At 66.2% G+C, this 46,209-nt stretch carries 38 protein-coding genes and 2 rRNA genes; 31 read left to right on the top strand and 9 right to left on the bottom strand.

The genetic code is table 11. The features are described 5' to 3' along the window. From VGM71_RS15735 to glpK, 4 genes are all read left to right on the top strand, one after another. Positions 1-238, top strand: a 23S ribosomal RNA gene (locus tag VGM71_RS15735); the annotation flags it as partial. A 117-nt stretch (positions 239-355) separates the two neighbouring features. Continuing rightward, a 5S ribosomal RNA gene (gene rrf / locus VGM71_RS15730) occupies positions 356-470 on the top strand. Between the two features lie 350 nt (positions 471-820). Continuing rightward, positions 821-2,317: a glycerol-3-phosphate dehydrogenase gene (glpD, locus tag VGM71_RS15725; RefSeq protein WP_331546854.1), complete on the top strand. Its 1,497-nt coding sequence runs from the start codon at positions 821-823 to the stop codon at positions 2,315-2,317. 160 nt (positions 2,318-2,477) lie between these two features. Then, a complete protein-coding gene (gene glpK, locus VGM71_RS15720) occupies positions 2,478-3,986 on the top strand; it encodes a glycerol kinase GlpK (protein ID WP_331546852.1) in 1,509 nt (502 codons plus the stop codon). A 102-nt stretch (positions 3,987-4,088) separates the two neighbouring features. Here the strand turns inward: glpK and VGM71_RS15715 are convergent, their stop codons facing one another. Then, entirely contained in the window at positions 4,089-5,024 is a 936-nt protein-coding gene (locus VGM71_RS15715; protein ID WP_331546850.1) for a carbohydrate kinase family protein, read from the bottom strand. Positions 5,025-5,296: 272 nt separating this feature from the next. Here VGM71_RS15715 and VGM71_RS15710 point away from each other — a divergent pair, with 272 nt between their 5' ends. The 15 genes from VGM71_RS15710 to lpdA all read left to right on the top strand — a co-directional run bounded on the left by VGM71_RS15710 (position 5,297) and on the right by lpdA (position 24,207). After that, positions 5,297-6,343 carry a rod shape-determining protein gene (locus VGM71_RS15710; RefSeq protein ID WP_331546848.1) on the top strand — a complete coding sequence of 349 codons (1,047 nt, stop codon included), beginning with the start codon at positions 5,297-5,299 and terminating at the stop codon, positions 6,341-6,343. Positions 6,344-6,393: 50 nt separating this feature from the next. Then, positions 6,394-7,353 carry a rod shape-determining protein MreC gene (mreC, locus tag VGM71_RS15705; protein WP_331546846.1) on the top strand — a complete coding sequence of 320 codons (960 nt, stop codon included), beginning with the start codon at positions 6,394-6,396 and terminating at the stop codon, positions 7,351-7,353. Further along, positions 7,350-7,841: a rod shape-determining protein MreD gene (gene mreD, locus VGM71_RS15700; RefSeq protein WP_331546844.1), complete on the top strand. Its 492-nt coding sequence runs from the start codon at positions 7,350-7,352 to the stop codon at positions 7,839-7,841. Before mreC ends, mreD begins: the two co-directional genes overlap by 4 nt. Next, positions 7,838-9,847, top strand: a complete 2,010-nt coding sequence (gene mrdA / locus VGM71_RS15695) for a penicillin-binding protein 2 (protein WP_331546842.1) — start codon at positions 7,838-7,840, stop codon at positions 9,845-9,847. The genes mreD and mrdA overlap by 4 nt, the downstream gene beginning before the upstream one ends. A gap of 40 nt (positions 9,848-9,887) precedes the next feature. After that, the gene (gene rodA, locus VGM71_RS15690; RefSeq protein ID WP_414675152.1) at positions 9,888-10,964 is read left to right on the top strand and encodes a rod shape-determining protein RodA; all 1,077 of its coding nucleotides are present in this window, start codon (positions 9,888-9,890) and stop codon (positions 10,962-10,964) included. A gap of 163 nt (positions 10,965-11,127) precedes the next feature. Beyond that, positions 11,128-12,153 carry a lytic murein transglycosylase B gene (mltB, locus tag VGM71_RS15685; protein ID WP_414675151.1) on the top strand — a complete coding sequence of 342 codons (1,026 nt, stop codon included), beginning with the start codon at positions 11,128-11,130 and terminating at the stop codon, positions 12,151-12,153. 155 nt (positions 12,154-12,308) lie between these two features. Continuing rightward, on the top strand, positions 12,309-13,505 hold the full coding sequence (locus VGM71_RS15680) for a septal ring lytic transglycosylase RlpA family protein (RefSeq protein WP_331546838.1): 1,197 nt from the start codon (positions 12,309-12,311) through the stop codon (positions 13,503-13,505). A gap of 37 nt (positions 13,506-13,542) precedes the next feature. After that, positions 13,543-14,766: a D-alanyl-D-alanine carboxypeptidase family protein gene (locus VGM71_RS15675; protein WP_331546836.1), complete on the top strand. Its 1,224-nt coding sequence runs from the start codon at positions 13,543-13,545 to the stop codon at positions 14,764-14,766. Positions 14,767-14,778: 12 nt separating this feature from the next. Further along, positions 14,779-15,069, top strand: coding sequence for a YbeD family protein (locus VGM71_RS15670; RefSeq protein WP_331546834.1), 291 nt, complete (start codon positions 14,779-14,781; stop codon positions 15,067-15,069). 186 nt (positions 15,070-15,255) lie between these two features. Beyond that, a complete protein-coding gene (lipB, locus tag VGM71_RS15665; protein WP_331546832.1) occupies positions 15,256-15,924 on the top strand; it encodes a lipoyl(octanoyl) transferase LipB in 669 nt (222 codons plus the stop codon). Positions 15,925-15,937: 13 nt separating this feature from the next. After that, positions 15,938-16,936 carry a lipoyl synthase gene (gene lipA / locus VGM71_RS15660; RefSeq protein ID WP_331546830.1) on the top strand — a complete coding sequence of 333 codons (999 nt, stop codon included), beginning with the start codon at positions 15,938-15,940 and terminating at the stop codon, positions 16,934-16,936. Positions 16,937-16,967: 31 nt separating this feature from the next. Continuing rightward, on the top strand, positions 16,968-19,295 hold the full coding sequence (locus tag VGM71_RS15655) for a carboxy terminal-processing peptidase (protein ID WP_331546828.1): 2,328 nt from the start codon (positions 16,968-16,970) through the stop codon (positions 19,293-19,295). A 209-nt stretch (positions 19,296-19,504) separates the two neighbouring features. After that, the gene (locus tag VGM71_RS15650; protein ID WP_331546825.1) at positions 19,505-20,377 is read left to right on the top strand and encodes a mechanosensitive ion channel family protein; all 873 of its coding nucleotides are present in this window, start codon (positions 19,505-19,507) and stop codon (positions 20,375-20,377) included. 283 nt (positions 20,378-20,660) lie between these two features. Beyond that, positions 20,661-22,376, top strand: coding sequence for a dihydrolipoyllysine-residue acetyltransferase (gene aceF, locus VGM71_RS15645; protein ID WP_331546823.1), 1,716 nt, complete (start codon positions 20,661-20,663; stop codon positions 22,374-22,376). A gap of 16 nt (positions 22,377-22,392) precedes the next feature. Then, positions 22,393-24,207 (top strand): dihydrolipoyl dehydrogenase, encoded by a 1,815-nt coding sequence (lpdA, locus tag VGM71_RS15640; protein ID WP_331546821.1) that lies wholly within the window; start codon positions 22,393-22,395, stop codon positions 24,205-24,207. Positions 24,208-24,356: 149 nt separating this feature from the next. Here the strand turns inward: lpdA and VGM71_RS15635 are convergent, their stop codons facing one another. After that, positions 24,357-24,812 (bottom strand): REP-associated tyrosine transposase, encoded by a 456-nt coding sequence (locus VGM71_RS15635; protein WP_331546819.1) that lies wholly within the window; start codon positions 24,810-24,812, stop codon positions 24,357-24,359. Positions 24,813-25,061: 249 nt separating this feature from the next. On the opposite strand from VGM71_RS15635, the gene VGM71_RS15630 reads away from it, so the two are divergent. Both VGM71_RS15630 and VGM71_RS15625 read left to right on the top strand, forming a co-directional pair. After that, complete coding sequence (locus VGM71_RS15630) at positions 25,062-26,390, top strand: APC family permease (RefSeq protein ID WP_331546817.1); 1,329 nt, start codon at positions 25,062-25,064, stop codon at positions 26,388-26,390. 213 nt (positions 26,391-26,603) lie between these two features. Further along, positions 26,604-28,832, top strand: a complete 2,229-nt coding sequence (locus VGM71_RS15625; RefSeq protein WP_331546815.1) for a beta-agarase — start codon at positions 26,604-26,606, stop codon at positions 28,830-28,832. 111 nt (positions 28,833-28,943) lie between these two features. Here the strand turns inward: VGM71_RS15625 and VGM71_RS15620 are convergent, their stop codons facing one another. The 3 genes from VGM71_RS15620 to VGM71_RS15610 are packed head-to-tail and all read right to left on the bottom strand — an operon-like array spanning position 28,944 to position 30,763. Continuing rightward, positions 28,944-29,354, bottom strand: coding sequence for a hypothetical protein (locus tag VGM71_RS15620; protein WP_331546813.1), 411 nt, complete (start codon positions 29,352-29,354; stop codon positions 28,944-28,946). Between the two features lie 10 nt (positions 29,355-29,364). Continuing rightward, the gene (locus VGM71_RS15615; RefSeq protein ID WP_331546810.1) at positions 29,365-29,832 is read right to left on the bottom strand and encodes a DUF962 domain-containing protein; all 468 of its coding nucleotides are present in this window, start codon (positions 29,830-29,832) and stop codon (positions 29,365-29,367) included. A gap of 34 nt (positions 29,833-29,866) precedes the next feature. After that, positions 29,867-30,763 (bottom strand): phosphoribosylaminoimidazolesuccinocarboxamide synthase, encoded by an 897-nt coding sequence (locus tag VGM71_RS15610; protein ID WP_331546856.1) that lies wholly within the window; start codon positions 30,761-30,763, stop codon positions 29,867-29,869. Between the two features lie 273 nt (positions 30,764-31,036). On the opposite strand from VGM71_RS15610, the gene VGM71_RS15605 reads away from it, so the two are divergent. The 9 genes from VGM71_RS15605 (at position 31,037) to VGM71_RS15565 (ending at position 40,523) form a co-directional block, all read left to right on the top strand. Next, positions 31,037-31,348: a c-type cytochrome gene (locus VGM71_RS15605; RefSeq protein ID WP_331546808.1), complete on the top strand. Its 312-nt coding sequence runs from the start codon at positions 31,037-31,039 to the stop codon at positions 31,346-31,348. Continuing rightward, a complete protein-coding gene (djlA, locus tag VGM71_RS15600; protein ID WP_331546806.1) occupies positions 31,345-32,151 on the top strand; it encodes a co-chaperone DjlA in 807 nt (268 codons plus the stop codon). The genes VGM71_RS15605 and djlA overlap by 4 nt, the downstream gene beginning before the upstream one ends. Before the next feature lie 172 nt (positions 32,152-32,323). Further along, positions 32,324-32,998, top strand: coding sequence for a ribulose-phosphate 3-epimerase (rpe, locus tag VGM71_RS15595; protein ID WP_331546804.1), 675 nt, complete (start codon positions 32,324-32,326; stop codon positions 32,996-32,998). A 206-nt stretch (positions 32,999-33,204) separates the two neighbouring features. Then, on the top strand, positions 33,205-33,948 hold the full coding sequence (locus tag VGM71_RS15590; protein WP_331546802.1) for a hypothetical protein: 744 nt from the start codon (positions 33,205-33,207) through the stop codon (positions 33,946-33,948). A 589-nt stretch (positions 33,949-34,537) separates the two neighbouring features. Next, positions 34,538-35,227, top strand: coding sequence for a proteobacterial dedicated sortase system response regulator (gene pdsR / locus VGM71_RS15585; protein ID WP_331546800.1), 690 nt, complete (start codon positions 34,538-34,540; stop codon positions 35,225-35,227). Positions 35,228-35,360: 133 nt separating this feature from the next. After that, a complete protein-coding gene (locus VGM71_RS15580; RefSeq protein WP_331546798.1) occupies positions 35,361-37,358 on the top strand; it encodes an ATP-binding protein in 1,998 nt (665 codons plus the stop codon). Positions 37,359-37,627: 269 nt separating this feature from the next. Further along, the gene (trpE, locus tag VGM71_RS15575; RefSeq protein ID WP_331546796.1) at positions 37,628-39,103 is read left to right on the top strand and encodes an anthranilate synthase component I; all 1,476 of its coding nucleotides are present in this window, start codon (positions 37,628-37,630) and stop codon (positions 39,101-39,103) included. Positions 39,104-39,282: 179 nt separating this feature from the next. Beyond that, positions 39,283-39,942 carry a hypothetical protein gene (locus VGM71_RS15570; protein ID WP_331546794.1) on the top strand — a complete coding sequence of 220 codons (660 nt, stop codon included), beginning with the start codon at positions 39,283-39,285 and terminating at the stop codon, positions 39,940-39,942. Positions 39,943-40,028: 86 nt separating this feature from the next. After that, complete coding sequence (locus tag VGM71_RS15565; RefSeq protein WP_331546792.1) at positions 40,029-40,523, top strand: DUF4019 domain-containing protein; 495 nt, start codon at positions 40,029-40,031, stop codon at positions 40,521-40,523. A 154-nt stretch (positions 40,524-40,677) separates the two neighbouring features. On the opposite strand, the gene VGM71_RS15560 is transcribed toward VGM71_RS15565, so the two are convergent. Then, entirely contained in the window at positions 40,678-41,670 is a 993-nt protein-coding gene (locus VGM71_RS15560; protein WP_331546790.1) for an alpha/beta hydrolase, read from the bottom strand. Between the two features lie 216 nt (positions 41,671-41,886). On the opposite strand from VGM71_RS15560, the gene VGM71_RS15555 reads away from it, so the two are divergent. After that, positions 41,887-42,195 (top strand): hypothetical protein, encoded by a 309-nt coding sequence (locus VGM71_RS15555; protein WP_331546788.1) that lies wholly within the window; start codon positions 41,887-41,889, stop codon positions 42,193-42,195. Between the two features lie 120 nt (positions 42,196-42,315). Here VGM71_RS15555 and VGM71_RS15550 read toward each other — a convergent pair whose 3' ends face one another. From VGM71_RS15550 to VGM71_RS15540, 3 genes are all read right to left on the bottom strand, one after another. Beyond that, on the bottom strand, positions 42,316-43,689 hold the full coding sequence (locus tag VGM71_RS15550) for a leucyl aminopeptidase family protein (RefSeq protein ID WP_331546786.1): 1,374 nt from the start codon (positions 43,687-43,689) through the stop codon (positions 42,316-42,318). 68 nt (positions 43,690-43,757) lie between these two features. After that, complete coding sequence (locus VGM71_RS15545; protein ID WP_331546784.1) at positions 43,758-44,456, bottom strand: HAD family hydrolase; 699 nt, start codon at positions 44,454-44,456, stop codon at positions 43,758-43,760. Positions 44,457-44,459: 3 nt separating this feature from the next. After that, the gene (locus VGM71_RS15540) at positions 44,460-45,983 is read right to left on the bottom strand and encodes a LysM peptidoglycan-binding domain-containing protein (RefSeq protein ID WP_331546782.1); all 1,524 of its coding nucleotides are present in this window, start codon (positions 45,981-45,983) and stop codon (positions 44,460-44,462) included. Between the last annotated feature and the right edge of the window lie 226 nt (positions 45,984-46,209).

The following is a 46,209-nucleotide window of genomic DNA, read 5'->3' as shown; positions in this document are numbered from 1 at the left end:
CCGGAGTGGACGTTCCGCTGGTGTTCGGGTTGTCATGCCCATGGCATTGCCCGGTAGCTACGAACGGAAGTGATAACCGCTGAAAGCATCTAAGCGGGAAGCACGCCCCAAGATGAGATCTCCCGAGAGCTTGACTCTCCTAAAGGCACCATCAAGACTAGGTGGTTGATAGGCACGGTGTGGAAGTGCAGCAATGCATTGAGCTTACGTGTACTAATGAGCCGTGAGGCTTGACCATATAACCCCAAGACGCTTCACCGTCTTAACATCTCTCTACTCGCTTCCGATTCCGGACGCTTGTCACTCGTTTACACCCTCTGTGGAGCCGGCGCACCTGCGCTGCTCCCACCCCTTCCCTGGCGGCTATAGCGGCGTGGTCCCACCTGATCCCTTCCCGAACTCAGAAGTGAAACGCGCATGCGCCGATGGTAGTGTGGCTCAAGCCATGCAAGAGTAGGTCACCGCCAGGGGCTTTATCCTAAAACCCGGTCTCTTTAGAGGCCGGGTTTTTTCTTTGCTGTCGTGCCCAACGGGCACGCTCAGCAACAGGTCACCGCCAGGGGCTTTATCCTAAAACCCGGTCTCATTAGAGGCCGGGTTTTTTCTTTTGCGCGCCGCGCGACCCGCTGTAGGAGCGCGCCCTGCGCGCGACAGCTTCTCGCACCATTCCCCAGGCGCACGCGCCAGCTCCACGGCCTCGCCCCAACATCTGTCGCGCGCAAGGCGCGCTCCTACAACGTTCGAGCTCTACAACTCGGCAACGTTTGGGCCGCGCTATCATCTCGCTCGGCAGGACCGTCCTTCCACCGGGAAAAGAACAATGATCGAGCAGGTCGATGTCCTCGTGGTTGGTGGCGGCGTCAATGGGGTCGGCATCGCGCGCGACGCGGCCGGACGAGGCCTCAGCGTCTGGCTCTGCGAGCGCGACGATCTCGCTTCCCATACCTCCAGTTCGAGCACGAAGCTTATCCATGGCGGGCTGCGCTACCTGGAGCAGTTCGAGTTCGCCCTGGTCGGCAAGGCGCTCGCGGAGCGCGAGGTGCTGCTACGCGCCGCACCGCACATCATCTGGCCACTGCGCTTCGTCCTTCCGCACCAGCCGCATCTGCGGCCGGAGTGGATGATCCGTATCGGGCTGCTCCTTTACGACCACCTTGGCCGGGGCCGCCGTACGCTTCCCGGCTCGCGGCGCATCCGCTTCGCCAAGCACGTCACCGGTCAGCCGCTGCGCGACGAATTCCACACGGGCTTTGTGTACTCGGACGCCTGGGTGCAGGATGCACGCCTGGTGGTGCTCAATGCGATGGACGCCGCCCGGCGTGGCGTGCGCATCCAGACCCATACACGCTGCCTCAGCGCCAGGCGCGATGGGGGCAGCTGGACCGCCGAGCTCGAGTCCGCCGATGGCCGCAGGCACTTCGTGAAGGCCCGCGCTCTCGTGAACGCCGCGGGGCCATGGGCGGCGCGATTCCTGGACGAGGTGGCGCATGTGAAGCACGATCGCTCGCTGCGCCTGGTCAAGGGCAGCCACATCGTGGTGCCCGGAATATTCGATCACCGCTACGCGTACATCTTCCAGCAACCCGACCGGCGCATCGTCTTCGCCATCCCGTACGAGCGCGATTTCACGCTGCTCGGCACGACAGATGTCGAGTACATCGACGATCCATCGCATCCGGTCATCACACCGGAGGAAGTCGGTTATCTGTGCGACGCGGCGAACCGCTATTTCAAGAAACAACTGGGTCCAGACGACGTCGTCTGGAGCTATAGCGGCGTGCGCCCGCTCCTGGAGGACGATTCCGGCGCAGCGTCCGAGGTCACGCGCGATTACCTCCTGGACGTGGACCGCAACGGGCCACCGCTGCTGAGCGTCTTCGGTGGCAAGCTCACGACGTTCCGCAAGCTGTCGGAAGAGGCCATGGACATCCTCGCGCCATTGCTCGGCAACGACCATCCCGCCTGGACCGCGGATGCAAGGCCGCTTCCGGGCGGCGGTGAGCGCGATATCGAAGCGCTGCTCGAGGATGTTCTTTCCACGCGCCCCTGGCTGCCGGAGGCGCTGGCGTGGCGCCTGGTGTACAGCTACGGCACACGGGCGCGTGATCTGCTGGGCGAAGCAGGCAGCCTGTACGACCTGGGCGAGCACTTCGGCGCCGATCTCTACCAAGTGGAAGTGGATTACCTGGTCCGTCACGAATGGGCCACAGCGGCCGAGGACATCCTGTGGCGCCGGAGCAAGCTGGGCCTGCGTATCGCACCACCGGATGTGCAGCGCCTTACGGGCTACCTTTCATCAGCGACACGGAAGCTGTAGGAGCGCGCCCTGCGCGTTTATGCCCGCGTCGGGTACGACAGTTCTTCGCCCCAATCCCCACCCTGCGCGCCAACTCCACCTCACAGCCTCAAAACATGTCGTACCCGACGCGGGCATAAACGCGCAGGGCGCGCTCCTACAACGGGAATGAGGATCCAGCGTGAACACAAAAACGTCGTACATCCTCGCCATCGACCAGGGCACGACTAGTTCGCGCGCGATGCTCTTCGACCACGATGGCGGCATCGCCGGCATGGCGCAGCGCGAATTCCCGCAGATATTCCCGCAGCCGGGATGGGTGGAGCACAACCCGCGCGACATCATGACCAGCGTGCTGTCGACAATGACCGAGGTCATCAGCAACGCGCAGGTCGATCCGTCGCGCATCGCGGGCATCGGCATCACCAACCAGCGCGAGACCACGGTGGTGTGGGAGAGGAGTACGGGCCAGCCGATCCATAACGCCATCGTCTGGCAGTCGCGGCAGAGCGCCGATATCTGCGACAGGCTCAAGGCTGAAGGCCACGAGGAATCCGTCCGCGAGAAAACCGGGCTCCTGATCGACCCTTATTTCGCCGGCACCAAGGTGCGCTGGATCCTCGACCGCGTGGAGGGTGCCCAGGCAAGGGCGGAGGCCGGCGAACTGCTCTTCGGCACCATCGACACCTGGCTGATCTGGAATCTGACCGGCGGCAAGGTGCATGTCACCGATGCCACCAATGCCTCGCGTACGCTGATGTACGACATCCATGCCCGCGAGTGGGATGACGAACTGCTGCGGATGCTCGCCGTGCCTCGCGCGATGCTGCCCGACGTGAAATCGTCCAGCGAGGTCTACGGCGATACACAAGCCAGGCACTTTTTCGGCAAGGAAGTACCGATTGCCGGCATCGCCGGCGACCAGCAGGCCGCGCTATTCGGTCAGGCCTGCTTCGAGGAAGGCCTGGCGAAAAATACGTACGGAACGGGATGCTTCATGCTCATGAACACCGGTGGGAAGGCCGTGCGTTCGACGAACGGATTGCTGACCACCATCGCGTGGGACGTGGGCGGAAAGGTGGAGTACGCCCTTGAGGGCAGCATCTTCGTGGCAGGCTCGGTGGTGCAATGGTTGCGCGATGGATTGCGGATGTTCGGCAAGGCGTCCGATTCGCAGGCGTATGCGGAGCGCGCGAAGGACAACGGCGGCGTCTACGTCGTACCTGCGTTCGTCGGGTTGGGTGCGCCGTACTGGAAAAGCGACGTGCGCGGCGCCGTGTTCGGTCTGTCGCGTGGCACGACGAAAGAGCAGTTCATCCGCGCCGCGCTGGAGTCGATGGCCTATCAGACGCGCGACGTCCTCGAGGCCATGCAGGCCGACGCGGGCATCAAACTTAAGGAACTGCGTGCTGACGGAGGCGCCATCGCGAACGATTTCATGGCGCAGTTCCAGGCGGACATTCTCGACGTGACCTTGCTGCGGCCGAAGGTGCAGGAGACGACGGCGCAAGGTGCGGCATATCTCGCCGGCCTCGCTGTCGGGTTCTGGAAGGACAAGAACGACATCGCCATGCGTTGGGCGGTCGATCGCGAGTTCAAGCCGGCGATGACGAAAGAACGCCGGGACGATCTGTACGAAGGCTGGAAGCAGGCAGTGAACGCGGCGATGGGGTTCAAACCCCGCAACTGATGTAGGAGCGCGCCCTGCGCGCGACAGCCTTTCGCGTTATGGCTACAGGTCCTGTAACACCTCGCGAAAGGCTGTCGCGCGCGGGGCGCGCTCCTACAACGGTCAGGCCAGCGCGTATCCGAACTGGTCCTGGAACTCGTTCGCGAACTGCTCGTACGTGAAGTACTGATTCTGCGTGCCGGGATGCTCGACCTTCAGCGCGCCCATCAGCGAGGCCATGCGGCCGATGGTCGGCCAGTCGTAGCCCTTCATGATGCCGAAGATGAGGCCGGCACGATACGCGTCGCCGCAGCCGGTGGGATCCACCACCTGGCGTTCGCGCGCCGGCGGGATCTCCACCGTCTGGCCATCCACATGAATCAGCGAGCCGCGCGGCCCCTGCGTCACGATGTACGCGGTGACCTTCGATGCGATCTCGGAAGCGCTCCAGCCGGTGCGCTGCTGCAGCAGCTGCGACTCGTAGTCGTTGACGATGACGTACGTGGACTTCGTGATCATCGAGCGGAATTCGTCGCCGTTGAACAACGGCATGGCCTGGCCCGGATCGAAGATGAAGGGCACGCCGCGCGCGGAGAATTCGTCCACGTGCTGGAGCATCGCTTCGCGGCCGTCCGGCGCGACGATGCCGAAGGTGCAATGCGCGATGTCGCGCACGTGGTTTTCCTGCGCGCTGGACATCGCGCCAGGATGGAAGGCCGTGATCTGGTTGTTATCCAGGTCGGTGGTGATGAAGCACTGGGGGGTGAACTGGTCGTCGAACTGGCGCACGCCGTCGAGGCGGATGCCGAACTTCTCCAGGTGCGCGCGGTACGGCGCGAAGTCCTGGCCCACCGTGGCCACCGGCATGGGCTCGCCGCCGAGGAGCTTCAGGTTGTAGGCGATGTTGCCCGCGCAACCGCCGAACTCGCGGCGCATCGCCGGCACCAGGAACGACACGTTCAGGATATGCACCTGATCAGGAATGATGTGGTTCTTGAACTGGTCCTGGAACACCATGATGGTGTCATAGGCTAACGATCCGCAGATAACGGCAGTCATGCGATGGGGTGACCCTGGAAGTGGATTGGCGCGACCGGGAGGCCGCAGCGAGAAACGCCGCCCGCACGGGGTCCGGCAAACCTGCAAATCGTACCTAAAAACGAGCCAGGAGGCGACCTCCCGAACCTGCCGTGCATTGCCTTGGGCAGGTAAGTTCCGCTCGCATCATCCGGACTTACAAGGCTTTCTTAACGACTGTGCCCTTGCGTGGGGGAGGGCGCCAATCTAGACTCGCACGCTTACTTTTTCCCGCTATGGGCGCCCGCCGCATCATGTTTAAGAAGTTCCGCGGACTCTTTTCGAACGACATTTCCATCGACCTCGGCACGGCGAACACGCTCATTTATGTGCGCGGGCAGGGTATCGTCCTCAACGAGCCGTCGGTGGTGGCGATCCGCCAGGACCGTGGTCCGGGCGGTCCCCGCGCCGTGGCGGCCGTCGGTGGCGACGCCAAGCGCATGCTGGGGCGCACCCCGGGCAACATCGCCACGGTGCGCCCGATGAAGGATGGCGTCATCGCCGACTTCACCATGACCGAGGCGATGCTGCAGCACTTCATCAAGCAGGTGCACCGGTCGCGCATGCTGCGCCCGAGCCCGCGGGTGCTGGTCTGCGTGCCCTGCGGTTCCACCCAGGTGGAGCGCAGGGCCATCAAGGAATCGGCCGAAGGCGCCGGTGCCCGCGACGTCTTCCTCATCGAGGAGCCCATGGCCGCCGCGATCGGCGCCGGCATCCCGGTGCACGAGGCGCGCGGCTCCATGGTGCTGGATATCGGCGGCGGCACCTCCGAGGTGGCCGTCATCTCGCTCAACGGCATCGTCTACTCGCAGTCCGTGCGCGTCGGCGGCGACCGCTTCGACGAGGCCATCATCAACTACGTGCGCCGCAACCACGGCACCCTGATCGGCGAGTCCACCGCCGAGCGGATCAAGCTCGAGATCGGCTGCGCCTTCCCGCAGAGCGAAGTCCGCGAGATCGAGATTTCCGGCCGAAACCTCGCCGAGGGCGTGCCGCGCATGTTCCTGATCAACTCCAACGAGGTGCTGGAAGCGCTGCACGAGCCGCTGTCGGGCATCGTGGCGGCGGTGAAGGCGGCGCTGGAACAGACCCCGCCGGAGCTTTGCTCCGACGTGGCCGAGCGCGGCATCGTGCTCACGGGTGGCGGCGCGTTGCTGCGCGATCTGGATCGCCTGATCTCCGAGGAAACCGGCCTGCACGTGCAGGTGGCCGACGACCCGCTCACCTGCGTGGCGCGCGGTGGCGGCAAGGCCCTGGAGATGATCGACCAGCACGGCAGCGATTTCTTCGCGTTCGAATGATGATGGCGCGCACGGGCGGGATGTCCGAGCGCACGGGGACGGCCTGACACATGGCCCTCAATCGCGACGACAAGTCGCCCCTGTTCGCGGCTGGCGTGGCGGGGACGCTGCGTCTCATCGTCTACCTCGCGTTTGCCTGCGTGCTCATGGTGCTCGACCATCGCGGCGGCTGGTTGCCGAGCGTGCGCTATGGCTTGTCTCTCGTGGTCGAGCCGGTCTATCGCATCGCCGGCTTGCCGTCGCAGGGTTTCCAGGCGGTGACGGTCGCTTTCGCCGACCGCCAGCGCCTCACCGAGCAGAACCAGCGCCTTCGTGAGGACCTGCTACTGGCTAACGCCAAGCTCAACCGCATGGCGTCCGTGGCCGAGCAGAACCAGCGCCTGAAGGAGCTGCTCGACACCCAGCACAGCCTCTCGCTCAATGTGCAGCTCGCGCGCCTGATCGGGGTGGACCTCGGCGGCTTCCGTCACCGCATCGTGCTCAACGTGGGTGCGCGCGACAAGGTACAGACCGGCCAGGTGGTGATCGATGCCCGCGGCGTGATGGGCCAGATCGTCGAGGTACTTCCCACCACGTCCGTGGCCATGCTGATCACCGACCCGAACCATGCCATTCCCGTGACCATCGAACGTACCGGCCTGCGCACCATCGCCTACGGTTCGCGCGCGGGCGATATGCTTTCGCTGCCGAACATCCCGGTCTCGGCGGACGTGCAGGCCGGCGACAAGCTCGTCACCTCAGGCCTTGGCGGGCGCTTCCCGGTGGGTTTTCCCGTGGGCGAGATCCGCGACGTGGCGCAGACGCCCTCGGGCACCTTCCTGTCAGCCCAGGCCACGCCGGCCGCGGACCTCGACCGCAGCGAGGACGTGCTCCTGCTGCACGACCTGGCGGAAGGCGCCGGTCCCCCGGCACCCGCTCCGGAGGCCGGTCCGCCCGCCAGCCTGGCCCCCGATCCGAATGCACCGGTCGCGTCGCCCGCCGCTTCGGCACCGTCCGGGGGTGCGCCATGAACCGGGTTCGCGTCCGCCAGCTGTGGTTCGCCTCCACGCTGCTGATCTCGCTGTTCCTCATGCTGATTCCATTGCCGGGTCCGCTCACGCCGTTGAAGCCGTACTGGCCCGCACTGGTGCTGCTCTACTGGTGCCTGCAGTCCGGTGACCGGGTCACCCTCGGCCTGGCCTTCAGCCTGGGCGTGGCGGCAGACCTGTTCGACGGCATGTTGCTCGGCGAACAGGCCCTGCGCCTGACCGCGATGGTGTTCATCGCGCTGCGCTTCCGCTCTCGCCTGCGCTTCTTCCCCATGTGGCAGCAGTCGCTCGCGGTGCTGGGCCTTCTCGTGAACGATCGCGTCCTGCTGATGCTGGTGCGCTTGTTCAGCGGCGATCCGCTGCCGCCGCCGGAATACTGGATCTCGCCGCTGGTCGGCGCGGCCTTGTGGCCGTTCGTGTTCCTCATCCTCGACGATCTGCGCGCGCGCCTGCGCATCCACGAGGCATGAGCCGGCGGCGCGCCTCGATCAAGGAGGTCCGCGGCGAACTGGCGCTGTTCCGCCGCCGCGCCGTGGCCGGCTTCGCGCTGATCCTGCTCGGCCTGGCCGCCGTGTGCGTGCGTTACGTGTACCTGCAGGTGCTGCACCACGACGAGTTCGTGGTGCGCTCCGACCAGAACCGCGTGAAGCCGCGCGCCATTCCGCCCGCGCGCGGACTCATCTACGACCGCAACGGCGTGCTGCTGGCCGACAACGTGCCGGCCTTCCGGCTCGAAGTCACGCCCGAGCAGGTCGCCGACATGGACGACATGCTGAAGCGGCTCGGCGCGATCGTGCCGCTAAGTGACGAGGACGTCGCCGCCTTCAAAAAGCAGGTGAAGCAAGGCCGGCGTTTCGAAGGCGTGCCGCTCAAGCTCAAGCTCACCGAGGACGAAATCGGCCGCTTCGCCGTGAACCGCTGGCAGTTCCCCGGCGTGGACGTGGTGCCGTACCTCACCCGGCGCTACCCCATGGGTTCGCAGCTCGCCCATGTCATCGGCTACGTGAGCCGCATCGACGCGGACGACCTCGAAGGCATGGATGAGGAAGAAGAGGCCAGCTACAAGGGCACCACGCACATCGGCCGCATTGGCATCGAGCGGTATTACGAGAAGCTGCTGCACGGCCAGCCGGGCTACGAGCTGGTCGAGGTGAACGCCGACGGGCGCACCCAGGCCGTGCTAGACACCACGCCGCCCACGCCGGGCAAGAACATCTACCTCAGCATCGACGTGCGCTTGCAGAAGGCCGCGGAAGAAGCGATGCACGGCCGTGCCGGCGCCGCGATCGCCATCGACCCGCGGAGCGGCCAGGTGCTGGCCTTCGCCAGCGAGCCGAGCTTCGATCCGAACCTCTTTGTCAACGGCATCAGCTCCGCCGACTACAAGGAGCTGACCACGGCGCCCGATAAGCCTCTGTACAACCGCGCTTTGCGCGGTGTGTATCCGCCCGGCTCCACGATAAAACCCTTCCTCGCCCTCGGCGGCCTGACGATGGGTATCCGCAGGCCCAGCGACACGGTGCTTTCCACCGGCGAGTTCTGCATTCCGGGGCAGTCGCGCTGCTACCGCGACGACGTGCGCGGTGGCAATGGCGTGGTGAACATGGTGCAGGCCATCGAACACTCCACCAACACCTACTTCTACAAGCTCGCGCTGGACATGGGCATCGACCGCCTGTCCGCGTGGATGGGCAAGCTGGGCTTCGGCAAGAAGACAGGCATCGACCTGGTCGGCGAAGTGGAGGGCGTGCTGCCCTCCCGCGAATGGAAGGCCACGCGCAGCAAGGCGGGCTGGTACCCGGGCGAAACCATCATCTCGGGCATCGGCCAGGGCTATTGGGCGGTCACGCCGATCCAGCTCGCGCATGCCGTGGCTACCTTCGCCGGGCGCGGCGTGCCCTATGCGCCGCACCTGCTGCTTGCCACGCAGGATGGCGTTGACAGCGCTCGCGTGCCGCAGTCTTTCCCGCCCACCGGTCCGTCCGTGATCCGCAAGGCGGCCGACTGGGATGCGGTGAACGAGGGCATGGAAGCGGTGATCAACTCGGGCAAGGGCACCGGCAAGAAGCTGGGCATCGGCTTCCCCTTCATCATCGCTGGCAAGAGCGGCACGGCCGAGCGCTTCTCGCGCAAGACCGATGCGTACGACACCAACAAGAACAAGGCCTACCTGGCCAGCCGCCACCGCGCGCTGTTCATCGCGTACACGCCGGCCGACGATCCGAAGATCGCCGTGACGGTGGTGCTCGAGGCGGGCGCCTGGGGCGCGGAGGATTCGGGCCCCATCGCCCGCAAGGTCCTCGACCAGTGGGTGGTGGACGAAGGCGGACAGCGTCCGGTCGATCCGACGCCCGGCCAGATCGTCACGGCCGACACCGTTCCCGAGGCGGAGGCCGCGGAAGCATCGTCCGTGGACACGCCACCCGCCGCCGCGGGAAGCACCGCGCCGCCCTACGACAACGGCGAGGACCAGTAACGTGCTCGAGCAACTATCCGTTCGCCTGAAGCGCTTCGGCATGCGCATGCTCACCCGGCCGCGGCTTGACCTGCCGTTGCTGCTGGCGCTCTTCCTGCTCGCCTGCGCCGGCCTGGCCACGCTCTACAGCGCCGGTGGCGGCAATTACTCGCTGGTGGGCGGGCAGGCCGCGCGTTTCGTGCTCGGCGCCGTGCTGCTGCTGATCATTTCGCGCATCCCGCCGCCCGTGCTGCGCTCGTGGACGCCCTGGCTCTACATGGGCAGTACGGCGCTGCTCGTGGTCGTGGCCGTGCTGGGCGAGGGCAGGGGGGCCTACCGCTGGCTCGATCTGGGGGTGATGCGCTTCCAGCCGTCCGAACTGCTCAAGCTCACCATGCCGATGATGGTGGCCTGGTACCTGCACCCGCGCCAGCTTCCGCCCGGCTGGAAGGACATCGCCGTGGTGGGCCTGCTCATCGCGGTGCCGGCGGGCCTCATCGCCGAACAGCCCGACCTCGGCACGGCGTTGCTGGTGGCCGGTGCCGGCGCCTTCGCATTGTTCCTCTCGGGCATGGCCTGGTGGCGCATCGGACTCCTGGTGAGCGGCGCCGCGGCGACGGTACCGGTGGCCTGGCAGTTCCTCCACGAGTACCAGCGCAACCGCGTGCGCACGATGCTCGACCCCGAATCCGACCCGCTGGGCAACGGCTGGCACATCATCCAGTCGAAGATCGCCGTGGGTTCCGGCGGTGTTTTCGGCAAGGGCTGGCAGCATGGCACGCAGTCGCGCCTGGATTTCCTGCCCGAGCACACCACCGACTTCATCTTCGCGGTGTTCTCGGAGGAGTTCGGGCTGATCGGCGTCATCGCCATCATGCTGCTTTACGCCTTCATCATCGGCCGCTGCCTGTGGATCGCGATGAACGCGCGCGACACCTATTCGCGCCTGCTCGCGGGCGCCATCGGCATGAGCTTCTTCGTCTACGTGGCGGTGAACGGCGGCATGGTGGCCGGCATCCTGCCGGTGGTCGGCGTGCCGATGCCGCTGGTGAGCTACGGCGGCACGTCCGCGGTCTCGCTGCTCACGGGCTTCGGCGTGCTGATGTCGATCCACGCAAATCGCAAACTGCACGAGTAGGAGCGCGCCCTGCGCGCGACAGGTTTTCGCCGGACCTGGGAGCTGGCGCGCCAGCCAGGGGACTGGCGCGAAAAGATGTCGCGCGCAGGGCGCGCTCCTACAGCCTGAACGCGTGCCCAGGCTTGTCCCGGATACGCCAGATACGCGTGTTACGCTTCGGCGCATGGATGAAGTTCTCGCCGCGCGCCGCGCACGTCCCGCACGCCTCTTCCCGCGCCTCGCCGGCGCGATGATCGCCTTCCCCCTACTGTTCGCCACCACCGCCTACGCCGGTACCCACCCGGGGCAGGAGAAGCTGGTGGGCGAAGTGGCGAAAGACACCGGAAAAAGCAGGGCGTCGCTGAATGTGCTGCTCGACGGAGCGAGGAAGCAACAGGCGATCCTAGACGCCATCAGCCGGCCGGCCGAAGGCAAGCCGTGGCGTGATTACCGTCCGATCTTCCTCACCGAACAGCGCATCTCGGCAGGTGCCGACTTCTATCGCGAGCACCGTGCGCTGCTCGACGACATCGGGCGCAAATACGGCGTGCCGCCCGAATACATCGTGGCCATCGTGGGCGTCGAAACCTTCTACGGCCGCAATACCGGCAAATGGAAGGTGCTGGATGCGCTGGCAACACTGGCCTTCTACTACCCGAAGCGCGCGCCGTTCTTCCGCGAACAGCTGAAAGTCCTGCTGGAGCTGCCGCAGAACCATCTCGGCGGCCCTCTCGACACCCTCACGGGCTCCTATGCCGGCGCGCAGGGCTGGGGTCAGTTCATGCCCTCGTCCATCCGTGACTGGGGCGTCGACTACGACGGCGACGGCCGCATCGACATGAAGGGCTCGATGGGCGACATCTTCGCCAGCGTGGCGAATTACTTCGCGCAGCACGGTTGGGAAGCCGGCGGTCCCATCGCCGCACGGGCCCAGCCCGATGCCCGCGCCGCGGCACCCGGTGTACCGAAGGACTGGCGCCCCGCCGCACCCGTGGAATCCTTCATGGCTGAAGGCTTCGCGCCGCTGCGGCATCTGAATCCCGGTCGCGATGCGCAACTCGTACGCCTGGACGGCCCGTCCGGCAACGAATACTGGTTCACCTTCCAGAACTTCTACGTGATCACCACCTATAACCGCAGTCCGATGTACGCGATGGCGGTGGACCAGTTGGCGCAGGAAATCCGTGCGCGCGTGGCGGCACCGCGATGAAGCAGCACGCCGTGGGGGCGGTGCTGTTGACATGTAGGAGCGCGCCCTGCGCGCGACAGCTATTCGCGGAGAGCAACAGGCCCTGTGGCTCAAGGCCCCAACGGCGTCGCGTGCAGGGCGCGCTCCTACGGTGGCTCGCCGTCATCCTGGTTGCAGTGCTCCTCACCGCCTGCGGCGGCTCGAAGAATTCCCGCCCCTCATCCCGCGGCAGCGGTTCCCCGTCCTCCTCGTCGCGCGGCTACGACGACATCCGCAAGGGCCAGTCCAGTCGCTACCGCAGCCGGAGCGACAGCGTTCCCACCGATGCGCCGGATGTGAGCAAGCTTCCCGAGCCGGTGCCTAAGGCAGAGCCGCGCTCGCTGTATGGGAACAAATCGCCGTATTCCGTGCTGGGGCAGACCTACAACGTGCTGCCGAGCCCGCATGGTTACGTGGAGCGCGGCATCGCGTCGTTCTACGGGAACAAATTCCACGGCTACAAGACCTCGAGCCTCGAGGCGTACGACATGTACCAGTTCTCGGCGGCGCACAAGACCTTGCCGCTGCCGAGCTACGCGCGCGTCACCAACTTGGAGAACGGCAAGAGCGTCATCGTCCGCATCAACGATCGCGGCCCGTTCCACGAGAACCGCATCATCGACCTCTCTTTTGCCGCCGCCGTGAGGATTGGTGTGTGGCCCAAAGGCACGGGCCTGGTGGAAGTGCGCGCGATCGACCCGAACGATCCGGGCAGCGATCGCGGCGCGCCCTATGTGAACACCGCGCCGAAGCCCGCGCCGGTCACCGCACCGCCGGTAGAAGCCTCTCCACCCGTAGCCGCTATAGCGGCGAGAAGCCAAGGGAGCGGTGAAGCGCCGAGGCAGGGTCCCGTCGCCGCGATAGCGGCTCCTACATTGGCGCGGCCGCCCTCGCCACGGACGGTGGCGACGCCGGCAGCGGCGGTGGGCGCCATGGGCGCGGCCGTCGTCCCAAGCACGGGTGATGCCGAAGAAAACGACGATGGCAGCGTCGCCGGCATGACGGATATTTCCCCCGCGCAAGCCCTGCCGCCCGCAACCTCGGTCGCTCCGAAGACCCCGGCTCCCACAGGCAACATCACTCCCCCGGTGCCCGGAAAACCAAGCATTTACCTCCAGGTCGGCGCCTTCTCGGATGCCGCGAATGCCCAACACGTGGCCGACCAATTGAACCGGGCCGGCCTCGGGCCTGTCAGTGTCGTGGAGTTCCAGGCGGGTGGACGGAACCTGCGCCGCGTGCGTGTCGGGCCGCTTTCCGATGTGGACACCGCCGATCGCCTCACCGACCGGATCGCCGGCATGGGCCTGCCCAGGCCGCAGGTCGCGGTAGACTGACCCTCTTTTTTCCTGTTTTGACTGGACCGCTGAAACGATGAAGCTCTTGCCCCGTTCCCTGTTCGCTTTCGCCGCCGCCGCGCTCGTCGCCGGCGTGACCGTGGCGCAGCAGACGCCGCCCCGCCCGTCCGTGCCGCGCCCCGTGGTGCCCGAGGCGCCGGTGCCGCCGCCGCCGGAAGTGGAGGGCAAGAGTTGGGTGCTGATGGACTACAACACCGGGCAGATCATCGCGTCGAAAGACCCGGACATGCAGGTGGAGCCGGCGTCGATCACCAAGGTGATGACCGACTACGTCGTGTCCGCCGAAGTCGGCAACGGCAAGATCCACATGACCGACCCGGTCACGATCAGCGAGAACGCATGGCGTGGCGGCGGCGCGGGCACCGACGGTTCCACCAGCTTCCTGAAGCTCAACAGCCAGGTGCCGCTGAAAGACCTGCTGTACGGCATGATCATCCAGTCCGGTAACGACGCCGCCATCGCGCTGGCCGAGCACACGGCGGGTTCCGAGCCGGCGTTCGCGAACCTGATGAACGCGTACGCGAAGCAGCTGGGCATGACCCACTCGAATTTCCAGAACGCGTCGGGTTACCCCATTTCCAACCACTTCACGACGGCCCGTGACATCGCGATCCTCTCGCGCGCGCTGATCCACGACTTTCCCGAGGACTATGCGATCTCGGCGGTGAAGGAGTTCGAGTGGAACGGCATCAAGCAGCACAACCGCAACCTGCTGCTGTGGCGCGACAACACCGTGGACGGCATCAAGACCGGTCACACGGCCGCTGCCGGCTACTGCCTCGCCGCCTCGGCGAAGCAGGGCGATGCACGCATGATCGCCATCGTGATGGGCGCCAACAGCGAGAAGGGCCGCGCCGATGCCGCGCTGGCGCTGCTCAACTACGGGTTCCGTTTCTACGAATCGCACAAACTGTACGAGGCCAACAAGCCGCTGGCCACGCCGAAACTGTGGAAGGGCGCTGAGAACACCATCGCGCTGGGCCTCACCGAAGACGCCCTGGTTTCGGTCAAGCGCGGCGATTACGACAAGCTGAAGGCCAACCTCGACATTCCGGCCACCCTGATCGCGCCGTTCAGGAAGGGCCAGCAGGTAGGCACATTGCGCGTCACGCTCGACGGCCAGCCCGTGCTCACCAAGCCGCTGGTGGCTCTCGCCGATGCGCCCGAAGGCGGCTTCTTCTCGCGCCTCTGGGACACGATCATGCTGTGGTTCCACAGCGACGACAGCGCCAAGAAATAAGAGGAAGCGATCATGCGCGAGATCGATTTCAGCGATGCACAGAAAGAAGGGAAGGGCTTCCAGTTCCCGGGCGAGTTCGAGATTACCGCGATCGGCAACGCCAACGCGGGCCTCGACAAGCACGTGCTGGCACTCCTGCACGGCATCGGCCTGGAGGTGCTGCACGAAACGCTCTCGACCAAGCTCACGCTGGCCGGCAATTACCAGTCGGTGACGGTGAGCTTCGTGGCACCGAGCCGTGAGAAGTACCTCGAGGCGCACAGCACCCTGCGGGCGGACGAGAACATCCGCTTCACGATGTAAGCCCGGCGCCCCGTAGGAGCGCGCCCTGCGCGCGACATGTTTTGGGACCGTGAGCAGCAGGACCTGTTGCTCTTCGCGAAAAACTGTCGCGCGCAGGGCGCGCTCCTACCGCCCTGCCGGGCGTATCCTTGTGCAAGAAGGGCCTCGCCCACACGTTCCCCAAATCCCCTCCAACCCCATCCCCCCATGACCCTCCCCCTCAACGTCCGCCGGCTGGGGCGCGTCCCCTACGAATCCACCTGGAAGGCCATGAGCGCCTTCACCGACAACCGCACCGACGACACCGTCGACGAGCTGTGGCTGCTGGAGCACGACCCGGTGTTCACGCTGGGGCAGGCGGGACTGGCGGAGCACGTGCTGTTCGCGGGCGATATCCCCGTGGTGCGGGTGGATCGCGGTGGTCAGGTGACCTACCACGGCCCAGGCCAGATCGTGGCCTACCCCCTGATCGACCTGCGCCGCACGGGCGTGGGCGTGCGCGAGCTGGTCAACCGGATCGAACAGGCCATCATCGACACCCTGGGCGAGTGGAATATCGGGGCCGAGCGCCTCGAGGGTGCCCCTGGCGTGTACGTGGCGGGGGCCAAGGTGGCCGCCCTGGGCCTGCGCATCCGCCGCGGCTGCAGCTTCCATGGCCTGGCTTTCAACGTGGACATGGACCTCGAGCCTTACCACCGCATCAATCCCTGCGGCTACAAGGGTTTGGAGGTCACCCAGGTGTTAGACTTGGGAGGTCCGTCGCGGTTGGTGGACGTGGAAGATGTCCTGGTACAGGAATTCTGCAAGCAGTTCGGCTTCCACGCCGTGCCCGTCGATCCCACCCTTCCCGAACTCCCCGCGCGCCTTGCGGTCTGAGGCTGTAGCCCCTATGAGCCAGACTTCCGCTTCCCCCTCCCGCAGCATCCCCATCGCCGTCGTCGACAAGCCCGGCGAGAAGATGCTGGGCAACGACAAGATCGGGCTTAACCGCGCCGACTTCGACAGCACGCAGCCGGTGTTGCGCAAGCCCGGCTGGATCCGCGTGCGCCTGCCCCAGGGCAATGCCGTGCAGCAGCTGAAGGCGCGCCTGCGCGAAAACTCGCTGGTCACGGTGTGCGAGGAAGCCTCCTGCCCGAATATCCACGAGTGCTTCTCCAAGGGCACCGCCACCTTCATGATCCTCGGCGAGGTCTGCACCCGCCGCTGCTCGTTCTGCGACGTGGCCCACGGCCGCCCGCTGCCGCCCGATCCGATGGAGCCGGCGCGCCTGGCCGAGACCATCCGCGACATGCGCCTGCGCTACGTGGTGATCACCTCGGTGGACCGCGACGACCTGCGCGACGGCGGCGCCGAGCACTTCGCCTCGTGCATCCGCGCGGTGCGCCACGCCAGCCCGGACATCCGCATCGAGATCCTCACCCCGGATTTCCGCGGCAAGGGCCGCATGGAGCGCGCGCTGGAAGTCCTGAAGGATTTCCCGCCGGACGTCTTCAACCACAACCTGGAAACGGTCCCGCACCTGTACCGCGAAGTCCGTCCGGGCGCCGATTACCAGTGGTCGCTGGACCTGCTGAAGAACTTCAAGGCGCAGCACCCGTCCGTGCCCACCAAGTCCGGCATCATGCTGGGCCTGGGCGAGACGATGGAGCAGGTGCTGGAAACCATGCGGGATCTACGCGCTCATAACGTCGACATGATCACCATCGGCCAGTACCTGCAGCCGACGGCGCACCATCACCCCGTGGTCCGCTACTGGACGCCGGACGAATTCGAGGCGCTGCGTGTCGCTGGCGAGGCCATGGGTTTCTCCCATGTCGCTTCCGGCCCGTTGGTGCGATCCTCCTACCATGCCGACCTGATGGCTCATGCCGCCGGCGTCGTCGAATAAGCGCCCCAACGCACACCGAGGCTTCGACTACATGATTCTTCGCCCCGCGATCGCCCTCCTGCTGGCCTTGTCGGCCGCGGGCGTCCAGGCACAGGCCGCCGCTCCACAGCAGCAGCCCGCAACGACCGCGCCGGCGACGAAGTCCGCCCCGCAGCCCAAGGACGCCTCCGAAGCCGCCACGTCGCCGCAGCCGCAGCGGAAGGAATCCAGCCTGCCGTTGAAGCCCACCCAGGCAGAGACGCAGGCGTCGCAGCTATCCGCGCGCTTCCTCACCCGCTTTCACTACCAGGCCCAGCCGCTCGACGACGCCATGTCGGCCAAGATCTACAAGGCCTACATGGATTCGCTCGACAGCGAGAAGGTCTTCTTCACCCAGGAAGACCTGGCCAAGTTCGAGCCGCTGAAGACGCAGTTGGACGACGCCATCTGGAACCAGGACCTTTCCGGTCCGTTCTCGGTGTTCAACCTGTACATCACGCGCGCCGTCGACCGCATGAACTACGCGCGCAGCCTGCTGAAGAAGGGCTTCGACTTCAGCGGCAACGACAGCTTCAACTTCGACCGCAAGAAGGCCGCCGCGCCGAAGAACCAGGCCGAACTCGACGACGTGTGGCGCAAGCGCACGATGAACGACTGGCTGCGCCTGAAGCTGGCCGGCAAAAGCGACGACGACATTCGCAAGACGCTCGACAAGCGCTACGCCACGTACATCACGCGCGTGCGCCAGCTTGACGACGAGGACGCCACGCAGGCCTTCATGACCGCGTACGCGAACTCCACCGATCCGCATACCGACTACCTCGGCCCCCGCGCCGCGGATGCCTTCGACATCGCGATGCGGCTGTCGCTGGAGGGCATCGGCGCGGTGCTGCAAGCGCGCGACGACTACACCACCATCCGCGAACTCGTTCCCGGCGGCCCGGCGAACAAGTCCGGCAAGATGAAGCCGGGCGACCGCATCGTGGCCATCGGCCAGGGCGAAACCGGCTCCATGGTCGACGTGGTCGGCTGGCGCCAGGACGACGTGGTGAAGCTCATCCGCGGCAAGAAGGACACCACCGTCCGCCTCGAGATCCTCCCGGCCGACGCCGGCGTGGACGGCAAGCATGAAATCGTGACCCTCGTCCGCAAGAAGGTCACGATGGAGGAGCAGGCCGCCAAGTCGAAGGTCATCGACGTGAAGGACGGCGACGTCACGCGCAAGATCGGCGTGATCGAATTACCCACCTTCTACCAGGACTTTGGCGCGCGCCGTAACGGCGACGCCAACTTCAAGAGCGCCACCCGCGACGTCTCCAAGCTGCTCACCGAGCTGAAGGCGCAGAAGGTGGAGGGCGTGATCATGGACCTGCGCAACAACGGCGGCGGTTCGCTCAACGAAGCCACCGAACTCACCGGCCTGTTCATTGACACCGGCCCGGTGGTGCAGGTGCGCGACGCACGCGGCCAGGTCGACGCCCAGGGCGACGACGCGCCGGGCATGGCGTGGGATGGCCCGATGGCCGTGCTGGTCAACCGCGGTTCGGCCTCCGCGTCGGAGATTTTCGCGGCGGCCATCCAGGATTACGGCCGCGGCCTTATCATCGGCGAGCCCACCTTCGGCAAGGGCACCGTGCAGAACCTGGTGGACCTCGACCGCTTTGGCAAAGCCACCACCGGCGAGGACGCGAAGTACGGCGAACTCAAGATGACCATCGCCGAGTTCATCCGCATCAACGGCGACAGCACGCAGATGCGCGGCGTCACGCCCGACGTGCAGTTCCCGCAGAACGGCGACGCGAAGGAATTCGGCGAGTCCACCTACGATAACGCGCTGCCGTGGCGGCATATCGATCCGGCCGATTACAAGCCGGTCGCCGACCTGAAGCCGATCATCGGGCCGCTCAACGAGAAGCACCAGGCACGCGTGGCGACTTCGCCGGCGTGGAAGCTGATGCTCGACGAGTTGGCGCAATACCAGAAGCTGCGCGACAAGACCGACATCTCGCTCAACTTCGCCGCCCGCCAGACGGAGCGCAAGCAGTTCGATGCCATGCAGACCGACTTCCGCAACCGCCGCAAGGCGATCTTCGGCGGCGACGGCAGCCCGGCCGAACTGGGCGACACGGGCAACTCGGCCGACGACGGCCTGAATCCAAACGAGCGCAGCATCAAGTCCGAGATCAAGCAGGAAGCCGACGCCAAGAAGGCGAAGGACACGCCGCTGGACGAGGCGGCCCACATCGTTGGCGACGAAGTGGCGATGATCAAGACGGACACCAAGCTGGCGGCACAGGTACTGCCCTACGGCGGCCGCAAGATCGACGCGCCGCAAACGGCACAGGTGCCGGCAAAACCGGCAACCGACAGCACCCCGTAACGAAAAGGCGCCGCAAGGCGCCTTTTTCGTGGGACCTGTAGGAGCGCGCCTTGCGCGCGACAGGTTTTCGCTAAGAGAAACAGGCCCTGCTGCTCACGGCCTCAAAATCTGTCGCGCGCAAGGCGCGCTCCTACAGGTGGCGACCGATCACATATTCACGGCATACCTGCTAGCCTCGATGCGGATTTTTCCGCACAAGGGCAGGGACCATGATCGATCTCCTCGACCGCCTCGGCATCGACCACGCCATGCGTGTGTTGATCACCACGTACGCCATCCGGATCGGCCTCGCCGTCCTCCTGCTGGTGATCGGCTTCTGGATCGCCGCGCGTCTCGCCAACTTCGGCCGTCGCGCCCTCGTGCGCGCCCGCGTCGACGTCACCCTCGCGCTGTTCCTGCGCAACCTCATCTACGGTGTGATGCTGGCGCTGCTCTTCATCCAGGTGCTCGGCACGATGGGCGTGCCCACGGCGTCGTTCATCGCCGCGATCGGTGCCGCTGGCCTGGCCATCGGCCTGGCGCTCAACAGTTCGCTGTCCAACCTTGCCTGGGGCGTGCTGCTGATCCTGTTCCGCCCCTTCCGCGTGGGCGACTTCGTCACCGTGGGCGGCGTCGACGGCACGGTGGAAAGCGTGAACCTCATGCATACCTACCTCATCACGCCCGACAACCGGCAGGCCGTCGTGCCGAACGCCAAGGTGGGCGGCGACGCCATCATCAACTACAACGTGCGCGGCACACGGCGCTTCGAGCTCAAGGTAGGCATCGGCTACGGCGATGACATCGGCAAGGCGATGCAGTTGGTGCAGGATCTTTTCGCCGCCGAACCGCGGATCCTCAAGGACCCGGCGCCGGGTGTGTGGACGGAGGGCCTGGGCGATTCCAGCGTGAACCTCGTCATCCGCGGCTGGGCTACCACGACCGACATGTGGGAAGCACAGACCGCACTGCTCCGCCGCATCAAGGAGCGTTTCGACGAAGAGGGCATCACCCTCCCGTATCCGCAGAGCGAGATCCGGCTGGTGGGCCCGGCATCCGCCGACACACCCGTAGGAGCGCGCCCTGCGCGCGACCGCTCCTAAGCCCATCCCCCGGAGCTGGCGCGCAAACCCAAAGACCGGGGCGACAATCTGTCGTACCCGACGCGGGCATAAACGCGCAGGGCGCGCTCCTACAAGACGTGGAGCGGCCCAGAACCCCGGTGCAAACCAGAAATTCCGCCCCAACGTCCGTTTTAATCGTGGAAAACGAGTCCGGCCGCACTCCCGAGGGATTACAATCGACCGGTTGCGCCGCAGCATGGGCGCCCCCATTCCCCCGCCAGCGGGTTCGTCCGCCCGCAAGCGCCTGTTTCTAGGAGGTTCCATGGCCGACGTCAAAGAAGCCCGCATTCCCGATATCGGTGGCAAACCGGTGCCGATCATCGAAATCATGGTCAAGGTCGGCGATCGCGTCGAGAAGGACCAGAGCCTCGTGACGCTCGAATCCGACAAGGCCACGATGGAAGTGCCGGCGCCCTTTGCCGGCGTCATCAAGGAACTGAAGGTCAAGGTCGGCGACGAAGTCGACGAAGGCGCGTTGATCGCGCTGGTGGAAGCCGAGGGCGACGCTTCAGCCGCCGCGGCTCCGAAGAGCGAAGCGCCCAAGCCCGTGGCCCCGCAGGCTCCGGCTTCCGCGCAGGCTCCGGCTTCCGCGCTGGCTCCGGCGCCTGCCGCCGCGAAGGCCCCGTCAGCCTCGAAGTCGTCCGGTCCGGTCGAAGTGAAGGTTCCCGACATCGGCGGCAAGCCGGTGCCGATCATCGAGATCATGGTCAAGGCCGGCGATCGCGTCGAGAAAGACCAGAGCCTCATGACGCTCGAGTCCGACAAGGCCACCATGGATATCCCCGCGCCGTCCGCGGGCACGATCAAGGAACTGAAGGTCAAGGTCGGCGACGAGGTCAACGACGGCCACGTCATCGCCATCCTCGAAGGCGAGGGCGGTGAAGCCGCTTCCGCCGGCGCCCAGCCGGCACCGTCCACTGACAAGCCCGGCGTGGCCGATGCCCCGGCGCCCGCACCGCAGCGCGAAGCCGCCCCGGCGCCCGCTGCTGCCGACGCCCCGGTAGGCGGCGCACCGCGCACGCCGCCGGTGTCGTTCGACGCCAGCGCGGTCATGCCGGACAACGCACCGTACGCCAGCCCGGCCGTGCGCGCCTTCGCGCGCGAGCTCGGCGTGGACGTGGCCCAGGTGAAGGGCAGCGGTCGTGGTGGCCGCATCCAGCGGGACGACGTCACCCACTACGTGAAGCAGGTGATGACCTCCGGCGCCGCGCCGTCCGCGGGCGGTACTGTCGCCGCTGGTGGCGGTCTCAACCTGCTGCCGTGGCCGAAGGTGGACTTCAGCAAGTTCGGTGAAGTGGAAGAAAAGCCGCTGACCCGCATCCAGAAGATTTCCGGCGCCAACCTCGCCCGCAACTGGGCGATGATCCCGCACGTCACGCAGTACGAAGACGCGGACATCACCGAGCTGGAAGCCTTCCGCAAGAAGCTCGGCGAGGAGAACAAGGATCTCAAGATCACCCCGCTGGTGTTCCAGATCAAGGCGGTGGTCGCGGCACTGAAGAAGTTTCCCACCTTCAACGCCTCGCTCGACGCGTCGGGCGAGAAGCTCACGCTCAAGAAATACTTCCACATCGGCATCGCCGTGGACACGCCGGACGGCCTGGTCGTCCCGGTCATCCGCGACGCCGACAAGAAGGGCCTGCTCGAGCTCGCCGCCGAACTGGGCGAGATCTCGAAGAAGGCGCGCGACAAGAAGCTCACCGCCAACGACATGTCGGGCGGCTGCTTCTCGATTTCCTCGCTCGGCGGCATTGGTGGCACCGCGTTCACGCCGATCATCAATGCACCGGAAGTGGCGATCCTCGGCGTGTCGAAGGCGCAGATGAAGCCTGTCTGGAACGGCAAGGAATTCGCGCCGCGCCTGATGCTGCCGCTGTCGCTGTCGTACGACCACCGCGTGATCGACGGCGCGCTGGCCGCGCGCTTCGCCGTCTATCTCGGCAACCAGCTCGGCGACATCCGTCGCCTGCTGCTCTGACCGGAGGCCCACGCGCATGGCTAACACGATCGAACTGAAGGTCCCCGATCTCGGCGGCTCGCACGATGTACCCGTCATCGAGATCCTGGTGAAGGTCGGCGACACCGTCGCCAAGGACCAGAGCCTCATCACGCTGGAATCCGACAAGGCCACGATGGATGTGCCCGCCTCGCAGGCAGGCAAGATCGTCGAGCTCAAGCTCAAGGTCGGCGACGAGGTCAACGACGGCAGCGTCATCGCCCTCATCGATGCCGAGGGTGGCGTGGAAGCGCCGGTCGCCGAGAAGGTCGTGGGCCAGTCGGTGACGAAGGACGCCCCGCCACCGGCACCGCCGTCACCCGCCCCGGCGCCGCCGAAGCACGCGCCCGCCACGCCCGCCGCGCCCGCTCGGACGGCTGCCGGCGAAACCGGCCGCAAGGCCGACATCGAATGCGAACTGGTGGTCATTGGCTCCGGTCCCGGCGGTTACACCGCCGCCTTCCGCGGTGCCGACATCGGCCTCGATACCGTGCTGGTCGAACGTTTCGAAACGCTCGGCGGTGTGTGCCTCAACGTAGGCTGCATTCCGTCGAAGGCGCTGCTGCACGCGGCCGCCGTGATCGACGAAGCGGCCCACATGGAATCGCACGGCATCACCTTCGGCAAGCCCACCATCGACCTCGACAAGCTGCGCTCGTTCAAGGACAAGGTGGTCGGCAAACTCACCGGCGGCCTCGCCCAGATGGCGAAGGCGCGCAAGGTGCGCACCGTCACGGGCGTCGGCAGCTTCGTCTCACCGAACGAGTTGGAAGTCCAGACGGCCGAGGGCACGAAGCTCATCCGCTTCCGCAACGCCATCATCGCCGCGGGTTCCGAGGCGGTGAAGCTGCCGGCGTTCCCCTGGGACGACGACCGCATCATCACCTCCACCGGTGCGCTTGAACTGCCCGACATTCCGAAGAAGCTGCTCGTCATCGGCTGCGGCATCATCGGCCTCGAGATGGCCACGGTATATGCCGGCCTGGGCTCCGAGGTCACGATGGTCGAACTCGCCGACCAGCTCATCCCGGGTGTCGACGCCGATCTGATCAAGCCGCTGCAGGCGCGCATCGCCAAGCGCTACAAGGGCATCCACCTCAAGACGAAGGTGGTGGAAGCCAAGGCCACGAAGAAGGGCATCGAAGTCACCTTCGAAGGCGAAAGCATTCCGGAGACCAGGCTGTTCGACCGCGTGCTCGTTTCCGTCGGGCGCATTCCGAACGGCGGCAAGGTCGGTGCCGACAAGGCGGGCGTGGAAGTCACCGATCGCGGCTTCATCCCCGTCGATCGCCAGATGCGTACCAACGTGAAGCACATCTTCGCCATCGGCGACCTCGTGGGCCAGCCGATGCTGGCGCACAAGGCCACGCACGAGGCCAAGGTGGCGGCCGAAGCCGCGGCAGGCGAGAAGAGCTTCTTCGACGCCCGCGTGATCCCGTCGGTAGCCTATACCGATCCGGAAATCGCCTGGGTCGGCGTGACCGAGCGCGAGGCGAAGGAAAAGGGCCTGAAGATCGGCGTGGGCAAGTTCCCCTGGGCGGCCTCCGGCCGCGCCATCGGCATCGACCGCACCGAAGGCTTCACCAAGCTTCTGTTCGATGAGGAAACCCACCGCATCGTCGGCGCCGGCATCGTCGGCCCGCATGCGGGCGACCTCATCTCCGAGCTCGCGCTGGCCATCGAAATGGGCGCCGAAGCCGGCGACATCGGCCGCACCGTCCACCCGCACCCCACGCTCGGCGAATCCGTCGGCATGGCCGCCGAGGTGTACGAAGGCACGATCACGGATCTGTACATTCCGAAGAAAAAATGAGCACCCGCGCAAGGCGCGCTCCTCCCGTAGGAGCGCGCCCTGCGCGCGACATGTTTTGAGGCCGAGCCTCGGAGCTGGCGTGTGAACTTTTCGGACGGAAGCGAAAAGATGTCGTACCCGACGCGGGCATAAACGCGCAAGGCGCGCTCCTACAGCCAAACCGCGTTCCAGTAGGGGTAGCTCCCCACCCGGTCGACGACCCCTGCTCGCACGGGATTCGCCACGACATACCGCGCCATCGCTAGCAGGTCTTCGTCGCGCCTGAGGGCTCGATCATGAAATGCCCGCTGCCAAAGCGGAGACACTCGCCCATCGTCGCGAAACGCTTTGGTCACAAGCGATTTCATTTTTCCGACGACTTTGGAAAGGTCGCCATCTTCGAGGCGAATCAGCCCGTGCCAATGATCGGGCATCAACACCCAGGCAAGGCAGGTCGCATGTCGCCAGGTCTTGGGTGAATCAATGACGCGAGAAGCCAGCCGGGCCGCACGATAATCGCGAAACAGCGGTGCGCGATTCCAGGCAACGGTCGTCACGAGATAGATCCGCCCCGGTTCGGAAACCCGACCGATGCGAAGGGCCGACTGGCCAGGAAGAATGGTCATCCGGGCAGGGTGCCAACGCCGGACAAGATTTCGCAGCAGGCCCGTTCCCCGCGACCTGTAGGAGCGCGCCCTGCGCGCGACCTCTTCGCCCCAGTCCAAAAAGATTCCCGCGCCAGCTCCAAGGCTCGGCCTGAAAAGATGTCGCGCGCAGGGCGCGCTCCTACGATGGTGGGGCGAGGCGCGGCGGGATGGCACTGTCATGACCAAGGCCATCTCGCCCTTGGGCCCGGGTTATGGCATGGTCGGCGGATGCCCGCACCTCAGCCAGCCCACTACCTCCGTCGCCTTGGCATCTGGGATGCCGCGATGATTGTCATTGGCGGTGTCATCGGCGCGGGTATTTTCCGCACGCCGTCCACCGTCGCGCAGCTCACCAGTTCCGGCACTGAAGTCATCGTGCTGTGGACGCTGGGTGGCATGCTCACCCTCGCCGGGGTGCTCTGTTACGCCGAACTCGGTGCCAGACGACCCCAGGCCGGCGGTACCTACGTGTACCTGCGCGAGGCCTTCGGCCAGTTGCCTGCCTTCCTGTTCGGCTGGACCATGGCGCTGATCAACTACCCGGGCAGTGTCGCCGCGGTAGCCACGACATTCGCCGACTACGCCTGCCGTGCCGTCGGCCTGCCGCACGAATGGGTGAAGCCCCTGGCGGTCGGAGCGATCGCCTTTATCGTCGCGGTGAACCTGTTCGGTATTCGCGCCGGTGCCTGGGTGCAGAACACCTTCACCGTGCTGAAGCTCGGTGCCGTCGCCCTGCTCATCGTGGTCGGGTTGTTCCTGGCGCGGGGCCACCTCGGCCTCGCCTTTGCCGCCGATCCGACCCATGACGTTCCGGTGAGCACCATCGTCGGGGCGCTCCTTCCCGCGCTGTTCGCGTACGGCGGGTTCCATTATCTCAACGACCTCGCCGGGGAAGTCCGCGAACCCCAGCGCACGTTACCCCGCGCGCTCGGTATCGGCATGATCAGCGTGGTCGTCTGCTACGTACTGGTGAACATCGCTTACATGGCTGGTCTGGGCCATGCTGGTCTGGCGGCCAGCACGGCGCCCGCCGCCGACCTGATGCGCCGTGTCTTCGGCGAGTCCGGCGCCACGATCATCGCCGTGGGTATCGCCTGTTCCACCTTCGGTTATTGCAGCATCGCCATTGCCGGCGGTGCGCGCGTGTTGCAGGTGATGAGCGCGGACGGGATGTTCTTCAAGCCGATCGCGCGCATCGAGCCTCGCACCGGTGCGCCGCAGTTCGCCCTGGTTGCGCTGGGTGCCTGGGCGATCGTGCTGATTCTGTCGGGCAGCTTCAATGCGCTGCTCAATTACACGACCGTGGGCGAGTGGCTGTCGCATGCGTTCGGCATCGCGACGATCTTCTGGTATCGCAAGAAATTGAAGTCGGAGCCGTCGCCGTACCTGGTCCCCGGATATCCGTGGCTGCCGTTGGTGTTTACGACGACGGTGCTTTGCGTGATCGCGGCGACGGCTATTGCCGCGCCGGGGGATGCGGGGATGAGCCTGTTGATCATTGCGATCGGCGTGCCGGTGTACTACCTCTGGCGCCGCCGTCTGGCAACGGCACCGTAGGAGCGCGCCCTGCGCGTTTATGCCCGCGTCGGGTACGACAGCTTTTCGCGCCAGCCCAAAGATTCACGCGCCAGCTCCCAGGTTCGGCCTCAAAACATGTCGCGCGCAGGGCGCGCTCGTACAAGGTGGCGATAGGCGGGCAAGGTGGCGATAGGCGGGGATCGTTGCAGCGGAGGCAGGGCGTGTTCACGTCCGTCGTGGCAGATTTTAGCGATGCGTTTGATTGCTGCCCTTCTTATCGTCAGTGTCGTGGCGGTTGCCAATGCGGCGACCGTGGATCCTGTTCATCCGGGGGATGGCCTGCGTATCGCCGCTAGCGATGCTTCGTTCGATCCCACCGTACGCAAGGCCGCGGACGGCGAGGAGCTGGTGGCGGTGACGTTCAAGCCGGCGGCGCGGCCTTCGCTTTTGCTGGCGCCGAAGCAGGGCGCCTGGGCCTGGCCGGCCAGTGGCACCATGCGGCTGCGGGTGCAGAACGGGATGCCTTGGGCGGTGACGCTTCTCGTCGACGTGGCGTCCGGCGGGAAGCACCTCACGGCGACGATAGGGCTGCCGCCGGGGCCGCCGATGACTTTGTCGCTGCCATTGCGCGCCACTTCTCCCCGGGCGTTCGGCATGCAGGTGGGTCCGCCGATGCCGTTTCGCGATGGCGGGGCCGAGCGCCTCGTTGCCGCCACGGTGGACGGCGCCATCGATGCGGATAAAGTCAGCTCGGTAACACTGTCAATGCCGCAACCCGGCGCACCGCAGACGATCCTGATCGGCAAGCTCGACGATGTGCCGGACGACGATCTGCATCGTGCCTACACGGGCATCGTCGACCGTTACGGTCAGTACACCCGCGCCACGTGGCCGGAGAAGATCGCCGACGACGCGGCGCTCAAAGAAAAAACCAACACCACACCCGCCAAATCCGAACCCGAAAACCTGGACCGCTACGGCGGCCGCACCGATCTCCCGGCGATGCAGGCCACCGGCTGGTTCCGCACGCAGAAGCAGAACGGGCGCTGGTGGCTGGTAACCCCGGAAGGGCACGCGTTCTTCTCGCTGGGCGTGAACGCCGTGAACCTCACCGACGGGCGCACCTACGTGCAGGGTCGCGAATACATGTTCGCGGACCCGGTAGCCGCGAACGGCAAATTCGGTGGCACCGCCGACAGCCGCAGCGACCGGGGCTCGCAGCGCGACAACGCCATGAACCACGGCCGCTGGTGGAACGTCTACGCGAACAACGTGGCGCGCACACTCGGCGACGACTACGCGACGGCATGGCGCGACCGCGCGATTGACCGCCTCAAATCATGGCATTTCAACACACTAGGCAACTGGAGCAACCCCGCCTTCTTTGTGGGAGCTGCTCCAGCGGTGATGAGTGCTCGCGGCGAGCTTGCCCACTGCCGCGGGATCGCCGGCATAGCCGGTTCCCACAGCGTCAGGCGAAGCCAGGGAGTCACGCCTTGTGCCGCCGAACACCGTATCGCTTATACCGCCCCGATCCTGATCACCGGCAACTTCAACTCGGTAAGCACCGGCTTCGACTACTGGGGCCGCATGCCCGACCCCTTCGACCCGCGTTTCGTCGAAGCCACGAAAGCCGCGGTGGCGAAAGCGACGAAAGGCGTAAAAGACGACCCCTGGCTGCTCGGCTACTTCGCCGACAACGAACTCGCATGGGCGGGCAGGGGACCGCAAGGCCGGTGGGCGCTGGCAACGGGAACCATGCAGCAGGGTCCCGGAAGCCCGGCGAAACAAGCCTTTCTTACCTACCTGAAGAAAACCCACGGCGACGCCGCCACCTTCGCCAAAGCGTGGGGCGTAGAAGCGATCACCTGGGACCAGATAGCAGCACAAGGTTTCAAAGCTCCCGACCCCAATGAAGCCCATCCCGCCATCGCCACGGACTACATCGCCTTCCTCAGGCAATATGCCGGCCAGTACTTCCACACGGTGGCCGACACGCTGCATAAAGCCGATCCCCACCACCTCTTCCTTGGCGGCCGTCTAGCCGTCCGAACGCCGGAAGTCGAAGAAGCCAGCGCCAGGTATGCCGACATCACCAGCATCAACACGTATACCGACCTGCCCGAACACGGCTTCGACATCGCCGCTTTCAGGAAGCTCGACAAACCCGTGCTGGTCACGGAGTTCCACTTCGGCTCGGCGGACAGGGGGCCTTTCGGCAGTGGCGTCGCCGCGGTAGCCAGTGAGGAGGAGCGCGGCAAGGCCTACGCGAAATTCGTCGACGCCGCGGCGGCGTCGGGCGTTATCGTCGGCACGCACTGGTTCCAGTATGTGGACCAGCCGGTGACGGGGCGGATCCTCGACGGCGAAAACGCGCACATCGGGCTTGTGGGTATCACCGACATCCCGTTCGAAACGTTTACCCGGGCGGTGACCGACACCAACGCCCGCACAGGTGGTGGATCAGGCAGCGGGCATTAAGCCGCGGTGACCACCACGGGTGATGTCACAGCCCAATACGAATGAATCTCATTATGGGGATGCGCTGGCCCAAGTCCAACGGATGCTATGCATGGCGCCGATAGGGTGGCCCTATCGCCGGATGACGGTCCCGACCACCATCGCCACGACCATCACCAGCGCCACGGCCATGCAGGCGCTGGTCGGCTTCACCCGGCGGGCGTCCACGCGCGGCACCATCCACCAGACCAGCCACGCGCCCAGCAGCATGTCGACCACCAGCGAGGCGCGCATCCAGGGCAGGACGAAGATCGATTCGCCCGGCGCCCGCCCATGCTGGACGGCGATGACAAGGCCGCCGGCAAGCACCGCGACCAGGGTCCAGATCAGGCTGGCCAGGTAAGCGCGGTTGAACACCACCGGCGTCTTCTCCAGCCAGCGCAAGGCCAGCCATACGATCAGTGCGGGAACGACGGCGACGGCGCTGGAATAGATCACCCACCAGATGGCGGCGGAAAACAGGGTCAGGAGCGACTGGGTCACGGGGTGTCCGTCAGTACGACGCGCCGAAGCGGCCGAGGGCTTTGCTCATCAGCCACGCGGGGCCGATCAGCAGGTATTGGATGTCGGTGAAGAAGGAGGGGCGGCGGCCTTCGATCTTGTGGCCGATGAACTGGCCGATCCACGCCACCACGAACACGCCGATCGCCAGCCGCAGCAGGCCGGTAGAGCCGATGTTGCCGTAGATCAGGTCGGTGACGAGGGCCAGCGCGACGAAGGCGCCGGCCATCGCCAGGCCGATCGCCCGCGACAGGCGGTAGTAGTAGAAGCAGAAGGCCAGGAACATCGCCAGCACGGCCCACAGGCCCTGCTTGCCCAGCCACTGCGGCACGGGAATCAACCAGACGAAGGCGATCACGGTCCAGGTGATCGCCGGCACGCAGATCCAGTGGATCAACTGGTTGGTCGGGTTCTGGTGATCGCGGCTGTAGTTGCCGAACCAGGTGGCTGCGTCGCGCATGGCTGTCCCCTCCGTGCTGCCTTGACACCTAAGCTTAGTCCAGGCGGATGCCTGCCAGCTTGTCGAGCGCCTCGGCGTACTTCGCCGCGGTGCCGGCGATGACCTGCTCCGGCACCTTCGGTGCGGGAGGCGCCTTGTTCCAGCCGATGTCCTGGAGGTAATCGCGCACGAACTGCTTGTCGTAGCTGGGCGGGCTGATACCCACGGCGTATTCGTCCGCCGGCCAGAAGCGCGAGGAATCCGGGGTGAGCATCTCGTCCATGATGTGCAGCACGCCGTGTTCGTCGGTGCCGAACTCGAACTTCGTGTCGGCGACGATGATGCCGCGCCCGGCGGCGTAGGCCGCGGCGAAGGCGTAGATCTTCAGCGTGGCCTCGCGCACGGCGTTGGCCAGGTCTTCGCCCACCGCGGCGACGACGGTATCGAAGCTCACGTTTTCGTCGTGGTCGCCCACGGCGGCCTTGGTCGATGGGGTGAAGATGGGCTCGGGCAGCTTATCGGCCTGGCGCAGGCCGGGCGGCAGCGTGATGCCGCAGAGCGCGCCGGTGGCCTGGTAATCCTTCCAGCCGGAACCAATGAGGTAACCGCGGGCGATGGCTTCCACCGGCACCGGCTTCAGGTGCTTGGTGATCACGGCGCGCTTCGCGTACAGCGCGGCATCCACGCCGGGCGGCAGCACGGAGGCCACGTCCTCGCCGGTGAGATGGTTGGGCATGATGTGCGCCGTCTTGCCGAACCAGAAGTTGGAGATCTGCGTCAGCATTTCGCCCTTGCCCGGGATCGGATCGGGCAGCACCACGTCGAACGCCGAGAGCCGGTCGGTCGCCACCATCAGCAGGCGATTGCCGGGCAGGGCATAGACGTCGCGAACCTTGCCGCGATGGACGAGCTCCAGGCCGGGCAGGTCGGATTGCGAGAGGATGGTGGGCACGGCTGTGGCTCCGGTGAGGACGGGCAAGCTTCCCATTGTACAAGCGGCGTCCACGCCCGTCCGCGTCCACCCCCGTAGGAGCGCGCCCTGCGCGCGACAGCTTTTAAAGCCGTGAGCAGCACGACTAAAGCCGTGAGCAGCACGACCTGTGGCGTTTCGCGAGAAGCTGTCGCGCGCAGGGCGCGCTCTTACGGTTGGTCTCCGGGCATCGGGGGAGGGGACCGTGCCGGCGGGCCTGCTAGAATCTCGCGTTGACGACCCCATAGCCTCGCCATGCGAATCCTCACGACCGCGGCACTAGCCCTGGCCCTCTCCGCCCCTGTCCTTGCCGACCCGCCTGCGAAGCCGGCGCGCCTTGGCCTGTGCGCGGCGTGCCACGGCGAGGACGGCGTGGCGAAGATTCGCGGCGCGCCGAACCTGGCCGGGCAGAAGCTCGATTACCTGCGCGAGGCCTTGCGCCAATACCGCGACGGTCGCCGCGACATCCCCGTGATGCGCGCCGCGACCGGCCCCCTCACCGATGCGGAGCTCGACCGGCTCGCCGAGTGGTACTCCGCCCTTCCGCCTCCCAAGGCCGCTCAATGAATTTCACCGGCACACTCATCGGCGCCGTGCTCGGCATGTGGATCACCCACAATGTCCTCGGCGCCATCGTCGGCGGCGCGCTCGGTTTCATGTTCGACGCCAGCCGCCAGCAACAGCGCCGCCGCACACCCGCCCAGGGCGGCTATATCGCCCCGCTGTTCGCCCTGATCGGCGCCGTCGCGAAGGCGGACGGCCGTGTGTCCGAGGCGGAAATCGCCATCGCCGAGCGCCTGATGGTGCGCATGGGACTGGGCCAGGAAGACCGCCGCACCGCGATCGAGGCGTTCAACGAGGGCAAGCAGCCCGAGTTCAACGCCACGGCCGTCATCGACGAGCTGCGGCACTGGGTCGGCCATCGCCGCGACCACGCTTTCCCCGTGATCGACGTGGTGATCGAGACGGTGCTGGCCGAAGGCAATCCCTCGCCCGAAAAGATGGCCCTGCTGCGCCAGCTCGCCTTCGCCCTGCGCGTGAGCGACATGGAGCTGATGGCGCTGATGGCGATGAAGGGCTACGCCTGGAACGCCGGCGCCGGTGGGCGTACGCACGGCGGCCGCGCCCATGGCGGTGGCTACGTGCCCCCGCAGCGGAGCACGCAGGGGCCGGATCCGTACGCCATCCTCGGCATCCAGCGCGACGCCGACGACCGCGCCATCAAACGTGCCTACCGCAAGCTCATCTCCGAACACCACCCCGACCGCCTGGGCGACCTGCCCGACGATATGCGCCGCCGTGCCGAAAGCCGAGCCAGCGAGATCAACGCGGCGTACGAGCGGATCAAGGCGGAGCGCGGGTTCAAGTAGGAGCGCGCCTTGCGCGCGACATGTTTCAGGGCCGTGAGCAACTGGCCCTGCGGCTGTTCGCGAAGAGCTGTCGCGCGCAGGGCGCGCTCCTACAAAAACGTGATGCGTTCAAAAACGTGATGCGCTGACGGTATAACCTGAAGCATTCCACCGCCCCTCACCGGTACCTCCCATGGCCAAGCAATCCCCCGTCATCGCTCCGTCCATCCTCTCCGCCGACTTCGCCCGGCTGGGCGAGGACACGCGCAAGGTTCTCGATGCGGGTGCGCAGTGGGTGCACTTCGACGTGATGGATAACCACTACGTGCCCAACCTCACCATCGGGCCGATGGTGCTGAAGGCGCTGCGCAGCTACGGCATCGCCGAGCACATCGACGTGCACCTGATGGTGAAGCCGGTGGATCGCATCGTGCCGGACTTCGCCAAGGCCGGCGCGCGCAGCATCAGCTTCCACCCGGAGGCCAGCGAGCACGTGGACCGCACCATCCAGCTCATCAAGGACGAAGGCTGCGAAGCCGGGCTGGTGTTCAATCCGGCCACGCCGCTGTCCTGGCTGGACTACGTGATGGACAAGATCGACATGGTGCTGATCATGTCGGTGAACCCCGGCTTTGGTGGCCAGAAGTTCATCCCGTCGGCCCTGGACAAGATCCGCCACGTGCGCGAACGCATCGATGCCAGTGGCCGCGCCATCCGCCTGGAAGTGGACGGCGGTGTCACCCCCGACAACATCGGCCGGATAGCCGCCGCGGGCGCGGACACCTTCGTGGCCGGCTCGGCCATCTTCAACGCGCCCGACTACACCGACGTGATCCGGCGGATGCACGCCGCCATCGACGGCAAGTAGGCCATCCGGCCGGTCCGTGAGTCCTGGGAATTTCACGGGCCGATAGCAAATCGGGTGGTACGGTAAAACCGCTCCCGGGAGCCTCATGACCGGTCGGGCACGAAGCGTCGTTCCGGACCGTGACGGCGCTTAGGGGAGGACTCCAGAGCACGGTCCTGATGCCACGCGTACCGGGGGGTACCGTCAGCAAACAGTCGGAGTCGATCATGAAATCCCTGACATCGTTTGTTCTGTCCCTTGCGGCACTCGCCGTCATGCCCCTCGCCATCGCTGGGGAAAGGCCCCAACCGTTGCCCGACCAACAGGACGCCGTATCGCGTTCGTTGATGCCTTGCCCCGGAGGCCTGGAGCGTTTCCTGCCAGGCGATTACTACTTCTGTTCCGCCGCCCGTAACTACTGGAGCGGTCATGATGGCCTGGCGCGCGAAAGCCTGCTGAGCGCCGCCAGCTGGGGCAGCAAGCCGGCGCAGTACGCGCTCGGCGTCATGTATTTCAATGGCGACCACGCGCAGAAGAACCGTCCGCTGGGCCTCGCCTGGCTGGCCCTCGCCTCCGAACGGCACGACCCGGCCTACGAACCAGCCTTCGTGTCCGCCTACCAGCAGGTATCCCCTGAGGAACGCGCCCAGGCCAACGCCTACTGGAAGGACATGAAGGGTACGTACGCGGATGCCGTGGCGGCTCCCCGAGCGGAACGCCGCTTCGATCGTGAATACCAGCAGATCGCCTGGGCCGTGAACTTCGGCGGCAGCGTCTTCATCGACGGCGTGACCCTGCCGTACGGCTACGCCGGCGTACCCGGCGGTGCCCCGCTGCAAAGCGGTTTCTCACTCGGCCGCATGCTGCAGACCCAGAAGGCCATGTACTTCTACGGCTACAACAGCCACGTGTTCGTGGGTGACGCGGAACTCGTGCCGATCAGCCAGGTGAGCACGGCCAGGAGCGAGTAACCCCCGCGTTAAAAAAGCTCCCCCGTCCATCGGGATGGGGGAGTGAAGGAGGCTCCCGGCAAGGAGCTCAGGGGAAAAGGGTTATACGGGTTGCCAGTTCGGGTCCGGTTCCGCCGGCCCGGTGACCGGTGCGCTTCCGTGCGCGCCGGCCGCGCCAAGGCCTTCCATGGCCGGTTCCACGAAGTCGTCGAAGAGATCCATAGCGTCCTCCCGTCAGTGCATGCCAAAGAGCAGGCCCAGCAGCAGCGCGCCCAGGGCGAGGGCGACGCGCAGGGGCTCGAAGTCGCGATCGAGTTCGGTGTTGTCGGCGTCGGGTCTGGTTTTCATGGATTCTCCTCCGGCGCCGGGTGACGCGCCGTCATGCACAGTGGAAAGCCACGGGCGGCGGGCGGAACGTCCTGGTCGAGGCAATCCGCGGATCGTTTATGGCAAAAGACGGGCAAAGACTTCGTGCACGGCGCCGGCTGCCGGATTAGGGCTTGCGGGCGGCGTTCAGGGAGGCGAAACGCGGGCAAATCGGGTGCAGGCCTTGCGGCGCGGCCGGGCACATAGCACGCTGCGCACGCCGATCCCCTTTCACGGAATGCTTATGGCCCGCAGCATCGCCATCGTCGAAGACGAACCCCTCATCCGCGCCAACTACGTGGAGGCGCTGAATCGCTTCGGCTATGAAGCCCGGGGCTACGGTTCGCGGCGGGATGCCTCCACCGCCTTCGCCATGCGCCTGCCGGAACTGGTGATCATCGACATCGGCCTCGGCGACGAGCCCGAGGGCGGCTTCGACCTCTGCCGCGAACTGCGTGCGAAGTCGGCGACCTTGCCAATCATCTTCCTCACCGCGCGCGATTCGGATTTCGACGTGATCTCCGGACTGCGCCTGGGCGCTGACGATTACCTCTCGAAGGACACCAGCCTGCATCAACTCGCGGCGCGCATCGCGGCGCTGTTCCGCCGCATCGAATCGCTGAAGACGCCCACTGCAAGCGAGACGGTGATCGAGCATGGTCCGCTGAAGCTGGAGTCGGAGCGCATGCGGATACTGTGGAACGGGATCGAGATTCCGCTCACCGTCACCGAGTTCTGGATGGTGCACACGCTGGTGCGTTTCCCCGGCCACGTGAAGAACCGCGACCAGCTGATGCGCGAAGCGGAGCTGGTGGTGGACGACGCGACGATCACTTCGCACATCAAGCGCATCCGCAAGAAGTTCGTGGCGCTGGCGCCGGAGTTCGATGCGATCGAGACGGTGCATGGGGTGGGCTACCGCTGGACGCCGTGACCGCGCCTACTGTAGGAGCGCGCCTGCGCGCGACATCTTTTGTGGCCGTCCCCCGGAGCTGGCGCGCGAGATTCGTGACTGGCGCGAAAAGCTGTCGCGCGCAGGGCGCGCTCCTACAACAGCCGCCTGATCGATGACCCTCCGCCAAAAACTCCTCCTGGTCGCCCTTTGCACGCTGGCACTCCCCGTCGCCGGCTGGCTTTACGTGCGCCAGATGGAAACCTTGCTGCGCGAAGGCCAGGCGCAGGCGCTGGTGGCGTCCGCGCGGGCGATGGCGCGCAGCCTCGTGGTGGTGGACGCGCCGCTGCCGCCGGCGGGTCCGGCGTGGTACCTGCAGCGCACCCCCGTGCCGATCACCATCGACGGCTACGGCGACGACTGGGCGTCGCTCAGCCCGTGGGCGCAATCCTTCGGCAGCAACGCGAAAGTGATGCTCGCCGAAGACGATCGCTGGGTGTATTTCAGCGCCGAGGTACGCGCCCCGCAGCGTCGCCGCGCCGATGCGGGCGACCGGCTCGTGCTCAGCGCCGACCATCTCATCGTCTCCATCGCCAGCGGCGAGGATGCGCAGCGTTATGTGCTAGCCAGCGCCGCACCGGGACCGACCACGGCGATCGCGCTCGACGCCGAGGCCGGCGTGCTGCCCGATCGCATCAACGCGCAGTGGCAGGAAGACGGTAGCGGCTTCCGCGTGGAGTTCCGCCTGCCGCGTGGCCTGCGGCTGGACCGCTTCGGCCTTGGCGTGCATGTCGCCGCCGATGGCGACAACGAGCCGCTCAGCGCCGAAAGCCGGCCGTTGATCGACTTCTCATCGCCATTGTCACAGGAACTGGCCCGCCTCGCGCCCGATGGCGTGCGCGTACGCATGCTGTCCGGCGACGCGTGGCTCGTGGCGCAGAGCGGGAAGCTGGACCTGCCCGATCTTCCGGCGTCGGAGCGCCCCGGCTGGTTCGCTTCGCTGGTTTATCGCTCGCTGCTCGCGACGCGTTTCGATGCCGAAAGCGCCTGGGCGGAAGATGCGCCGCGCATCGACCTGCCCGAGGTGCGCGGAGCGCTGCGTGGAAAGCCTGCCACGGCATGGCGCGCGGGCGAGGCACGCGGAAGCGTCGTGCTTGCCGTGGCGGTGCCGGTGATGATGCGCGGCAAGCTGCACGGCGCGGTGTTGCTGGAGCAGCCCAGTCGCGCGGTACCTCTGCTGGCCAACCGCGCGTTGTTCGGCCTGTTGCTCACCAGCTTCGCCGTGCTGCTCGTCGCGGGTGGCGTCCTGCTGCTGTTCGCCACGCGGCTCACCATCCGCCTGCGCCGCCTGCGCAATGCCGCCGAGCGTGCGCAGGCCAACGATGGAAGGCTCGAGGGGCCCTTTCCGCTCACCGAAGCCAGTGACGAACTGGGCGACCTGGCGCGAAGTTTCGCACGACTGTTCGAGGTGGTCGGCGGTTACACCGATTACCTGCGCACCCTGGCGTCGAAGCTCTCGCACGAACTCAACACGCCGCTGGCGATCGTGAAATCGTCACTGGACAACCTGGATCATGCGGGGCTGCCCGCCGAAGCGGAGCCATACCTCGCCAGGGCCCGCGATGGCGTCGCACGTCTCGGCGCCCTCGTCCGCGCCATGAGCGAGGCCAGCCGCATGGAGCGCGCCATCGCCGCCGCCGAGGCCGAGGATGTGGACCTCGCCGACATCGTGCGCGGTTGTGCCGAGGGCTACCGCGTGCTGGCCGGCGACCGTCGCCTCGAGGCCGAACTGCCGTCCACACCCGTGTTCATGCACGTGTCGCCGGAGCTCATCGCGCAGGCGCTGGACAAGCTGTTCGACAACGCGCTGTCATTCACATCGCCGGACGGCTGGATGCGCATCGTCCTGCGGCCGACGGCCGAAGGGGCCGATATCGAATTGGCCAACCAGGGGCCGCCACTACCGGCGGCCATGCAGGGCCGCCTGTTCGACTCGCTGGTAAGCCTCCGCGACAAGGCCACCCCCGGCGACGCACCCCACCTGGGCCTGGGTCTTTACGTGGTCCGCCTGGTCGCCGAGCGCCACCAGGGCAGCGCCAGCGCCCGGAACCTCGAGGACGGGGTGGCCTTCACCCTGCACCTGAAAGGCCTGCCGCGCCAACGCCTGGCCTGACCCGCCGACCACGGGCCTGCCCCGCTCACCACGGACCTGACCCATCTACCACGGGCCTGCCCCGCCACCGCCGTAGGAGCGCGCCCTGCGCGCGACAGTTTTTCGCGATCGCCTGCAGGGGCTGTGGACCGGCGCGAAGAGCTGTCGCGCGCAGGGCGCGCTCCTACGAGGGCGACGCGGCGCGTGCGGCGCATCGGGCGCCTTGTCCGCCAAATCTTGCGGGGCAACATCCCCTACAATCGACGATCACCTCAACGTCCCCTCGCCCGATGATCTCCCGCGAACAATTCGATGCTTACGCCGCGCAGGGCCACACACGCATCCCGCTGGTGCGCGAGGTCTTTTCCGACCTCGACACGCCGCTGTCGGTGTACCTGAAGCTGGCCGATGGTCCGTACACCTTCCTGTTCGAATCGGTCGAGGGCGGCGCCACCTGGGGACGGCATTCCATCATCGGCCTGCCGGCCCGCCGCGTGTACCGGCTGCGCGGTCACGAGCTGGAAGTGGAGGAGAGCGGCGAGGTCATCGAGCGCCGTCACCTCGACGATCCGCTGGGCGAGATCGAAACGCTGCGCAAGCAGTACGACGTGCCGAAACTCCCGGGCCTGCCGGACTTCACCGGCGGCCTCGTGGGCTACTTCGGCTTCGAGACCATCGGCTATATCGAAAAGCGCCTTGCCCAGTGGGACAAGAAGGACGAGCTGGGCACGCCCGACGTGCTGCTGATGCTCGCCGACGAAGTGGCCGTGTTCGATAACCTCAAGGGCCGTCTCTACCTCATCGTCCACGCCGATCCCTCGCGCCCGCAAGCGTATGCGGAAGCCTCCCGCCGCCTCGACACGCTGGCTTTCCGCCTGCGCCAGGGCGGCGTGTCGTACCCGCAGCTGCTGCAGCCCGAGGCGCTCGACGAGTCCGACTTCAAATCCTCGTTCACCCGCGAGGAATACGAGGCGATGGTCCGCACCGCGCAGGAGTACATCCGCGCCGGCGACATCTTCCAGGTGGTGCCGTCGCAGCGCCTGAGCATCGGTTTCAACGCGCGTCCGGTGGACGTGTATCGCGCGCTGCGCGCGATGAACCCGTCGCCGTACATGTTCTTCATCGACATCGGCCCTACGCAAATCGTCGGCTCGTCGCCGGAAATCCTCGTGCGCCTGAAGAACGGCCGCGTGGTGCTGCGCCCTATCGCCGGCACGCGCCGCCGCGGCAAGGACGAGGCGGAAGACATCGCCCTCGAAACCGAGTTGCTCGCCGATCCGAAGGAACGCGCGGAGCACCTCATGCTCATCGACCTCGGCCGCAACGACGTGGGCCGCGTAAGCAAGACGGGCACGGTGGAGCTGTCCGAGTCCTTCGTCGTCGAGCACTACTCGCACGTGATGCACATCGTGTCGCAGGTGGAAGGCGACATCCGCGACGACCTGTCGTACATGGATGTGATCAAGGCCACGTTCCCCGCCGGCACGGTCAGCGGCGCACCGAAGATCCGCGCGCTGGAGATCATCCAGGAACTGGAGCCGTTCAAGCGCAACATCTACGCCGGCGCCATCGGCTGGCTCGGCTGGTGGGGCGACGCGGATACCGCGATCGCCATCCGCACCGCGGTCATCCAGGACGGCCGCCTGCACGTGCAGGCCGGCGGCGGCGTCGTCTACGACTCCGATCCGGCAGCCGAGTGGGAAGAAACCATGAACAAGGGACGCGCACTTTTCCGCGCCGTAGCCCAGGCCGCCAAGGGCCTCTGAAACCCGTGCACGAAACAACACCCTTCGGTGGGAGCGCGCCTTGCGCGCGACAGCTTTTCGAGACTACGTACCAGGACCTGCTGCTCTTCGCGAAAAGCCATCGCGCGCAAGGCGCTCCTTCAGCGCGACGCATCCGCAGAACGGCACACGATCAGCAATAGCCCGTGAGGGATTACTCCATGAACAGCCGTACCTTCATCGCAGCCACCTCCCTTGCCGTACTCGCGGCCACCGCGCAGGCGCGCGAGCCATGGAGTGACGATGTCGCCTCGCGCACGCAGGCGCTGGCGCTGCTGCAATCGCTCAATGCCGACCTGCTCAGCCACCCCAGTGCCACGCTGACGCTGGAGCGCTGGTGCGGTGGTCATTCGCTGGCGCCGGAAGCGACGATCCTCGCCCGCCGCGTGAAGGGCCACGACAAGCCGCTGCCCGACGCCGAGCGCGCCACGCTGGGCATCGGCCCCGACGAGCCGGTGCGCTATCGCCGCGTGCAACTGGCCTGCGGCGAGCACGTGCTGTCCGAGGCGGACAACTGGTATGTGCCCTCGCGTCTCACGCCCCAGATGAACAAGATCCTCGACACCACCGACCAGCCGTTCGGCAAGGTAGTGCAGGCGCTGCACTTTCGCCGGCAAACCCTCAGCGCCGATCTTCTGTGGTCCCCGCTGCCGGTAGGCTGGGAGATGGACGCCCCGCTTCCGCCGCCGCACAAGGGCCCGCTGGCCATCCCGCACGAGGTGCTGCGCCATCGGGCGGTGCTGTTCACGGAGGCGAACCAGCCCTTCAGCCTCGTCGTAGAGACCTACACCGCCGACGTCCTGGCCTTCGGCCGCCGCTAAGCCAACCCGCTTATTCCATCCGGCCGACTTGGCAGCGGCCCCCTGGCTGCCCGAAGCTGGTCCTGTCCCATCACGGGGTAGGGGCCATGTCCTCGGTACCGGCATTCAGCCGAAAGATTCCCGCGACCGGTGTTTCTGGAACGAACCCGTTCGCCTCGCACTTGAGCATCAGCAACGCGCCGCGGCTCGGCCCGCAGCCGAATTCGCTGGATAACGCGGTGAGCTGCGCCACCCACTGGGTACGCATGTCCGACGGCCGCAGGACGGACGCCATGTGGCTGGAAGCCGGGGCGATGATGCAGAAGATGGTGCCCCGCGCCGAGTGGGCCCGCTACCTGCGCAAGATCCGCCTCGACCGCGGCCAGCTCGTGGGCAGAGAGTGGTTCGAAGTCACCCGCGTACGCGACCCGGTAGGCCTGCCTTCCGGCGATTACCTCAACGTGATCTTCGTATCGCACTACACCCGGGCGGTGTTGTTCGAAACCGTGTCGCTGGCGCCGGGCGGGACGGGCAGCTTGAACTGGCTGCCCGTGGGCTACGTCATCCGGCCCGTGCAACGCGAGATCGCGTTCACCCAATAAGCAACGCCCCTGCGTCTACGTTTGTAGGAGCGCGCCCTGCGCGCGACAGCTTTTGAGGCTAAGCCCTAGAGCTGGCGCGTGACTCTGTGTGGACTGAGGCGAAAGGCTGTCGCGCGCAGGGCGCGCTCCTACGGATGTCGACACAGCAGGGTGTTTAGAGTGCTTCGTCCAGGGCTTTATAGAAGCGCTCGGGGGCCTCGATCATGGGCGAATGCGCCAGGCCTTCCAGCGGAATCAGCTTCGCGCCGGGAATCCGCGCCGCGGCTTCTTTCCCAAGCTCCGGATAATGGCCAAGCTTCGCCACCACGTCCGGCGGTGCGCCTTCGGCAATGGCCGTGGTATCGCGCTGCCCGATGATCAATACCGTCGGTACCTTGATCGACGGAAACTCATACACCACCGGCTGGGTGAATACCATGTCGTAGGTGAGCGCGCCGGCCCAGGCCGAGGTTTCCTTGCCGTCGCCTTCGTACTGCCCGGCTTGCATCAGCGCCCAGGGGTCGTAATCGGGCTTCCACTTGCCGGTGTAGTAGTGCGCCATCTGGTAGCGCTTGATGCCGGCGTACGAGGTCTTCAGGTCGCGCGCATACCACGCGTCCACGCTCTGCCACGGCACGCCCTTGGCCTTCCAGTCCTCAAGGCCGATAGGATTCACCAGCACCAGCTTCTCCACGCCCTGCGGGTACATCAGTGCATAGCGCACGCCCACCATGCCACCCATGGAATGCGCGACGACGGTGACCTTGTCCACACCGAGACTCACCAGCAGGTCGTGCGTGTCCGCCGCCAGTTGATGAAAGCTGTACTGGAACGTGTGCGGCTTCGACGATTTGCAGAAGCCGATCTGGTCGGGAATCACCACGCGATAGCCTTCGGCGCGCAGGTGCTCGGCCGTCGCCGCCCAGTAAGGGCCGCAGAAATTCTTTCCGTGCAGCAGCACCGCGGTGCGGCCGTTGGCGTGCTCCGGTTTCAGGTCCATGTAAGCCATCTGCAGGGACTGGCCCTGGTTCTTCACCGGGAACATCGTGACGGGGTAAGGGTATTCGAGGTGCTCGAGGCGAGCGCCAAGGGCTTCGACCTTCGGGGTGTCGTCGGCGAATGCGGGGAGGGCGAAAGCCAGGAGAATGACGGGGATGAGGGCGCGCATAGCAGGATCCGGGTGAGGGGACTCGGCAAGCCTATACGAGCTGACGTTCAAGCAAGGATGAAACTTTGCAGCAGGAAATAACGCGTGTGGGCTTCCCGCACAGGGCTAATGACGTACGGTGTGAAGGTGGGGACTGAGGAAATTTGGGGGGTGTACCGATATGCCTCGCGCGGATCGATGGCCATACTGGGACTACGTGCATGCAGGGAGTACACCATGACCGACTTCGACGCACCGGCCCGGCCTTATGTGCGTCCGCCTTTGACACGCGGCGTCGATCCGCAGCGGATGAACTGGTTGTGGCAATTGATCCTCAAGGCCACCGATCTCGATGCCACCGATGTTCGCGACGCGTTGAATGCGAACGGTGTGGCCGTGACCGACAAGCGGATGGCCAGCTGGCAGGTTACCGATAACGACGAGAACTATTTTCCGCTGACGATCGCGGAGCTGGAGCGCAATTTGCGGTCGGTCATTGCGTGGAGGGCTAAGCGGGCGGAGAGCGAAGGAAGCGAGGCTCCGTAGGAGTGCGCCTTGCGCGCGACATCTTTTAAGGCTGTGAGCAACAGGGCCTGTTGCCTTTCGCAAAAAGATGTCGTGCCCGACGCGGGCATAAACGCGAAGGGCGCGCTCCTACGGGGGCGTTTACGAATAACGCTCCGACAGGAAGCGGAAGAACGCGCGGAGGCCTTGGGCTTCGCCGCCGCGGGGGTGGCCGGGGCGGTCGCCGTCGTTCCAGGAATAGGTGTCCAGGTGCATCCAGTTCTGGCCGTCGGGGATGAAACGCTCCAGGTACAGCGCCGCGGTGATCGCGCCGGCGTGGCGCGACGGGCCCGCATTGGCGAAGTCCGCCACGTACGATTCCAGCATGCGGCGGTACGGACGCCACAGCGGCAGGCGCCACAGCGGATCGTGCACCAGTTCGGCGGAGCCAATCACATGGTCGGCCAGCTGGTCGCGGTTGGTGAACAAGGCCGGCAATTCCGGCCCCAGCGCCACGCGCGCGGCACCGGTCAGCGTCGCGAAGTCCACGATCAGATCGGGCGACTGCTCCACCGCCAAAGCGATGGCATCGCACAGCACCAGGCGGCCTTCCGCATCGGTATTGTCGACCTCCACCGTATGCCCGGCGCGCGTACGGATGACCTCGCCCGGTCGCATGGCGTTGCCGGCGATGGCGTTCTCCACCGCAGGCACCAGCAGCGTCAGTCGCACCGGCAGCTTCGCCTTCATGATGAGGCCGGCCAGCGCGATGGCATGCGCCGCGCCGCCCATGTCCTTCTTCATCCAGCGCATGCCGTCGGCCGGCTTGATGTCCAGGCCGCCGGTGTCAAAGCACACGCCCTTGCCGACGATCACGAGCTTCGGGTTGGACGTCTTGCCCCAGGTCAACTCGATAAGACGCGGCGCGCGATGGCTGGCGCGGCCCACCGCATGGATGGTGGGGAAGTTGTCCTTGAGCAGTTCGTCGCCGACCCATTCGCGCACCGTGGCCTTATGCGCGTCGGCGTGGGCATGGATGGCCTGCGACAGGTGCTCGGGGCCCATGTCTTCCGTGGGCGTGTTCACCATGTCGCGTACTTCGGACGTGGCGTCGATCAGCGGCTGCAGGTTGCGGATCATCGCCGGCGTGACCACGAGCTGCGCCGGCTTGCGATCGTTCGAGCGATAACGATCGAAGCGGTACGCTCCCAGCGCCCAGCCGAGCACCGCGAGCTCGCGATCCTCGAACACGCCGTCGGAAGATAGTTCGTAGATGCCTTCCGGCAGGCGATACGGCAATCCGCCCAGCGCGGCCATCGGATGATGGCGATCCACGCCGACCAGCACCCGGGAGATCTCGCCCGTCGGACCCGGCAGCGCCGTCACCGCACCCGGCTTCGGCCGGAATCCGGTGGATTCGAGCCACTTGCGCTGCGCCGCATCCAGGCGCGCCTCCACGGCAGCCATGCTGCCGGCATCGACGGTTTCGATGAGGACGGCGCGTTTTCCGGACTTGCGATCGATCAGCGGTGACATCAGGCCTCCCGTGCCTCGCGGTCGCAGACGGCCGCGTCAGTGGGTTCTTCTATCGGTGAACCACCATTCTAGCTGTCCGTCGCGACCGACGCGTCAATCCAGTCGGCCAGATGGGTCATATCCGGAAATTCATAGTCCGCCGCGGGCCCGTGCGACCAGCGCTCGCCCGTGCGATTGAGCCATGCCGTCTTCATGCCGGCCTCGCGCGCACCGGCCACATCGAGCAGCGGGTCGTCACCCACGTGAAGGATGTCCGCAGGGGCCACGCCCAGGGCCTTGGCGGCCGCAAGGAAAATCTGAGGATCCGGCTTCGCCACGCCCACGCCGCAGGCGTTGAGGCGCGTGTGGAAGAGATGGTGGAGGCCGATCACTTCGAGGTCGGCGTTGCCGTTGGAGATGCTCACCAGCGGCACGTGGGCCGCGATGCGCTCCAGGGCGGGCAGGGTGTCCGGGTACAACTCCACCGCGTTGCGCGCGGCGAAGTAGATGCGCCACGCCTCGTCCACCGGTGCATCCTCGATGCCGCACGCGGCGAAGGCGTGGCGGATGGTCAGGCGCCGCTGCGTGCTGAAATCATGCGAGAGATGGGCGTTTTCCTGCGCGATCTTCTCGCGCAGTTCGCGCATGGCCTCGATGGGCCATGCGTCAGCAACATCGGGATGGTGCTGCCTGAGCCAGCGGTTCACGCAGTGCTCGGCCTCGATCAGGGCCGGCAGCACCGGCCACAGGGTGTCGTCGAGATCGAGGGAGACGGCGCGAACCGGCACGGCTCAGCGTGCGCCGAGTTTGAGCACCTGGCCGAGGCGGACGTTGTTGTCCTTCAGGCCATTCATGGCGCGCAGCTTGTTCACGTCGATCGCGTTCTTCTTCGCGATGGAATAGAGCGTGTCGCCTGCGGCCACCTTGTACGTGTGCGAGGCGGCCGGTTTCACGGCGGCCTTGGCCACGGCCTTCGCGGCCCTGGTGTCCGCGGCCTTCGCCAGCTTCGCGGCGGCCGGCTTGGCCTCCGCTACCTTCGGGGTCGTAACAGCCGTGGACTTCTCCGAGGCATCGACCGGCCTGGCGGTAGCCACCGACCTGGCGACCGGCTTGCCACGCACGGTGACCGCATCGGCGTGCACCTTGGCGAACCGGCCGCCGATCCTGGCGTTGTCCGACACCGTGAACGCTTCGGCATGCACGCCAGCGAAGCCCATATGCGCCGTGGTGCTGACGCTGGCGGCCACGCGCGCGAACCTGGACGGCTCCGCGGTGGTGGCCGCGACGGAACCCTTGGTTTCCTTCGCGGCCTTCGCGCCCTTGCCGGCCACCTGTGCCTTGGCGAGCGCGACTTCCTTGGTGGTATCGGCAGCGGTCGGCGCGGCGGCCACGGCGGTCGGCGTGGTCATCGCCTGGCCGGCATTGGCACGCGTGCCCACCGCGGAGGCGATGGCCGCACGGCGGGAGGCGTCCTTCGAAGCCAGCGCGGCGCCGTCGCCGTATGGCACGAGGCTATGCGCGCGAATCAGCGAGCTGCCCTGGCTAGAGGTCACGAAGGAAATGAACTCCTTCACGTCGGCGGCCTTCGGGCTGGTGTCGTTGGTGACGAGATAAAGCTCGGTGTACAGCGGATAGGCACCGCTGCCCACCGTGGACATGGACGGCGCGACGCCGTCGATGGAAAGGATCTTCACCTTCTTGTTCGACGACGCGCCGGCGAGCGTGCTGGCGCCGAGGCCCAGCTTGTCGAGAGTCACGCCTTCTTCGAGCTTCGCCACGTTCACGTACAGGCGCGGTGCCGCGACCGGCTGGTTGCCGCGGCCGAACAGCAGGCGGCGCATGCTGTATTCCACGCCGTCGGCCGGGCTGGCTACCGCGTAAAGATCGATCGGGGCATCGTTGCCGCCGAGGTCCTTCCAGTTGGTGATGTGCCCCATGTAGATCTCATGGAGCTGCTTCAGCGTGATGTTGCTCACCGGGTTGGACGGGTAGGTGATCATCACCAGGGCGTCCCATGCCACCGGCGTGAAGGTGAGCGACTGCTCGGCAGCACCGATGGCGGGGCGGGCCGAACCGGCGATGTCGGCGGTGCCCTTCACCACGGCGTCGATGCCGGAGGCCGTATTGAACGGCTGCAGTTCGATCTTGCCCTTGCCGGATTTCTCCCAGGCCTTGGCCACGTCGGTGACCACGCCGCGCGCGGTGGTGACGTCGCCGCGCCAGACCAGCTGACTACCTGCGGCGGCAAGAACGGTGGCGGAGGCGCTAAGGCCGATCAGCGTGGCGGTGAACAGTCGCGCGAAACGAAGAGACATGGACGGCTGGGACCTCGGGACGGGGCTAATAGGCAAGCAAGCCGCAATTGTGGGGCATCCCGCCGCCGCGCGCAGCATTGACATCGTTCAGCATCCTGCGGTCGGGAAACGGAACGTAAGCTGTAGGGCGAGTTCCTTCACATCCAACCCCCGTCCTTCACACCGGGACCCGTAGGAGCGCGCCCTGCGCGCGACATCTTCTCGCGACCACCTTGTAGGTTTGGGC

Origin of the sequence: Luteibacter sp., assembly GCF_036499525.1 — a bacterium.
Classification (GTDB): Bacteria; Pseudomonadota; Gammaproteobacteria; order Xanthomonadales; family Rhodanobacteraceae; genus Luteibacter.
Note: the sequence above shows the minus strand (reverse complement) of the source record. Positions and strands in the feature narration are given on the sequence as shown.

Bases quoted from the DNA above. Each gene is read 5' to 3' on its own strand.
- glpD (WP_331546854.1), top strand. From the start codon at position 821: ATGATCGAGCAGGTCGATGTCCTCGTGGTTGGTGGCGGCGTCAATGGG.
- VGM71_RS15715 (WP_331546850.1), bottom strand. From the start codon at position 5,024: ATGACTGCCGTTATCTGCGGATCGTTAGCCTATGACACCATCATGGTG.
- VGM71_RS15710 (WP_331546848.1), top strand. From the start codon at position 5,297: ATGTTTAAGAAGTTCCGCGGACTCTTTTCGAACGACATTTCCATCGAC.
- mreC (WP_331546846.1), top strand. From the start codon at position 6,394: ATGGCCCTCAATCGCGACGACAAGTCGCCCCTGTTCGCGGCTGGCGTG.
- mreD (WP_331546844.1), top strand. From the start codon at position 7,350: ATGAACCGGGTTCGCGTCCGCCAGCTGTGGTTCGCCTCCACGCTGCTG.
- mrdA (WP_331546842.1), top strand. From the start codon at position 7,838: ATGAGCCGGCGGCGCGCCTCGATCAAGGAGGTCCGCGGCGAACTGGCG.
- rodA (WP_414675152.1), top strand. From the start codon at position 9,888: ATGCGCATGCTCACCCGGCCGCGGCTTGACCTGCCGTTGCTGCTGGCG.
- mltB (WP_414675151.1), top strand. From the start codon at position 11,128: ATGGATGAAGTTCTCGCCGCGCGCCGCGCACGTCCCGCACGCCTCTTC.
- VGM71_RS15675 (WP_331546836.1), top strand. From the start codon at position 13,543: ATGAAGCTCTTGCCCCGTTCCCTGTTCGCTTTCGCCGCCGCCGCGCTC.
- VGM71_RS15670 (WP_331546834.1), top strand. From the start codon at position 14,779: ATGCGCGAGATCGATTTCAGCGATGCACAGAAAGAAGGGAAGGGCTTC.
- lipB (WP_331546832.1), top strand. From the start codon at position 15,256: ATGACCCTCCCCCTCAACGTCCGCCGGCTGGGGCGCGTCCCCTACGAA.
- lipA (WP_331546830.1), top strand. From the start codon at position 15,938: ATGAGCCAGACTTCCGCTTCCCCCTCCCGCAGCATCCCCATCGCCGTC.
- VGM71_RS15655 (WP_331546828.1), top strand. From the start codon at position 16,968: ATGATTCTTCGCCCCGCGATCGCCCTCCTGCTGGCCTTGTCGGCCGCG.
- VGM71_RS15650 (WP_331546825.1), top strand. From the start codon at position 19,505: ATGATCGATCTCCTCGACCGCCTCGGCATCGACCACGCCATGCGTGTG.
- aceF (WP_331546823.1), top strand. From the start codon at position 20,661: ATGGCCGACGTCAAAGAAGCCCGCATTCCCGATATCGGTGGCAAACCG.
- lpdA (WP_331546821.1), top strand. From the start codon at position 22,393: ATGGCTAACACGATCGAACTGAAGGTCCCCGATCTCGGCGGCTCGCAC.
- VGM71_RS15635 (WP_331546819.1), bottom strand. From the start codon at position 24,812: ATGACCATTCTTCCTGGCCAGTCGGCCCTTCGCATCGGTCGGGTTTCC.
- VGM71_RS15630 (WP_331546817.1), top strand. From the start codon at position 25,062: ATGCCCGCACCTCAGCCAGCCCACTACCTCCGTCGCCTTGGCATCTGG.
- VGM71_RS15625 (WP_331546815.1), top strand. From the start codon at position 26,604: ATGCGTTTGATTGCTGCCCTTCTTATCGTCAGTGTCGTGGCGGTTGCC.
- VGM71_RS15615 (WP_331546810.1), bottom strand. From the start codon at position 29,832: ATGCGCGACGCAGCCACCTGGTTCGGCAACTACAGCCGCGATCACCAG.
- VGM71_RS15605 (WP_331546808.1), top strand. From the start codon at position 31,037: ATGCGAATCCTCACGACCGCGGCACTAGCCCTGGCCCTCTCCGCCCCT.
- djlA (WP_331546806.1), top strand. From the start codon at position 31,345: ATGAATTTCACCGGCACACTCATCGGCGCCGTGCTCGGCATGTGGATC.
- rpe (WP_331546804.1), top strand. From the start codon at position 32,324: ATGGCCAAGCAATCCCCCGTCATCGCTCCGTCCATCCTCTCCGCCGAC.
- VGM71_RS15590 (WP_331546802.1), top strand. From the start codon at position 33,205: ATGAAATCCCTGACATCGTTTGTTCTGTCCCTTGCGGCACTCGCCGTC.
- pdsR (WP_331546800.1), top strand. From the start codon at position 34,538: ATGGCCCGCAGCATCGCCATCGTCGAAGACGAACCCCTCATCCGCGCC.
- VGM71_RS15580 (WP_331546798.1), top strand. From the start codon at position 35,361: ATGACCCTCCGCCAAAAACTCCTCCTGGTCGCCCTTTGCACGCTGGCA.
- trpE (WP_331546796.1), top strand. From the start codon at position 37,628: ATGATCTCCCGCGAACAATTCGATGCTTACGCCGCGCAGGGCCACACA.
- VGM71_RS15570 (WP_331546794.1), top strand. From the start codon at position 39,283: ATGAACAGCCGTACCTTCATCGCAGCCACCTCCCTTGCCGTACTCGCG.
- VGM71_RS15565 (WP_331546792.1), top strand. From the start codon at position 40,029: ATGTCCTCGGTACCGGCATTCAGCCGAAAGATTCCCGCGACCGGTGTT.
- VGM71_RS15560 (WP_331546790.1), bottom strand. From the start codon at position 41,670: ATGCGCGCCCTCATCCCCGTCATTCTCCTGGCTTTCGCCCTCCCCGCA.
- VGM71_RS15555 (WP_331546788.1), top strand. From the start codon at position 41,887: ATGACCGACTTCGACGCACCGGCCCGGCCTTATGTGCGTCCGCCTTTG.
- VGM71_RS15550 (WP_331546786.1), bottom strand. From the start codon at position 43,689: ATGTCACCGCTGATCGATCGCAAGTCCGGAAAACGCGCCGTCCTCATC.
- VGM71_RS15540 (WP_331546782.1), bottom strand. From the start codon at position 45,983: ATGTCTCTTCGTTTCGCGCGACTGTTCACCGCCACGCTGATCGGCCTT.